This window comes from Streptomyces sp. NPDC087420 (assembly GCF_044744165.1).
Classification (GTDB): domain Bacteria; phylum Actinomycetota; class Actinomycetes; order Streptomycetales; family Streptomycetaceae; genus Streptomyces.
Genome location: NZ_JBIUXU010000022.1, coordinates 1 through 56,668, shown reverse-complemented (window position 1 = coordinate 56,668; position 56,668 = coordinate 1). Strand labels below are relative to the sequence as shown.

Sequence of the window (56,668 nt, the reverse complement as noted above, 5' to 3'; positions counted from 1 at the left end):
GGGACGTCACGGAACATCCGTGGGTACGGAACACCACCGCGCACCCCGTGTGGGAACGCACGGCCGCCGGCCCCGTCCGCGAGACGCTCCGGGAGATCTGCGGCGCCCTCGCCGCCCGCCTCGCCGAGGGTTACGAGACGTCGGCGACCGCGCTGGCAGACGACCCATGGCACGACAAGGAACTGGCCAAACGCACCCAGGACCGACTCGGGTTCCTCGCCAACAAGCTGTCCCCCGGCGCCGAACTGTCCCCGAGCGAGGCCGCATTGATGGTGCTCCTGCCGCTCGTGGGCCAGGCCTTCTGGACCCACGAGGCGGCGCTGCGGGCGGGTGTGGTCACCGAGACGGCGGAGCTGAGCGGTCCCGAGCGCGACCGCTTCGGACAGTTCGCCAAGGGCTTCCCCCGGCTCAAGCGCCGGCTGCGGACACTGGAACAGCGCGGCGCCCCGGACGGATCGGCCGACCGCATCCGCTGGTGGCTCTTCCACCGGTGGCTGATCAGACAGCCCGAGCTCTACACGTTCCAGGCCCTCAAGGCGCTCCTCGGTCCGCCGCCGAGCGGCCCGGAGTGCCCGGAGTGGGTGAGGGACGCGCTCTCCGGGGAACGGTTCAAGCAACTGCTCCAAGAGCTGCGGACGTCTCCCTTCTCCGTGCCACGCCGCGTCGACCAGGGCGACCAGGGCGACCACGACGTCATCGCGGCCAGCACGCGGGACGAACACGAGCTGCGCGACTCACTCGTCACGTCCCTGCTGAAGGCGGCCCACGCCTTCGCGATGGATCCGGTGGACCTGCCCGAGATCCTGGTCGAGCACATCGGGATCTCCGACAGCGTGGACCTCGGCGACCTGATGACAACGATCCACACCGCGGACTGGCGCACGTCGGGCCTGGGCCGGTCCCTCAACGCGGTCTGCGAACACCCGGCGGTCCAGATCGCCCTGCGCGAGCACGCCCAACGGGTCGACGCCCTGCTCCGCGACATCAACCGGACGCCGGCCCTGACCCCCCTGCACGCCCTGCCGCCCTACGCCGACGCCGACCGGGTACGCCTGAGCGGCAACACCCCGGCCCACCTCGCCGACGGCATCCGCTTCCAGCTGGCGGAGGACCGGGTGCAGGAACTGCTCATGGGTGAGGAGCTGTACGGCGAACGGGAGCTGGCGGTAAGGGAGTTGTACCAGAACGCTCTGGACGCGGTCCGCTACCGGGACAGGCGTACGGAGTACCTGCGCCGGACCGGTCAGTCGCCGGAGGAGTGGGAAGGCCTGATCGAGTTCGTCCAGAAGGCGGACGAACAGGGCCGCGCGTACCTGGAGTGCCGGGACAACGGCGTCGGCATGGGGATCCACGAACTCAGCAAGGTCTTCTCCCAGGGCGGCACACGCTTCGTCGACCTGCCGGAGTACATCGACGAACAGACGGCGTGGGCGGAGCTGGGCGAGCCCTGCCTCGAACTGCACCCCAACAGCCGCTTCGGCATCGGCGTGCTGAGCTATTTCATGCTCGCCGACGAGATCGAGGTGACGACGTGCCGCATGGAACGCGACGGCCGCCTCGGCAGACGCCTCCAGGTGAAGATCGCGGGACCCGGGAACCTGTTCCGGATCGAGGACCTGGGTCCGGGGACGCGGGCCGGGACGACGGTACGGCTGCTGCTCACGGACCACAAGGAGCGGGTGTCGTGTGTGGACACGCTGCGGAAGGTGCTGTGGCTGGCGCCTTACCGGACTACGGCGGAGCATGGGTCGCGACGGCATGCGTGGGTTCCGGACAAGCTGTCGACGAGCGGGCCGGAGCTGAACTGGGCCCAGGATTCGGACATGTTCCTGTTGACCGGGGCCAGCTACCCGTCCGATCGGCCCGAGGTGTGGTGGGTGGACGGCACGGGTTCGCTGTTGGTGGACGGGCTCCTGGCCACACGCACTCAGGGAGGCGGCGGAAGCACCACCTACGAGGCGTACGGTGCCGTGGTCAATCTCAACGAGGACCGGCAACCCGAACTGAGCGTGGACAGAAAGACGATCCGCTCGGACGAAGGCAAGCGTGTCAACGCGCTCCTGCACGAGGCGTTGCCGAGTCTGTTCTCCTCCGCACTCCCACTGCTGACACCGGACTGGCTGGATCGGGTGAGCAACTCCTCCGTACGCTTCGGGGACGCGGTGGCCACACGAGCGTACGCAAGCGAAGTGCCATGGCCCGTAGGGGATGTGGAAAAGCCCTTCGACCAAGTGGGCTTCTTCCTCGCCGACAGCATATTTCTCGCTCTGGCCACAGGTCGGTACCCGGCCGACCCCAGCGCACATGCGGCGTCCTACTTCCGCACCGTCCCGACGGCCGTGCTCCGGTGGCGGCTGCGCACGCTCTACCGGGCCGGTGTGGGAGGCCATCCGGCGGACTCCTTCCAGGCGTCACTCCCTCTGCCCAGCGCCCGGCCCTCGGATCAAGTCCTGGTCACCCACGACCACCGATCCTCCGGGGCCGATGCGATCGACACGTACAAAATGTGGCTCACCGGCCCGGACAGCGTCCCCAGTTTCGTCCGGAACCCCTCACGATTTGTGCTGAACTCCGGCATCATGAGCATTCGGAACCTCCGCACCTGGGCCCCCGAAACGCAGCAAATCACCTTGGACAAGGTTCTTTCCCTGGTTGGGGACTCTGGGCTCACGGCGGCAGAGGTTGCCGAGCGTCTGGCGACTCTTGGCTATCAGGTCGTGCCTCCAACCGGTCTGGAGCAGGTTGGCGAGGACGATCTTCTCCTGCTCCACCCCATCGGCTCCCCGTCCGAATGGCTATTCGCCGGAGACCAGTTGTCCACGGCTCAGATCTGCTTCAGTGCGGCGCTCGGGGAGCGCTCGACGCACCAGGCGGCCGCGCGCCTCCACGAACTGGGATTCAACGTCCCGGAGGAATACCCGGACTCCGGCACCTGGACGGCGGAGGAACGCCACGTGCTGAAGGGCCTGTGGTCGCGCCACGCCGATCCCGTGCCTCTCGATCGGGCCAGGAACATCACCGTCGCACAACTCGTCTGCGTCATCCACGCTTCCGGAGCAAACCTGGACACGGTGGCGCGATTGCTTGAGGACACCGGCTTCTCTCTGCCACCGGAGTACAGCAATCCGGGTCGGCTCGTCCAGGACGACGACTTGGCACTCCTCACTTACAACAACGTCTCCCTTGACGTCGACTGTGAAGTGCCGATACCTCACGTGGTGGGAGTGGCCCACCACACCGCGCAGACACCGGAGGCCGTGGCCGCGCAGTTGCGCGCGCTGGGCTTCACCGTTCCCGTGCTCCCCACGGACCGGCCGCTGCCCAGCAGACGCGACGTCAACTTCCTCTACGTGAAGTACAGGTCACGCTCAAGCGAGGCTTGGCCCCATCCGGACGAGCCCGTGTCACTCAACGCCATCGCGGATCGCGCGGACGACTCAGGCCTGTCCATGGCAGAGACGGCTTCCCGCCTCATCGACCTCGGTTACACCTGCGAACCCGCTCCCTCGTTTCTCGCCAAACTCCAGGAGCATGATGTCAATGCAGTTGGATGGGCCACTCCACTCGACGAGGAAGTCATGGTCTCGCCCACCACGTTGTACGCCGTGGCGGAACACGTAAATCGTCCCCCTGCGGACGTGGCACGTTCCCTGACGGACTTCGGCTACCAAGTCGCCGAGATCCCCAAGAGCTGGCACCTGGAGCGGCAGGCCGAGACGGACCTGATCAAGTCCCTGTCACAGGAGACGGATCCGACCGTCGACACCCCATACGACGCGGAACTCACCCTCCCCACCCTCGCGTCCGTCGCCGTACGCCTCCGCCTCCCCTTCCACGACGTCGCGCTCCAGGCCACCGCGCTCGGCATGCGCCACGAGGCCGAGACCTGGTTCGCGTCCAACTCCTGACCACAAAACCGGTGTTCCGGTTCTTGTTGTCGGGGTGGGGGTTCGGGCCGTCTCCGATAAGGGGACTCCATCGGGGCCCCGTATCGGCGAGCGGTGGAAGGTACGGCGATGGCGAGAACGCGGCACCGGGCGAAGCGGACTCGGGGCGGGCGGGGCTGGTGGGCCGGGGCCGCCGGGGTTGTCGCGGCGGGGGCCGCCGTGGTGGCGCTGGTCTGGCCTTCGTTGTTCGGGGCCGCGGCGGACGTGGACTCCGTACGGACGGCCGGTGTGCCAGAGGCGCCCCCGACCGTCGTCCTGCCCTCCGCCTCGCCTCCCGCTCCCTCCGCCTCGGCCAGCCCCTCCGCATCGGCGGCCGGCAAGGCCAAGCCCAAGAAGAAGCGGGCCGCTGTTCGCAAGGGTGGGGGTGGCGCCGCCACCCCGGCCCGGGGTGGGAGTACGGCCGACGCCACGGACAAGCGCGGCACCGCCGACACCCGGATCGTCTCCTTCGTCAACAACGAGAGCCAGACCGTCTGGGTCGCCGCCCTCGGCAGCCCCGAGCACCCCCTCGCCGCCACCGGCTGGAAACTCACCCCCGGGCAGCGGGTCGCGGTCGAGGTGCCGAGCGGCTGGATCGGGCGGTTCTGGGGGCGTACCGGCTGTTCCTTCGACTCCGCCGGGAACGGTCACTGCGAGACCGGCGACTGCGCGGGCGGCTTCCAGTGCACCGGGAGCGGCGCGACCCCCGCCACGCTCGCCGAGTTCGCGCTCAGCGCGCCCAAGCCCGGTGCGATGGACTTCTACGACGTGAGCATGGTGGACGGCTCGAACCTGCCGATGTACATCAACATCACCCGCGGCGACACCACGGACCCCGTCAGCGCCTCCGGATGCTCGGCCGGCGGCTGTACGAAGCGGGTCGCGTGCCCGGACAAGATGCGGTTCACGGCCGGCGGGCGGGTGGTCGGCTGCACCAATCCGTGCACGGCGTTCGGCGGCAAGACGTACTGCTGCGAGGACGAGTGGGCGGGCCGCGAGAACTGCGTGCCCTCGCGCTGGCCGGTGGACTACACGCAGGTGTTCAAGCGGGCCGAGCCGTACGCGTACTCCTACGCCTTCGACGACTCCGCGACTATGCCGTGCAAGGGGGCCTGCGACTACCGCGTGACCTTCGGCGTCACCGCATAAGGTGCCGGGTGCCCGCTGTCCGCGCGACGCGTGGTGTGGGGCGGGCTGGCGTTGTAGGGGTACGTACGAGGACGGGGGCCGCGTCACCGGGAAGGGTGGTGGTGCCCCATGCGTCTGCTCTTCACGTCCGTGCCGGTCCACAGCCACCTCGCGCCCCTGCTCCCCCTGGTGACGGCCGCGCGGGACCGGGGGCACGAGGTGGTCGCGGGCCCCGCCGAGCGCGTCGGCGTGCGGTGGAGGAGGTCGTTGCGGGACGCCGGGGGCCGGACGGCGAGCGTGGCGGGGGCGAGTGGGAGTTCACCGAGCGCTGGCCCCTCCGCCCCGACCACGTCACGCCCGTGTACGTCACCCTCGGCACCGGCCACGGCAACCTGCCGGGCGTCCTGAAGACGATGATCCGGGCGCTGCACGGCGAACGGGTCAACGTGGTGGTGACGCTCGGCACGAACGGCGACGCGGCGCGCTTCGCGGGGTGGCGCCGCTCGCCGCGATGCCGCCGCCTGGAGCGGTGGTCGACCGGCTGGTGGCGTATGCGGGCCGCTGGACGCCGGAAGCGTCGGACGTCCGTGCGGGTTACTGCTTGTCCTCAATCGCCGGACGGGCTTGGTTTGTCGTGGTGACGGGGGGCGGGGCCTCCGGAGGTACGTATGTCCGGACTGCATGTTTTACGTCGCGTTCAACCGGTCCAATTAGCAACGGTCGCCATGCGACACAAAACACGCTTTACGTCCGGACACACGCACCTCCTCCGACCCCACCCCCCTCACGCCGGACGGGAAGTGAACGACCCCGCCCGCCCCGGAGCGGGCCGGGTAGTAACGCGGGCCTGGAAGGGGGACGGGCAGGGGTCGTGTCCGGAACGTAGAGCGTGTTTTGTGTCGCGTGGCGATCGTTGACCAATAGGACTGGCTGAACGCGACGTAAAACATGCAGTGCAGGACATGGCCCCTGCCCGGCCCCCGGCAACAACCCGCACCCAGGCCACCGGGCCGCAGCGGGCACCCTCAAGTCCGTCCGGCGATTGAGGACAACCGTAACCGCAACGCGGTCACCCAGACGCGTGGCCCACCGGCCCCAGAACGCCCGTCCGGCGATTGAGGACAACACGAACCGCAACCCGGTCACCGAGAACGCGCGGCCCACCGGCCTAAGACCGCCCCTTAGGACGTCTGAGGCCCGCCTCAGTGATCCGCCGTACCAGCTCCTTCGAACCGACCCGCACCGCACCCGCGCCCACCGCGTCCTCGTAGCGGTTCTCGGGCACATCGTAGTGGTCCCGTTCGAACGCGCGCGCCGGACAGCCGATCGACGCGGCGAACGCGTGCAGTTCCTCGAACGACACATCGCTGACCAGGTGCGACCACATCCGCCCGTGGCCGGGCCAGGTGGGCGGGTCGATGTAGACGGTCACGGGGCGTCCCTCCCGTCGGCGGGGCCGTCGAAAGGCCCATCCGCGGGGCCACCGAAAGGCCCATCCGCCGCACCGCCGAACGGCTCATCGAACGGCTCCTCGAGGCCGCCGCCCAAGCGCCCCCCGAAAGGCCCCCCGGGCGATCCGCCAGGCGAAGCCCCCCGCGTCCCGCCAGGCAAGCCACCCACCGGCCCCACCACCACCGCCTCCTTCGCGCACACCCAGTGCGGATCCGCCCCCAGCTCAGGCTCCACCTCCAGAGCGTGCGGCTCGACCGTCGCGCAGACCGGGCAGAGCGGCCAGCGGCCGTAACGTTCCAGCAGGGCGTCCTGGACGTCCTGCGCCACCAGCCCGGCCACGAACCCCACGCCCTCCGGCCACTGCTCGACCCACCAGCGGCGGTGCGACACCGCGTCCTCCACCAGTGACACGATCTCGGCCTCCGCGACACCGGACGCGACGAGGTCGGCCAGGACCAGGGCCCTGGCGCCGTGCAGCGCCTGCTCCAACGCGTTGTCGTTGTTCACTTCGTCCATCCCCATATTGTCCCTCCACGGGCTTGACCACCGACCGTGTCCGAAAATATCTTTCAGCCATGACCCAGGACGTGAAGGAAAGTTTCAGCGCGGCCACACAAACGAACGCCCCGCCCGCACCCGCGGCCCTCGCCGCCAAGGTACGGACCCTCGCGCCCTCCATGACCCGGTCCATGCAGCTCGTCGCCGAGGCCGTGGCGGGCGACCCGGCCGGCTGCGCGGCGCTGACCGTCACCGGTCTCGCGGAGCTGACCGGCACCAGCGAGGCGACCGTCGTCCGCACCGCCCGTCTCCTCGGCTACCCCGGCTACCGCGACCTGCGCCTCGCGCTCGCCGGCCTCGCCGCCCAGCAGCAGTCGGGCCGGGCGCCCGCCGTCACCGCCGACATAGCCGTGGACGATCCCATCGCGGACGTCGTCGCCAAGCTCGCGTACGACGAACAGCAGACCCTCGCGGACACCGCCGCCGCCCTCGACACCGTCCAGCTCGGGGCCGTCGTCACCGCGGCGGCAGCCGCCCGCCGGATCGACATCTACGGCATCGGCGCCTCCGCGCTCGTCGGCATGGACCTCGCCCAGAAGCTGTCCCGTATCGGACTGATCGCCCAGGCGCACAGCGATCCGCACCTCGCCGTCACCCACGCGGTCCAGCTCCGCGCCGGCGACGTGGCGATCGCGATCACCCACTCGGGCTCCACCTGGGACGCGATCGAACCGCTGCGGGTCGCCTTCGACCGCGGCGCGACGACGGTCGCGATCACGGGGCGCCCGGACGGCCCCGTCTCGCAGTACGCCGACCACGTCCTCACCACCTCCACGGCCCGCGAGAGCGAGCTGCGCCCGGCGGCGATGTCCAGCCGTACGAGCCAGCTGCTCGTTGTCGACTGCCTGTTCATAGGCGTGGCGCAGCGTACGTACGAAACGGCGGCCCCCGCGCTGTCCGCGTCGTACGAAGCCCTCGCGCACCGCCACAGCCCGCGCACCGCACGCTGACCGGTGCGGGGAAGCCCCCCGGCCCCACCCCCTCGCCCCCACCCGCAGAAGAAAGCCGCTTCTTCATGACCTCGACCCCTGGCACATACGGCTCGACCCCCGGCACGCACGGCACACACGGCACGTACGGCACGTACGGCGAGCTCCGCGCGCAGCTCGACGCCCTCACCACCGAGGCGTTCCGCCCCGAGCTGGCCGAGATCGACCAGCTGCCCACGCTCGACATCGCCCGGATCATGAACCGCGAGGACAGCACCGTCCCCGACGCCGTCGCCACCCAACTGCCCCTCATCGCCGCCGCGGTGGACGCGGTGGCCGAGCGGGCCGCGCGCGGCGGCCGGCTGGTCTACGCGGGCGCGGGCACGGCGGGACGGCTGGGTGTCCTGGACGCCAGCGAGTGCCCTCCCACGTTCAACACCGCCCCGGAGCAGGTCGTCGGACTGATCGCGGGCGGGCCCGGCGCGATGGTGACGTCCGTCGAAGGCGCGGAGGACTCCAAGGAGCTGGCCGCCGCCGACCTGACCGCGCTCAAGCTCACCGCGGACGACACGGTGGTGGGCGTCTCCGCGTCGGGCCGGACCCCGTACGCCGTCGGAGCGGTCGAGTACGCGCGCGGTCTCGGCGCCCTCACCATCGGCCTGTCGTGCAACGCGGACAGCGCGCTGGCGTCCGCCGCCGAACACGGCATCGAGGTGGTCGTCGGCCCCGAACTGCTCACGGGATCGACCCGCCTCAAGGCCGGTACGGCGCAGAAGCTCGTCCTCAACATGATCTCCACGATCACGATGATCCGGCTCGGCAAGACGTACGGGAACCTGATGGTCGACGTCCGCGCCTCGAACGAGAAGCTGCGGGCTCGCTCGCGGCGGATCGTCTCGCTGGCCACCGGCGCCTCCGACCCGGAGATCGAGACGGCGCTCGCCGCCACCGACGGTGAGGTGAAGCCCGCCATCCTCACCATCCTCGGCGAGGTGGACGCCACCCGCGCCGCGTCGCTCCTCGCGGAGTCCGGGGGCCATCTGCGCGCGGCCCTGAAGGCGGCCCGCGCCACCTGACGCCCGCCCCGGCGTCTGCCCCTGACGCCCGCCCCCGCATGGGGAAGTATGAAACCATGCGATAAGGGACATGTGCGTGCGGATGGGATCTCACTGATGGTCGATGCCGAGGGCGATGCCGGAGCAGAGATGCCCGGTGCCGACAGCCGCCCGGTGGCGTCCGGCCCCCCGCAGGACGACCCCACGCAGGCAGGCCCCGCACAGGCAGACCCCCTCCAGGTCGGCCCCGCACAGACCGCCCTCGACATGGCCGGCGCGGCCGTGGCCGTGATCGACGCGCGGGGGACCGTCATCGGCTGGACCAGGACCGCGGAGGAGCTGCTCGGGTACCGGGCGGCCGACGTGGTGGACCGTTCCGCCACCCATCTGCTCCACTCCCCCGGCGGCCACTCCCCCCACGGCCACTCCCCCGGAGCCACCACCTCCGAAGCCAGCACCTCCGGAGCCACCGGCCCCGTAGCCGCCGGCCCGGGCGCGGACGCCCCCACCGCCGGCACCCCCACCGCCTCCCCCCTCGTCCCCGCCTGGCCCGCCCGCGTCCGGGCCGGCGAACCCTGGTCGGAGCTGGTCGAGCTGCGCCACCAGGAGGGGCACGGCGTCCACGTCACCCTCCAGGCCTCCCCGCTGGCCGGCCCCGACGGCCGTACCGACTGGTTCCTCTCGGCGGCCCCGCTCTCCGAGTCCTCCGCACGGCCGACGATGAACGGTGTGGTGGTCAGGTCGCTCCTGGAGGGCGCCCCCATCGGGCTGTCCATCTGGGACGCCGACCTGCGCTGCGTCTGGCTCAACAGCACGGTCGAACGCCAGAGCGGCGCCCTGCGCCACGAGCGCCTGGGCCTGCGGGTGACCGAGTCGCTGCCGGGATTCGACACGGACGCGGTCGAGGCGGCGATGCTCCAGGTCCTCAGGACCGGCACCCCCGTGATCGACCACGAGTTCCGCTGGATCGCCCAGGACCTGCACGAGGAGCGGGTCTTCTCGTCCTCGTTCTTCCGGCTCGACGGGATGGACGGCAGGCCGCTGGGGGTGTGTTCCATCGCGGTCGACATCACGAGCAGTTGGGCGCGCGAGCGGCTCTCCGTCCTCAGCGAGGCGGGTACGCGGATCGGCACGACGCTCGACGTCATGCACACAGCCCAGGAGCTGGCCGACGTCGCCGTACCGCTCCTCGCCGACTACACCACCGTCGATCTCGCCGAGACCCTGCCGCTCGGCGGGGAGCCCCTCGAACGGCTGGAGTCCGGGGACGGCACGATCCCGGTCTTCCGGCGCGGCGGGGTCGCGTCCATCCACGAGGGCACCCCCGAGTCCCTGTGGGCGATCGGGGAGGCCGTGTACGTCCCCAGGGTCTCGCCCTTCACGTCCGCCATGACCACGGGGAAGTCGCAGTTCGAGCCGGTCATCAAGACGGGTCCGGGCACCTGGCTCGACAACGACCCCGGCCGGCGCAGGGTCATCCGGGAGACCGGCGTCCACTCCATGATCGTGGTCCCGCTGCGGGCCCGCGGCACGATCCTCGGCGTCGCCGTCTTCACCCGTAACGACACCAAGGCCCCATTCAGCAGGGACGACCTCCTGCTGGCCGAGGAGCTCGCCGCGCGGGCGTCCCTGAGCCTGGACAACGCCCTGCGCTACACCCGCGAGCGCACGGCGTCCCTCGCCCTCCAGCGCAACCTGCTCCCCCGCCACCTGTCGGGCGGCCACGCGGTGGACGTCGCCGCGCGGTACCTCCCGGCGGATCTGCACGACGGGGTCGGGGGCGACTGGTTCGACGTGATCCCGCTGTCCGGCGGCCGGGTGGCCCTGGTGGTGGGCGACGTCGTCGGCCACGGCATCAACGCGGCGGCGACGATGGGGCAGCTCCACACGGCCGTACACACCCTGGCGGACATGGACCTGCCGCCGGACGAACTGCTCGCCCACCTCGACGACCTGGTCGTACGCCTCACCGAGGAGGACGCGGAGCCCGACGCCGAGAACTACAGCACGCCGGTGATGGGGGCGACCTGCGTGTACGCGGTGTACGACCCCGTCACGCGGCGGTGCACCATGGCGCGCGCCGGCCATCCGCCCCCCGCGATCGTCTTCCCGGACGGCACCGTCACCTTCCCCGAGCTGCCCGCCGGGTCACCGATCGGCCTCGGGCTGCTGTCCTTCCAGTCGGTCGAGATGGAACTGCCCGAGGGAAGTGTCATCGCCCTCTACACCGACGGCCTGGTCGAGACCCGCGAGGCGGACATCGACGTCGGGCTGGGGCGGCTGGGCGAGGCGCTGGCCAGTTGCGGCGGGACGGGCAGCCCGCTGGAGGAGGTCTGCGCGGAGGTGGTCGACACGATGGTGTCGACGGCCGCGTCCCAGGACGACGTGGCGCTGCTGCTGGCACGTACCCGCTCACTGCCCCCGGACCACGTGGTCACCTGGGTGCTGCCCACCGACCCCGCCCTGGTCGCGAACGCCCGCGCCCTGGCCGTCGCCAAGCTCTCCTCGTGGGGGCTCGACCAGCTGGCCGCCACCGTGGAACTCATCGTCAGCGAGCTGGTCACCAACGCCATCCGGTACGGCGCCGGCCCCATCCGCCTCCGCCTGATCCGCCACGGCGCCCTGGTCTGCGAGGTCTTCGACTCCGACGACCGCTCCCCCCGCCTGCGCCACGCCCGCGCCGAGGACGAAAAGGGCTGGGGCCTCTTCCTGGTAGCCAAACTCTCCCACCGCTGGGGCACCCGCACGGCCCCCGGCGGCAAGATCGTCTGGGCGGAACTGGAACTCCCGCTGGGCGCGACCGGGCCGTAGCGGACCGGGGCATCATGGAGGCGAGGAGGCGACGCCATGACCCCCAGCCCCGGCACCGAGGCACGGCCGCAGATGGCCATCGACGACTTCGAAGAACTCGCCCGCAAGGCCCCGGAGAGCGTCACGCTCCAATTCATCGACGGAAAACTCGTGGTCAAGCCGTTGCCGGACCAGCTCCACGGGGCCATCGTCATGTGGCTGCTGGAGCGTTGTCTCCAACAGCGTCCCGACCTGCGTCTGTATCCGGAGCAGGGCCTGAAGGTGGAGAGCTACCGCACGGGCCGCGCCCGGGCGGACGGGGCGCTCGCACCGCTCGACCATTTCGTGCGGCAGGAAGGCGAGTGGGCCGATCCCGACGGCGTCCTCATGACGGTCGAGGTCACCTCGCACGACTACGACACCGGCCTGCGCGACCACATCCACAAGCGGGACGGCTACGCGGGGGCCGAAATCCCCGTCTACCTCCTGATCGACCGGAACGCGGAGAAGGTCGTGGTCTACACCGACCCCCGCGACGGCGAGTACCAGACCCGCACGTCCTTTCCGTACGGCGCCACCGTGAAGGTGCCCGACCCGGTCGCCATCACCCTGGAGACGGAAAAGCTCAAGGACTACACCCGCTGATACCGGACCCCCGCTCCGGAAACGCCCGAGGGCGGCACCCCCCGGAAGGGGTACCGCCCTCGGTTCAGGAACGCTCCGAGCAGGTGCCGTACGGCCGTACGGCAGCGGGCTCAGAAGTCCATGTCGCCGCCCGGCATGCCGCCCGGGGCGCCGCCCGCGCCGGCCTTCTCAGGCTTGTCGGCGATGACGGCCTCGGTGGTGAGGAACAGCGCCGCGATGGAGGCCGCGTTCTGAAGCGCGGAACGGGTGACCTTCGCGGGGTCGATGATGCCCTCGGCGATCATGTCCACGTACTCGCCGGTCGCGGCGTTGAGGCCGTGACCGATCGGCAGGTTGCGGACCTTCTCGACGATGACGCCGCCTTCGAGACCACCGTTGACGGCGATCTGCTTGAGCGGAGCCTCCAGCGCGAGCTTGACGATGTTCGCGCCCGTGGCCTCGTCACCTTCGAGCTCGAGCTTCTCGAACACCGAGGAAGCCTGGAGCAGAGCCACGCCACCACCGGCGACGATGCCCTCCTCGACGGCGGCCTTGGCGTTGCGCACCGCGTCCTCGATGCGGTGCTTGCGCTCCTTGAGCTCGACCTCGGTCGCGGCGCCGGCCTTGATGACAGCCACGCCGCCGGCCAGCTTCGCGAGGCGCTCCTGGAGCTTCTCGCGGTCGTAGTCCGAGTCGCTGTTCTCGATCTCGGCGCGGATCTGGTTCACGCGGCCGGCGACCTGGTCGCTCTCGCCAGAACCGTCGACGATGGTGGTCTCGTCCTTGGTGATGACGACCTTGCGGGCGCGGCCCAGCAGGTCGAGACCGGCGTTCTCCAGCTTGAGGCCGACCTCTTCGGAGATGACCGTGCCGCCCGTGAGGATGGCGATGTCGTTCAGCATCGCCTTGCGGCGGTCACCGAAGCCCGGGGCCTTGACGGCGACGGACTTGAAGGTGCCACGGATCTTGTTGACGACCAGGGTCGACAGCGCCTCGCCCTCGACGTCCTCCGCGATGATCAGCAGGGGCTTGCCCGACTGCATGACCTTCTCCAGCAGCGGAAGGAGGTCCTTCACGTTGCCGATCTTGGAGTTGACGATCAGGATGTACGGGTCGTCCAGGGACGACTCCATGCGCTCCATGTCGGTGGCGAAGTACGCCGAGATGTAGCCCTTGTCGAAGCGCATGCCCTCGGTGAGCTCAAGCTCCAGACCGAAGGTCTGCGACTCCTCGACGGTGATGACGCCTTCCTTGCCGACCTTGTCCATCGCCTCGGCGATGAGCTCGCCGATCTGGGTGTCGGCGGCGGAGATGGAGGCCGTCGAAGCGATCTGCTCCTTGGTCTCCACGTCCTTGGCCTGCTCCAGCAGGGCACCGGAGACGGCCTCGACGGCCTTCTCGATCCCGCGCTTGAGGGCCATCGGGTTGGCGCCGGCCGCCACGTTGCGCAGGCCCTCGCGGACGAGTGCCTGGGCGAGGACGGTCGCGGTGGTCGTACCGTCACCGGCGACGTCGTCCGTCTTCTTGGCGACTTCCTTGACCAGCTCTGCGCCGATCTTTTCGTACGGGTCCTCGAGCTCGATCTCCTTGGCGATGGAAACACCATCGTTGGTGATCGTGGGGGCGCCCCACTTCTTCTCGAGGACGACGTTGCGACCCTTGGGACCAAGGGTGACCTTGACGGCGTCGGCGAGCTGGTTCATCCCGCGCTCGAGACCGCGCCGTGCCTCCTCGTCGAACGCGATGATCTTGGCCATGTGAAGTGGTCCTCCCGGACTGGGGTGGATTGCTCCGGACCGCGCCCGCGCCCGCGACGGACGGCCTGAGAGCCCGGCGGTTCCTTGCTCCACCGGTCCCTCCGGGCCTCACTGACCCGGTCCATAAGTTGTCACTCTCACTTGCAGAGTGCTAACGCCAATGATTAGCACTCGACCCCCGAGAGTGCAAGCTCCTCCCCCGGCCCGGCACCCCCGCGCGAGGGTCCCGTACACGCACGAGGGGCCCGTATCCCTGTATGGGATACGGGCCCCTCGGCGTGAGTGCGTCGGTGGCCGATCGCGCCGGGATCAGACGGCGAGCTTGACCATGTCCGCCTGCGGACCCTTCTGGCCCTGCGAGATCTCGAACTCAACTCGCTGACCTTCTTCAAGGGTGCGGTAGCCGTCCATCTGGATCGCGCTGTAGTGGACGAAAACATCCGCACCACCGTCGACCGCGATGAAGCCGTAGCCCTTCTCCGCGTTGAACCATTTGACGGTGCCCTGAGCCATGCCTTACTCCCCTATTACTGCCGGAACGCTTCGACCGCGGCTGAATGTATCTGCCCAACTGCCCTCTGCAACAGGTCAATCGGACGAGAAATCTGGGCACGACCGAACACACATAGCGACGGATTGACTGCGTTCCGGGGCAAGTCGGGCCGGGCAAAACACACATGTGCCCGCAAAAGTCACCGAGAGTTTGACCCCAGGTTGTCGCGTTCTCGTATGCGCTCGGCACCGGCCGCGAGGGGGTGTTCCCAACTCTACCGCGCTCAACCATAAAGAATGGCCCCCTCCGCTTCCTGTGCGGAGGGGGCCACTTCTTGTACGGAGGGGCCGAGGACACCCGTCGGGCGTCCCCGTGATCAGGCGTCAGCAGCCGCCGGCGACCGCCGGGATGATCGAGATGCCGGCGCCCGCGGGGGTCACCGTCTGGAGGCCCTGTTCGAACCGGACGTCGTCGTCGTTCACGTACACGTTGACGAAGCGGCGCAGCTTGCCCTCGTCGTCCAGGACGCGCGCGGCGATGCCGGGGTGGTTGGCCTCCAGCGACTGGATGACCTCGGAGAGGGTCTCGCCCTCCGCCGGAACCTCGGCCTGGCCACCGGTGTACGTACGGAGGATGGTGGGGATGCGGACCTTGACGCTCATGGTGGGGTGCCTTCCTTCAGTGATGGGCGGGACGCGGGGACGGGACGCGGCGCGCGGCGGCCCAGTGCGAGCGGTGGCTCAGTGGGCCAGGCCGGCGGCGCGGAACGCGTCGAGGCTCGGGCGGATCGTGGCGGTGGGTCCTGTGGTCGGGGCCACGGCGTCCAGCGTCTTGAGACCGTCGCCCGTGTTGAGCACGACCGTCGTCAGCGTCGGGTCGAGCAGGCCGGCGTCGATGAGCTTCTTCGTCACGCCGACGGTCACCCCGCCCGCGGTCTCCGCGAAGATCCCCTCGGTGCGGGCCAGCAGCTTGATCGCGTCCACGATCTGCTCGTCGTTCACGTCGTCCACGGCGCCGCCGGTGCGGCGGGCGATGTCGAGGACGTACGGGCCGTCGGCCGGGTTGCCGATCGCCAGGGACTTGGCGATGGTGTTCGGCTTCTGGGGCCGTACGACGTCGTGGCCCGCCTTGAAGGCGGCGGAGACCGGGGAGCAGCCCTCGGCCTGGGCGCCGAAGATCTTGTACGGCTTGTCCTCCACGAGGCCCAGCTTGATGAGCTCCTGGAGACCCTTGTCGATCTTCGTGAGCTGCGACCCCGAGGCGATGGGGATGACGAGCTGGTCGGGCAGCTGCCAGCCGAGCTGTTCGCAGATCTCGTACGCGAGCGTCTTGGAGCCCTCGCCGTAGTACGGGCGGAGGTTGACGTTCACGAAGCCCCAGCCCTCGCCGAGCGGGTCGCCGATGAGTTCGGAGCAGAAGCGGTTGACGTCGTCGTAGTTGCCCTCGATGCCGACGAGTTCACCGCCGTACACCGCGGCCATGACGACCTTGCCCTGCTCCAGGTCGCTCGGGATGAAGACGCAGGAGCGGAAGCCGGCGCGGGCGGCGGCGGCGCCGACGGCGCCGGCCAAGTTGCCGGTGGAGGAGCAGGAGAGCGTGGTGAAGCCGAAGGCGCGGGCGGCCTCGACGGCGATGGCGACGACGCGGTCCTTGAAGGAGTGCGTCGGGTTGCCGGAGTCGTCCTTCACGTACAGGCCGCCGGTGACGCCGAGTTCACGGGCGAGGTTGTCGGCCTTGACGAGCTTGGTGAAGCCGGGGTTGATGTTGGGCTTGGTCGCCACGTCGGCGGGGACGGGCAGCAGCGGCGCGTAGCGCCAGATGTTGTCGGGACCCTCGGCGATGCGCTTCTTCAGCTCTTCGGGGGTGCCGCTCGGCAGGTCGTACGCCACTTCGAGCGGCCCGAAACAGGACGCGCAGGCGAAGATCGGGCCGAGGTCGAAGCGCTCGCCGCATTCGCGGCACGAGAGGGCGGCGGCGGGTCCGAGATCGACGGCACCGGGGGTGACACCGGGCGTGGGGACGGTCTGCACAGACATGGAGGCGAGGCCCTTTCCTCATCTTCCTCACGACGTACTTCGCCGCAAGACGGAATTGGCACCTTCCCCACCATGACCTCGCGGTCGGCGGGAGGGTTGCCGGGGCTTCAACGGGCCGTTCCCTCTGCCCCTCTGGATGAGCGGTATGGCATCGGATCCGGGGTCGGTCCCGCGATCCGAGCGTTTGTCCACCGGATGACCCCCGACATGCGGTGGTCATTCGTGTTGTTCAAGACTGTAACCGAAGGAGCGGACCCTGGAGATAGTGGTCCGCACCGCGAGATGGATCACTTTCAGGGAGAACCGACCGTGCTGGAAGAGGTGGAACGCTGGCTGACCAGGCGTTCCTGGTCCGTGGCCGACCGTCCGCTCGACCGGCTCCTGGCGGCGAAGGCCGCGCGTGGCACCACCGTCAGCGTGGTGCTGCCCGCGCTGGACGAGGAGGAAACGGTCGGCGGGATCGTGACGGTGATCCGGCGTGAGCTGATGGAGAAGGTGCCGCTGGTCGACGAGCTGGTGGTGATCGACTCCGGTTCGTCCGACGCCACGGCGAAGGTCGCGGCGGAGGCGGGCGCGCGGGTGGTGCGCCGGGACGACATCCTGCCGCGGCTGCCGGCGCTGCCCGGCAAGGGCGAGGTGCTGTGGCGGTCGCTGCTGGTGACGGGCGGGGACGTGGTGTGCTTCGTGGACGCGGATCTGCGGGAGTTCTCGGCGGACTTCGTGACGGGGATCGTGGGGCCGCTGCTGACGGAGCCTGACGTACAGCTGGTGAAGGCGATGTACGACAGGCCGCTGGGTACGGGTGGGGGCGCTTCCCCGGGCCAGGGCGGACGGGTGACGGAGCTGGTGGCCCGGCCGCTGCTGAATCTGCACTGGCCGCGCCTGGCGGGGTTCGTCCAGCCGCTCGGCGGAGAGTACGCGGCCCGGCGGACCCTGCTGGAGCGGCTGCCGTTCCCCGTCGGGTACGGCGTGGAGCTGGGGCTGCTCGTGGACGCGCTGCACAGCGTGGGGCTCGACGCGCTGGGCCAGGTCGACGTGGGCACGCGCCTGCACCGGCACCAGGACGACCGGGCGCTGGGGCGGATGGCGGCGGCGATCTACCGTACGGCGCAGCTGCGCCTGTCGCGGTCGTACCTGGGGTCACAACTGGGGGCGCACCTCGTACGGCCCGAGCTGACGCAGTTCGAGCGGGGCGAGCGCGGCTTTGAACCGCGCACGTACGACGTGGACACGGAGGAGCGGCCGCCGATGCGGGAGATCGCGGAGTACACGGCCGGCCGCGCGGCGTAACACCCCGCGATGATCTCATTTGCCTATATTGCACACTTATGAACACTCCCCTGAGCTTGTGGTTCCTCGCGGCGGCGGCCGACGGCGTCACCGCCGAGCGGCTGTGGCTGCTGGGCGGGGTGGCGGTCGCGCTGACGGGGGCGGGAGTGGTGGCGCTGGCGGCGGCGAGGGGACGCGGGGGCGACTGAGCCACGCACCACGCCCGGACCACCTCCGTACGTTTGAGCGTTTCCCGTACGGGCTAGATTTCGGCACATGGTTTCCGAGCAGGCCGCCCAGGTCCTCGTCGCGTCCAACCGCGGCCCCGTCTCGTACACGCTCCGCGACGACGGAGCGCTGGAGGCCCGGCGCGGCGGCGGCGGGCTGGTGTCCGGCCTCTCGGCCATCGGCCCCGACACGGACGCGGTGTGGGTGTGCGCGGCGCTCGGCGACGGCGACCGCGAGGCGGTCCGGCGTACGGGCGGCCGGCTGGACCCGGAGGACACGGGCGGGCAGCGCGTACGGATGCTGGGCATCGCCCCCGACGTCTACGCGGACGCGTACAACGGGGTGGCCAACTCCACGCTCTGGTTCGTCCACCACCTGCTCTACCAGACCCCGCTGGAGCCGTCCTTCGGCGCGGAGTTCCGCGCCCAGTGGGCGTCGTACGAGGCGTACAACCGCGCGTTCGCCGAGGCGCTGGCGGACGAGGCGGGCGACGGCGCCTCCGTCCTCGTCCAGGACTACCACCTGGCGCTGGTGCCCGGCATGCTCCGGGCCCTCCGTCCCGACCTGCGGATCGGCCACTTCTCGCACACCCCCTGGGCGCCGGTCGACTACTTCCGGCTGCTCCCCGACGACATCGCGCGCCAGCTGCTCCGGGGCATCCTGGGCGCGGACCGCGCGGCGTTCCTCACGCACCGCTGGGCGGACGCCTTCACGGCCTGCTGTACGGAGCTGCTGGGCGGCACCGGCAACACCCGCATCGGCGTGCACGGCCTGGGCGCGGACGCGGACTTCCTGCGCGAACGGGCGCACCGCCCCGACGTGGACGAGCGCATCGCGTCGTTGCGCGAGGAGATCGGCGGGACGGACCGGCGGACGATCGTCCGGGTGGACCGTACGGAACTGTCCAAGAACATCGTCCGCGGCCTGTTGGCGTACCGGCAGCTGCTGACCGACCACCCGGAGTGGCGCGAACGGGTGGTCCACGTGGCCTTCGCCTACCCCTCCCGCCAGGACCTGTCGGTCTACCGCGACTACACGGCCGAGGTCCAGCGCGTGGCGGACGCGATCAACCTGGACTTCGGCACGTACGGCTGGCTCCCGGTCGTCCTCCACGTCAAGGACGACTTCGCCCGCTCCCTGGCCGCGTACCGCCTGGCGGACGTGGCCCTGGTCAACCCGATCCGCGACGGCATGAACCTGGTCGCGAAGGAGATCCCGGTGGTCTCCGAGAACGGCTGCGTCCTGGTCCTGTCCCGCGAGGCGGGCGCGTACGAAGAGCTGGGCGAGGACGCGCTGGTGGTGAACCCGTACGACGTCACGGCGACGGCGACAGCCCTCCACGAGGCCCTGACGATGCCCCAGGACGAACGCGCGGAACGCACCAAACGCCTGGCGGCGGCGGCCACGGCCCTCCCGCCGTCCCAGTGGTTCCTGGACCAACTGGAGGCGCTGCGCGCCTGATGGCGCGGTGTCGGGCGCGGGCGTGCGGTGGCCGCGGTCAGGTTCGGGACACCGCCTGCGCCAGGGCTGCCAGGAAGTCGGCCACGGCTGCGGGGCCCGGGAGGGTGAGGTCGGACCTGGTGGACAGTTCCGGGACCTCGGTGCCGCTGCACACCAGGAGGCCCGGGTGGCCGTTGGCGCGGAGGGTGTCGACCGCCGCGTAGGCCGGGAGGTCGCCCAGGTCGTCGCCCGCGTACAGGACGGTCTCGGCGCCTGATTCGTGTACGTACTCCGTCAGGGCCACGCCCTTGTCCACGCCGGGCGGGCGCAGTTCCAGGACCATGCGGCCCGGTTCCAGGACCAGGCCGTGGCGGGTGGCCAGGGCGGCGAGGGGGGTGCGCAGGGTGTCGAAGGCCGCCTGGGGGTCGGTGGCCCTGCGGGTGTGGACCGCGAACGCCTGGCCCTTCTCCTCGATCCAGGTGCCCCGCGAGGCGGCGAACCCGTCGAGGAGGCCGGGGAGTTCGGCGCGGGCGGCCGACACACCCGGGTGCGGGGCGGGGGCGCTGACGGTGCCGGTGGCCGCGTCCCAGCGCTCGGCGCCGTAGTGGCCGAGGACCACGAGGTGTTCCAGGCCCGGCACCCCCGCGAAGCCGCCGAACCGGACCGCGACCTCGGCCGGGCGGCCGGTGACCACGGCGATGGAGGCGACGTGCGGCGCGAGGGCCGCCAGGGCCGGGACGGCGCGCGGGTGCGCGCGGGCCTGTTCGGGGTCGGGGACGATGTCGGCGAGAGTGCCGTCGAAGTCGAGCGCGACGACGGCCTTGGCGGGCCGCGCGAGGAACGCGGCCAGGCCTTCGGCGCCGGCGGGGGTCGAGGGACTCGGCAGGGGGATCTCGGGGCTGCCCATGTCCATGACCTTATCCGTGCGGCCCGGTACCTCGGCGCGGCTCACTGATTGTCCTCAATCGCCGGACGGGCTTGAACAGCCCCCTGCCCGGCACAATCAAGCCCGTCCGGCGATTGAGGACATCAGTAACAGCGACCGCCCACCGGGCGGGAGGTACGGGACGACCTCAACGGCGCTCCCGGCGGGCAGCCCTGACGCGGCGCAGGCGGTTCACCGTGACCGGGTCGTGGGCCAGGGCCCGGGGGTCGTCGAGCAGGGCACCCAGCACCTGGTAGTAGCGGGTCGGCGAGATCCCCAGGCCCTCCCGGATCGCCCGCTCCTTCGCCCCGGGCCCCGGCCAGCCGCGCCGCTCCATCGCCAGCACCGCCCTGTCCCGCTCCGAGAGATCCGGGAGGTCGGAGGGGGAAGGGGTGGAGGGGGCGGCGGAGGGCGCGGCCTCTTCGGGTTCGGGATCCGGCACGCTACTCCGCGGCTTCCGCCGTGACCGCGTCCCGCGCGATCTCCCCCAGCACCGTCGACGGGTTCACACCCGGCTCGACGGCCTTGCCGATGTTCTTCTTGATGCTCTCGCTGACCTTCGCCCACGACGTCTTGCCGACGGGCGGCAGCTGCGACGTCGGCAGCGCCTCCTGGAACTTGCTCAGGTCCTTGTACTCCGGATCCGCGGCCATCGCCTCGTTCGCGCTGTACGTGACGGGCAGGAGGTCGTACTGGCCCACGAAGTCGAGCACGTTCTTGTCGCTGAACGTGAAGTCCAGGAACTTGCCCGCCGCTTCGCGGTGGCCGGGCTGCTTGAAGGCCATCATCCAGTCGGCGACACCCATCGACGACTTGGACGTGCCGTTGATGCCAGGCAGCGGGACCATCCCGACCTTGATGCCGGCCTTCTCGGCCTCCTGCATCAGCGTCGGGTGGCCGTTCAGCATGCCGACCTTGCCGGCGTTGAACGCCGTGAACGCCGCCGCGCGGTCCAGCTTCTCCGGCGCCACGGGCCCGGTCAGCCCGGCCCCGACCATGTTCTTCTGGAGCCACCTGAAGGTGTTCACGTTCTGGGCCGAGTCGATGCTGTACGAGTCGTCGGCGGTCTCGGTGTAGCCGCCCCCGCCGCTCAGCAGCCACATCATCGTCTCGGCCTGCGCCTCTTCGGTCCCCAGCGGCAGGGCGAACGGCGTGGTGACGCCCTTCTCCTTCAGCGCCTTGGCGTCCGACTCGATGTCGGCCCAGGTCTTCGGAGCGCTCAGCCCGGCCTCGTTGAAGAGCTTCTCGTTGTAGAAGAGCAGCCGGGTGGACGCGACGAACGGCAGCCCGTACTGGATGCGGTTGACCTTCCCCGCGTCGGACAGCTGCGTCAGGAAGTTCGCCTGGGTGGGGATGTTGAGGAGTTCGTCCGCACTGTAGAGAGCGTCCTGCTTGACGTAGTCGGCGTAGGCCCCGATCTGCGCGATGTCGGGGGCCTCCCCCCGCTTGACCATCGAGGCGACGTCCGCGTCGACGGTCTTCCACGAGCGGACGTCGACGTCGATCTTGATCCCGGGATTCTTGGTCTCGAAGTCCTTGGCCAGCGCGGACCAGTACTTCTCGGAGCTGTTGGCCGGGCCGGTCCCGTAGTCGGCGGCGACGAGTTTGAGGGTGACGTCGCCCGACGACCCGGTGGCACCGCAACCCGCCAGCGCCATTGTCATGCCCATCGCGGCTATCGCCGCGGTCACTCCCAGGTAGCGCTGCTGCACAGCTCTGTCCCCACCCTTGTTCTTCCGGTGTACGTAAGGTCCCAGTCGGTCCCCTGTGGCGCCCTGTTACAAGGCAGTGATTTTCCCCTATCCGGAGGTTTAAGGTCCACAACTGCGGGGTTTCGCTTCGGCAACGTCTCAACCGGGCATCTCTCAAGGCCGGGACCGCGTCAGACCTTTGTATGGACACGCAACAATCCAGTCCAGTGGACTAGACCTTTCAAGGGTCTACGCGCGAGACTGTTCTTGTGAGACACGTCATCGCCCTCGATGTGGGCGGCACCGGTATGAAAGCCGCCCTGGTCGGGGCGGACGGCGCGCTGCTGTACGAAGCGCGGCGGGCCACCGACCGGGAGCGCGGGCCCGACGCGGTCGTCGAGACCATTCTCGACTTCGCGGCCGACCTGCGCGCGTACGGCATCGAGCACTTCGGCGAGAGCGCCGTGGCGGCCGGTGTCGCCGTCCCCGGCATCGTGGACGCCGAGAGCGGGACGGCCGTGTACGCCGCGAACCTCGGCTGGCGGGACGTACCGCTGCGCGACCTGCTCGGCGAGCGCCTCGGAGGCGTACCGGTCGCCCTCGGCCACGACGTACGCACCGGCGGCCTCGCCGAGGGGCGGCTGGGCGCGGGCAAGGGCGCCGACCGGTTCTTCTTCGTCGGGCTGGGCACCGGCATCGCCGGCGCGATCGGCATCGAGGGCACGATCGAGGCCGGGGCGCACGGGTACGCGGGCGAGATCGGCCACGTCGTGGTCCGCCCCGACGGGCCCGAGTGCGGGTGCGGCCAGCGCGGCTGCATGGAGGCGATCGCCTCCGCCGCCGCCGTGACGCGCGCCTGGGCGGCCGCGAGCGGCGACCCGGCGGCCGACGCGGCGGACTGCGCGCGGGCCGTGGACGCGGGCGATCAGGCGGCGGTACGGGTGTGGCTGGACGCGGTCGACGCGCTCGCCGCCGGACTGGTCACCGCGCTGACCCTGCTCGACCCGCGCACCCTCATCATCGGCGGGGGGCTGGCCGAGGCCGGCGAGACGCTGTTCGCACCGCTGCGGGACGCGGTGGACCGGCGCGTGACGTACCAGAAGGTCCCCGAGATCGTGCCGGCCGCCCTCGGGGACACCGCGGGCTGCCTGGGCGCGGGGCTGCTCGCGTGGGACCTGCTGGCGGGTTCCGGGGGCGGAAGAGACAAAGACGCGGAGACAGGCACAGGCTCCGCCTCCGGCGCAGGCGCCGGCATCGATCATTCCGACGGCTCCGGCCGATCCGACCGTCTCTCCACGGAGGTATCCGCCTGATGGCCGCACGCGCCAAGAGCACCGTTCTGACCGGGGGCAGAGTGGTGCTGCCCACCGGCACCGTGGACGGCGGCCGGGTGATCGTCGAGGACGGCCGGATCACGGGCGCCGCCCCCGCCGACGCCGTGACCCTGGATCTGTCGGGCCACTGGGTCGTGCCGGGCTTCGTCGACATGCACAACCACGGCGGCGGCGGTGCCTCGTTCACCTCCGGGTCCGTGGACGAGGTCCTCAAGGGTGTCCGTACGCACCTGGAGCACGGCACCACGACACTCGTCGCCTCCCTGGTGACGGGTGAGGCGGACTTCCTCGCCCAGCGCGCCGGGATCCTCTCCGAGCTGGTCGAGCAGGGCGACCTGGCCGGGATCCACTTCGAGGGCCCGTTCATCTCGCCGTGCCGCAAGGGCGCGCACAGCGAGGAGCTGCTGCGCGACCCCGACCCGGCCGAGGTACGGAAGCTGGTCGACGCGGGGCGCGGGACGGTCAGGATGGTGACGCTCGCGACCGAACTGCCGGGCGGCATCGAGTCCGTACGGCTGCTGGCCGAACTGGGCGTCATCGCCGCGATCGGGCACACGGACGCGACGTACGAGCAGACCGTCGAGGCCATCGACGCGGGCGCGACCGTGGCCACGCACCTCTTCAACGCGATGCCGCCGCTCGGCCACCGGGCGCCGGGGCCGATCGCCGCGCTGCTGGAGGACGAGCGGGTCACCGTCGAGCTGATCAACGACGGGACCCATCTGCACCCGGCCGCGCTGGAGCTGGCGTTCCACCGCGCGGGCGCGGGCCGCGTCGCCTTCATCACGGACGCGATGGACGCGGCGGGCTTCGGCGACGGGCTCTACCAGCTCGGCCCGCTGGCCGTGGAGGTCAAGGAGGGCGTCGCGCGGCTGGTGGAGGGCGGCTCGATCGCCGGGTCCACGCTGACCCTGGACACGGCCTTCAGGCGGGCCGCGACGGTGGACCGGCTGCCGGTCGGGGACATCGTGCGGGCGATCTCCGCCAACCCGGCGAAGCTGCTGGGCCTGTACGACCGGGTCGGGTCGCTGGAGCCGGGCAAGGACGCGGACCTGGTCGTCCTGGACGCGGAATTCTCGGTCAAGGGCGTGTTGCACCGGGGCGAATGGGTAATCGAGCCCCAACTGGGCTGATTTTGTGCTGATCTAGCGATAAGTCGTCACGCGTCATCGATGCGTAGTTACGGATACATCGTTACGGATACATCGTTACGGATACGTCGTTACGGATACGTCATTACGCGTCATCAGGGAGGCGGTCGGCCCGGGGTCTGGGCCTGCCGCCTTCTTTTTGACATGATCACCCCGGTAATCGACCGGACGGGCGCGTTCTTGGGGGGTATGAGGGGTGATCCTGACCGTCACGCTCAACACCGCGCTCGACATCACGTACCGCACACCCCGGCTGGTCCCGCACGCCACGCATCGCGTGAGCGAGGTGACCGAGCGGCCGGGCGGCAAGGGGCTGAACGTGGCGCGGGTGCTGGCGGCGCTCGGCCACGAGACGGTGGTGACGGGGTTCGCGGGCGGCAGGACGGGCGACGTCCTGCGCGAACTGCTGCCGGTCGCTCCCGACCCCCGCGGTCGCGCGTTCTCCCCGCCGGCGGACGCGCCCGTGGACGCGCCCGCGGCCTTCTCCCCGCCCGTGGACGCGCTCGTGCCGATCGCCGGTGCCACCCGCCGTACGATCGCGGTCGTCGACGAGACGACCGGCGACACCACCCAGCTCAACGAACCGGGCCCGGTCGTCTCACCCGCCGAGTGGGCCGCCTTCCTGGCCCGCTACGAGGAGTTGCTCGGCGGCGCGGACGCGGTGGCCCTGTGCGGCAGCCTGCCGCCCGGCATCCACGTCGGCGCGTACGCCGACCTGGTCCGCGCGGCGCGGGGCGCGGGCGTGCCCGTCCTGCTCGACACCAGCGGCGAACCGCTCCGGCGGGGCATCGCCGCCCGCCCCGACCTGGTGAAGCCGAACGCCGACGAACTCGCCCGCCTCACCGGCTCCCGCGAGCCCCTGCGCGCCACCCGCGACGCCCGGCGCCGGGGCGCCCACGCGGTGGTGGCCTCGCTCGGCCCCGACGGGGTCCTGGCGGCGACCCCGGACGGCGTCTGGCGGGCAGGACCGCCGGCCCCGGCGAAGGGCAACCCGACGGGCGCGGGCGACTCTGCGGTGGCGGGCCTGCTCTCCGCGCTGGTGGAGCACCTCCCGTGGCCGGCCCGCCTCGCCCGCGCGGTGGCGCTGTCGACGGCGACGGTCCTGTCACCGGTGGCGGGCGAGTTCGACCCGGTGGCGTACGACGAACTGCTGGCGCGGGTACGGGTGACGGAACAGCCCACGCAGTGAGCCCGCCTCCTCATGCCCCACGCGCGACCGGACAGCCAGACAGCACCACGTACGGACGGGCCCCCCGGCCCGGGAAACTGAGGGCCTGTGCCACTCGTCAGCACCGGTGAGCTGATCACCGCCGCCGCGACCGCCGGACACGGCGTCGCCGCCTTCAACGTCATCACCCTGGAGCACGCCGAGGCGATCGCCGCCGGGGCCGAGCGGGCCGGGCTCCCCGCGATCCTCCAGATCTCGGAGAACGCGGTGGCGTTCCACGGAGGCCGCCTCGGCGCCGTCGCCGCCGCCGCGACCGCCGTCGCCCGCGCCGCCTCCGTACCGCTGTCGCTGCACCTCGACCACGTCGAGTCGGCGGACCTGCTGCGGGCCGCGCCGGTCGAGGGGTTCAGCTCGGTGATGTTCGACGCCTCGAAGCTGCCGTACGCGGAGAACCTCAAGGCCACCGCCGAGGCGGTGCGCTGGGGCCACGACCACGGCATCTGGGTGGAGGCCGAACTGGGCGCGGTGGGCGGCAAGGACGGCGAACCGCCGCGCGGCGCGCACGCCCCGGGTGTCCGTACGGACCCGCCCGAGGCGGTCGTCTTCGTCGCCGAGACGGGCGTGGACGCGCTGGCCGTCGCGGTCGGTTCGTCGCACGCGATGACGGCACGCACCGCCGCCCTCGACCACACGCTGATCGCCACCCTGCGCGAAGCCGTATCCGTACCGCTCGTCCTGCACGGCTCGTCCGGCGTCCCCGACGACGAGATCCGCCGGGCGGTCGCCGCCGGCATGGTCAAGATCAATGTCGGTACGGCGCTCAACTCGGCGTTCACCGCCGCCGTACGGGACCATCTGACAGCGCATCCGACAGCCGTGGACCCCCGGAAATACCTCGCCCCGGCTCGCGAGGCGATGACCGGGACGGTGGCGGGGTTCCTGCGGGTGATCGGCGCGTGATGCCGCGTCAGCGCGTGAAGACCGCCGACGCCTGACGGCGCGTCAGCGGTCGACCTGACCCGCCTTCAGTTCGAGCTGGTCGAGGACGGTCTCGCACTGGTCGCCCTGCTCGCAGGAGATCTTGAACGTGTTCGATCCCTTGTCGAGATTGACGTACGCGTAGGTGACCGTCCATCCCTTGTCCCACGCCCCCTCGGGCGCGTTCGCGAAGTTCTTCATGTTTATGTCGCGACGCTCTTCACTGTTGACGAACAGTGAGGTCTTGGCGTCCTTGCCCGGCACGCCGTACGTCACGAAGAGCGTGTACGCGCCCGCCTTGGGCACGTTCACCTTCCACGTCGCCGCCGCGCCGGGACCGTTCAGCGACACGTAGGCGCCGTTCGTGCCCTTCGCGCCGGGGATGTCGGACGCCACCGCCGCGGGAGGGGTGAGCTGGAGGGTCGCAGCGTCCTGCTTGGGCAGCTCCGCCGGCTTGTCCCCCGCCTCCTGGCTGGGCTTCTCGCTGGGCTGCTCCGACTCGCCGACGCTCGGGGCGGCCGTCGGAGCCGTGTCGTTGTTCTTGTCCTCGTCGCCGCCGCTCGAAACGAGGGCCGCTGTGATTCCGATCACGACCACCGCGACAACCGCCACCGCGCCTATGAGCAGGCCCTTGGTGTTGGGACCGTTGGGGCCGCGACCCCGTCCGCCGCCGCGCTGGAGCGGTACGCGGCTGGTGGATTCGGAGGCGTGCGGAGCCGCCGGGGCCCCGTACTGGCCGGTCGGCGCGGGGCCGTTCGGCTGCTGGCCGTAACCGGCGTGGGGGGCCTGGCCGTACTGCTGCTGCTGGCCGTACCCCTGCTGCTGAGGGACCTGCGACTGCTGGCCGTACTGGCGCTCGCCCACCGCTCTGACCTGGTTGTACGACGTCCGCGGTACACCTGGCTGGGCCGCGGGACCGGGGTATCCGTACCCCCCCTGCCGTCGCTGATTGGCGGCCGCCGCCTGTCCGTCCTCGTACAGATAGCCGAACGGATCGTCGTCCTCGGGTGTGCTCGCGCCGTTGTTCCCGGCCGTCATCCCTGGGTCACTCCTCACCATCTCGCCAGCGTCGCCGACCGACCGAGCCTACCTCGAATGAACGGGCCCCCCGACGGCGCTCGGCCCGGCGCCAAGCCTTCCCGGCCCGGGTGAACAAAGCATCGCGAAGATGTCCCGGCCTTGTCCCGAACGGCGCGGGGCAGGGGCCGCCGAAGATCGTCCGGCCGTGCCGCGGACCGCCCGCGCCCGTCAGCCCGCCCTGCGGTGCACCTTGTTCCGCGACCGCTTCTCGATGTACATGCGCTGGTCCGCCGACTGGAGGACCTCCTCCACCGACATCCCGCAACTCGCCCAGCTGATACCGAAGCTGGCGCCCACCCGGACCGCCCTGCCGTCCACCCGGATCGGCGGGATGATCGCGTTGCGCAGCCGGACCGCGAGGTCGGCGGCGTCGGCCGCGCCCAGGCCGTCGGCGAGGACCACGAACTCGTCACCGCCGAGGCGGGCGACCGTGTCCCCGTCCCGTACGCCCGTGGTCAGCCGGCGCGCCACCTCGATCAGCACGGCGTCCCCGGTGTTGTGGCCGAACCGGTCGTTGATCGACTTGAAGCCGTCGAGGTCGCAGAAGAGGACCGCGAGACCCTTCGTGCCGTCGTCGGTGCCGTCGCCCGCCACATCGCCGGGCGCGATCATGTGCACGTGGTGGTCGAGGGGCGAACCGGGCGGCGCGAAGCCGCCGGCGCGCAGGCCGCCGCGCTCGCCCGCCGTCTCGCTGTAGCCGTCGTACCCCTCGTAGCTCTCGTACGTCTCGTACGGCTCGTACGTGTCCCGCGTGTCCCGGCCGTCGTACCCGTCACTCGCCTCGTAACTGGGCTCGTAGCGGACCATGCCGTCGTACCCGCCGTACGCCTTGTCCAGCGCCTCCACCGCGGTCTCGCGCATCGCGTGGGGCCGCGAACAGAGCCGGGCGCTGAGGCGCGCGCGCAGCTCCGCGCTGTTGGGCAGGCCGGTCAGGGAGTCGTGCGAGGCGCGGTGGGCGAGCTGGAGCTCGCGGCTCTTGCGCTCCTCTATGTCCTCGACGTGGGTGAGGAGGAAGCGGGGGCCGTCGGTGGTGTCGGCGACGACGGAGTTGCGCAGGGAGACCCAGACGTACGAGCCGTCGCGGCGGGCCAGGCGCAGCTCGGCCCGGCCACCCTCGGCGGAGGTACGGAGGAGGGTGCCGATGTCCTCGGGGTGGACCATGTCGGAGAAGGAGTAGCGGCGCATCGCGGAGGCGGGGCGGCCGAGCAGCCGGCACAGCGCGTCGTTGGTGCGCAGGAGCCGGCCGTGCTGGTCCCCGCCCATCTCGGCGATGGCCATCCCGCTGGGCGCGTACTCGAAGGCCTGGCGGAAGGACTCCTCGCTGGCCCGCAGGGCGGCCTGCTCGCGCTCCAGGCGGACCAGGGCGCGCTGCATGTTTGCTCGCAGGCGAGCGTTGCTGATCGCAATGGCGGCCTGGGAGGCGTACATCTGGAGCGCTTCGCGGCCCCAGGCGCCCGGACGGCGTCCGCCGCGCGGCCGGTCGACGGATATGACGCCGAGGAGGTCGTTGCCGCTGCCCGACGCGTACATCGGCGCGTAGAGCCGGTCCGCGGGGTGCCACTCGTCCTCGAAGCGGGGGTCGGGGCCCTCGGTGTGCCACTGGGGGACGTCGTCCTCCAGCAGGACCCAGCCCTCGGTGTGCGGGATGTACCGCAGGGAGCCCCAGGCCTCCCCCATCACGAGCCGGCGCTCCCAGGACGCGCGGGAACCGACGCGGCCGGTGATCAGCGCCTCGGCGGCGGCGCTCCCGGCGAAGGCGGCGACGACGAGGTCACCGTCGGCCTGGACCACGTTGACGCAGGCGAGTTCGTAGCCGAGCCCCTTGACGATGCCGTCGGCGACGGTCTGCAAGGTGTCCGCCAGGCTTCGGGCCGTGTTGAGTTCGGCGACAGCCTGATGCAGCTGACGCAGGGTCGCAAGACGGACATACGGCTCCGACTCGGTCTCCATCGTTCGCTCTCCCCGAGACCTCGACAGCAACTCCAGGATTCTCATCGGCTCTCGTGTTGCACGGTCCCCAGTCACTGAATCACAGCGAGCTGTGCACCCGGTACACAGGGTCAACAAATACTCACCACTGTGACCCAAGTCACATCATGTGACGAACCGGGCGGAGTGCCTGGTAGGGGCGCTCCGCTCTTTTCTGATAGCAAATCGCGAGGATATCTCGGCGATCGCGACGGCCGGGTCCCGATCCTGTCCTGGGCCCGTCACGACGACAGGTCCGACGACAGGTCCTAGGACCTGGCTGGTCCCCTGGCCCGATGCGGCGGGGGAGAGCCGAGATTAGCGTCTTCCGCGTGTCCCAGACGACCCCTCCTACGACGCCTCCCGCGGCGAGCCCCGATTCCCGTGCTCCCCGAGCCGTTCCCATCCCCCATCCTGAGGGGGTGAGCAACGACGAGTTCCGCGCCGCCCTGTCCCGGCTGGCGGCGGGGGTGGTGCTGGTGACGGCACACGAGGAAGCACTGAGCGCGGACGGTCCCGGCGGCCAGGACGCGGGGATGACGGCGACCGCGTTCCTGTCCGTGTCCCTGGACCCGCCGCTGGTGCTCGTGAGCGTACGGAACGGCTCGCGGATGGACGACCTGCTGGACGAGCAGCCGCTGTGGGGCGTGTCCCTTCTCACGGAGAGCCAGCGGCACATCGCGGGGCGCTTCGCGATGAAGGGCCGGATCAGCGACCGGCTGCTCTTCGAGGACATCCCGTACCGGCGGGGCGAGGTGAGCGGGGCGCCGCTGGTGGGCGGGGCGCTGGCGGTACTGGAGTGCCGTACGGAACAACGGGTGGTCGCGGGGGACCACACGCTGGTGATCGGGCGGGTGCTGACGGCGGAGCTGCCGAGCGTGGAGGGCGGGCCGCTGACGTACTTCCAGGGGAAGTACCGGACGCTGGGGCGGGGCTGAGGGCGGGTCCGGCTTGGACCGTCGGGTCCGGCTTCGGCCGTCGGGTCCCGGCTTGGACCGTCAGGTCCGGCTTGGACCGTGAGGTCCGGCTTGGACCGCCAGGTCCGGCTTGGACCGTCAGGTCCGGCTTGGACCGTCAGGTCCGGCTTGGACCGTCAGGTCCAGTCGCGGCCCGTGCGGCCGCGCTTCGTCTCCGCCCGCTGCTTCTTCTCCCGGAGCCTGCGCTCGTTGAGCCCGCGCGGGATCTTGCCCTTGCGGCGCGCCCGGGGCGGCGGGGCCGTGGCCTCGGCCAGCAGCACCGTCAGCCGGACGGCAGCCGTCTCGCGATTGCGCCACTGCGAGCGGTGCTCCGACGAGCGTACGGTGATCACGCCTCCGACCAACCGGCTCTCCAGCCGCTCCAGCGCCCGCTCCTTCCAGACCGGCGGCAGCGCCTCCGTCTTCGCGAGGTCGAAGCGCAGCTCCACCTGGGAGTCGCTGGTGTTCACGTGCTGGCCGCCGGGGCCCGAGGAGCGCGAGAAACGCCACATGAGCTCGGCCTCCGGCAGGGAGACCGAACCGCGGATGACGTACGAGGGCCCGGACATGCCCCCATGGTCCCGTGTCCGCGGTGGTTCCGTCACCCTCTTTTCGGCGCGGGAACGGCCGGAGGCCGCCCAGAGGCCCTCACAGGGACCCTTTCGGGTAAAGAAAGTAAAGAGGTGTGGAACCTCCCGGTCCTCTGCCTGCGTTAAGCCGGGTGACGGTAACTTCGGGACAGCTCGAAGCCCGCACACGACAACGAAAGGGACATCCCATGGCTGTAAGCCTGTCCAAGGGCGGCAACGTCTCGCTCACCAAGGAGGCACCGGGCCTGACCGCTGTCACCGTCGGCCTCGGCTGGGACGTCCGTACCACCACCGGCACCGACTTCGACCTCGACGCCTCGGCGATCGCGGTCACGCCGGCCGGGAAGGTCGTCTCCGACGGCCACTTCGTCTTCTTCAACAACAAGTCGACGCCGGACCAGACGATCGTCCACACGGGTGACAACCGTACGGGCGAGGGCGACGGCGACGACGAGGCGATCAACGTCAACCTGGCGGGCCTGCCCGCCGACGTCGACAAGATCGTCTTCCCGGTCTCGATCTACGACGCCGAGACCCGCAGCCAGAACTTCGGCCAGGTGCGGAACGCGTACATCCGCATCGTCAACCAGGCCGGCGGCGCCGAGCTGGCCCGCTACGACCTGAGCGAGGACGCCGCCACCGAGACCGCGATGGTCTTCGGCGAGCTGTACCGCAACGGCGCGGAGTGGAAGTTCCGCGCGGTGGGCCAGGGGTACGCCTCCGGCCTGGTCGGTATCGCCACGGACTTCGGCGTCAACCTCTGACCCGTCTCTCCGTCACGCCCCGGTGGGCCCCCGGCTTCGGCCGGGGGCCCACCGGCGTCGGGGCCACCGGGTGGGGCCGGCCGGTGGGGCCGCCAGGTGGGGCCACGAGGTCCTCACGCCCGCGCGTGCGTCCGTACGGCCTGATTCCGAGCGGCGCCGGTAGCCTGCCCGCATGATCGTCGACGTGGTGACGGCCGGTGAGTCCCGTGCCCTGCCCGGGGAGCTGCTGACGGAGCTGGCGGGCTTCTACGCCTCGGACCGCGCGTTCCAGCAGCTCGGCGGGGACTTCCCGGACCCGGCGCGCATCCGGCCCGAGGACGTCGCGGTCTCCCTCGCCGACGATCTGGCGCACCCGGACGCGGAGGTGCTGCTGGCCCGCTCGGCGGGCCGGCTCGTGGCGGTCGCGGTGGTCCTGGCGCACGACCCGGACCGGGTGTCCGCACTCGCCGAATCCAGCCCCGCACCGGACCCCGACCCCTGGATCGCCCTCCTCATGGTGCACGGCCGCGAGCGGCGCTCCGGATACGGGCGGGAGCTGGCCGGACGCGTCGAGGACCGGTTCCGCGCGGCGGGGCACACGGGCGTCAGGCTCTCGGTCGCGGAGGCGAACACCGGGGCCACCGCTTTCTGGACGGCGCTCGGGTACGAGGAGACGGGCCGCCGCCCGGACCGGAGGCGGGGCCACCGGTGCCGGCTCCTGCGCAAGGCGTGGTGAGCGTCCGCCTCTACAGGTCGGGCTTGCCGTCCCCGTACAGCCAGCTGTCCCAGATCCCCGAGAGGTCCCGTCCGGACTCCTTCTCCACGTACGCCGTGAAGTCGGCGGTGGAGGCGTTGCCATGACGGTGCGTCCGCGCCCAGCCTCGTACGATCCGGAAGAACGTGGCGTCGCCGACCGCGTCCCGTACCCGCTGGAGGACCATCGCGCCGCGCCCGTACACCGGCGGCTCGGAGATGTCGGCGGCGGTGGGCGGATCGGCGGGCGGGAAGGCCCAGTTCTCCTCGTCGTCGTACGCCTCGGTGAAACTCTCCGCCACCGGCATACCGCCGTGGTCCGCCGCCCACAGCCACTCCGCGTAGGTCGCGAAGCCCTCGTTGAGCCACATGTCCTGCCAGGACTCGGGCGTCACGGAGTCGCCGAACCACTGGTGGGCCAGCTCGTGGACCAGCGTGCTGACGTCGGTCGGGCCGGGGAGGAAGGGACGGGTCTGGGTCTCCAGCGCGTACCCGGCGTCCGCCTTGCGCCCGATGATCACACCGGCGGAGGAGAAGGGGTACGGGCCGAAGGTCTTCTCCTCCCACGCCAGGATCCCGGGCAGCGCGGCGACCAGGTCGGCCCCCGCCCGGCCCGCGCCGGGGTCGACGGCGGTGTAGAGCGGCAAGGGGCCCTTCACCTCGTGCACGCGGTACGGGCCGATGGCGAGGGTGGCGAGGTAACTGGCCATCGGCTCGGTGCTCCGCCAGCGGAACGCGGTCCGGCCGCCGCTCGTCCGCCGGCCGACCAGCTCCCCGTTGGAGACGGCCTCGGTGCCGGCGGGCACGGTGATGGCGAGGTCGTAGGACGCCTTGTCGCTGGGGTGGTGGTTGCCGGGGAACCAGGCCATCGACCCGGTCGGCTCCCCCAGCGCGACGACCCGCCGCCCGGACACGAGCCAGCCCTCGGCGGAGCCGTCGGGGTCGGTGATGCGGCGCGGGACACCGGAGTACCTGACGACGGTACGAAAGGTGTCCCCGCGCCCCAGTTCCTCACGCGGCCGCACGATCAGCTCCGTACCGTCACGGTCGACGGCGGCCTTCCGCCCGTCCACGGTCACGGACGCGACGTCCATCCCCGCGAGGTCGAGGTGGAAGCCGGTGAGGTTCTCAGTGGCCCGCGCGGTGATCACGGCGGTGCCGTCGAGGTGGCGGGTGGCGGGGGCGTAGTCGAGGGTGAGCCCGTAGTGCGAGACGTCGTATCCCCCGTTCCCGAGCCCGGAAAAGTACGGATCCCCGGCCCCGGCACTCCCGGACACGTCCGGCACCGCGCTTCCGTTCCCCTCGCCCGACCCGCCACACCCGACGACCAGCCCGAGCAGGGCGACCGAGGAGACCGAAGCGACCACATACCGACGCATCCGCCGATGCTAGGGCCTGTCCGGCGGATCTTCGCAGATCGGCCCGCGGCCGCACCGCCCGCATCCCGGGGCCAGATGGGTGAACCGGCGTGACACCATCGGGCGCGTGCTCGACATTGGTTACTCCCTCTCCCGGCGCTTTCCCGATCCTCCGCAGACCGACTACCGCATGGCGGACGTACGGTCGCTGCGGCACGACCTGTTCTGCGGGGACGTCTATCTCGCCGACACCAAGGCGGACCGGGAAGTGTCCACTGCCTGGGGATGGGTGCCGGTGCTCGACTTCGCGTGGGCGCTGTGCGACATCGTCGAGCAGCTCGACCTCGACCCGCGGGGCGCGCGGGCGGCGAAGCCGCAGTACGCCGAGTTGGACTTCACCGAGTCGGCGGACCGGATGCTGTTCGCCCGGCGGTTCGGGTGGGTCGACGTGGAGGCCGACTGGATGCCCGGCGACGAGCCCCCGCTGACCTTCGGGCACCGGCTGCTGCGCCGGGAGGCGCGGGACTTCCTGCACGACCTGATCGCCGATCTCGCCGACCTGCACGAGGGGCTGGCCGACAACCCGATCGTGTGGGACCTCCAGTCGCGCTTCCCCCGCATCTGATCCGGGGGCCGTCGGGCGCTGACCTGGGACGTCACACCTTCACGACACAGTGCCCACACAGCCCACCCATCGTTTCGCGGATCCGCAGGCGTACATCCCCGCGCGTCGGGCACACGAAGATTGCCGGGGCATTGGCCGGGAAGCAGGCAACCGCTTCCTCCCCCCACCTCAAGGCCGTGTCCTGGGCGCACACCGAAGGCTCCGACTCCTCCCCCCGGGTCGGGGCCTTCGTAATGTCCTGACACGTCGAGCCGGGTTCAGCGCAGGGTCCCGCGCTCGTCCACCCCGTGGGCCGGCTCCCCCAGGAACACCTTGGGCGTCGGGGGGCCGTAAGCGACGTTGAACGTGTCCAGCCGGTAGGTCCAGTTGGTGTTCCCGCCGAAGCGGTAGTTGATCTGCCACCGCAGCCACTCGCCCGGGGTGAGCCGCACCGCCGAGCGGCGCCGGTCGCGGCGCGGCACGCCGCCCGGGAGCAGCTCCGGCGGGCCCACCGTCAGAAACCCGTCCGCCTCTTGGAGATCGATGCCGCACTCCGCCAAGTCCCCCAGCCGCACCTCCGGCCGGAACGAGTAGTACTCGTGCAAGGACACCTCGTGCAGGCCGGAGGACACTCCGGACGGAATCGGGAAGGCCTTGGGCGCCGCGCTTCTCAGGATCGCTCCACGGCCACCCCGGGACTCCTTCGTCCACGACGTGCTGATGCGTTGCACCACGATGTGCGTGGCGCTGTGGGTGGCAAGCTCCATGGCCCCCATCCTCATCGATGTCGTAGCGCTACGAGCCCAGCGTGTCCTCCACCCGCACCCCGATCTGCGCCGCGAACGCCGGTGCCAGCTGGAGCAGTTGTGCCGAGCTGATCACCGCCCCCGCCAGCCGGTCCAGCCCCCGCGCGATGTCCAGCTCCGCGACCGTCCGCAGGTCGACGTCCGTCATCCGCACCCCGCTCAGGTCCGCCTGCCGCAGCACGCAGTCACGGAACTCGACCCGCTCCAGCACCGCGCCCCCGAAATCCGGCTCCGAGAGGAAGCAGCCCTCGAAGACGACGTCCTTGAGCCGGGCGTTGCGCAGGTTCAGGTAGTCGATCTTCCCGCCCCGGAACAGCACCCGCTCCAGCACCGCGCCGTGCAGCTGCGTCCCGCCCAGGCGCGCGTCCAGCACCTCGACGTCCCGCAGCGACGCCCCCGACAGGTCCGTCCCCACCCCCCGTACGCCACTCAGCACGGAGTCGATGAACCGCGCGCGGGCCAGCTCCGTCCCGTCGAGGCCGCACTCCCGCAGCGCGCAGTCCATGAACCGCGAGCCCGGCCCTTCCTGCCCCGCCAGGTCGACCTCCTTGAACTCCAGCCCGTCGTAGTCCCCGTCCGGCTCCAGGCCGCCGTCCTCGGCGTCGTACGGCACCAGCGGCGGCAGCCGTACCTCCGGCCGCCTCGCCACCGGTCCGCTCTTCGTGGCCTTCGTCGCCCTCGCTGTGTTCCGCACCATGCCCCCAGGGTGACCCACCCCACTGACAACGCCAACGTCCCGATCCCGGATGTCACATCCCGGGGGCCCGCAACCGTCACATCCGTAGGAGGACGCGAAGAACCGAGCAGGACCGAGCAGGACCGAGAACGGGGAGCAGCAGCCATGGATCGCATCACTGTCGTCGGAGGCGGTTTCGCCGGACTGACCGCCGCCATCACCGCCGCCGAATCAGGTGCCCGCGTGACCCTCCACGAGGCCCACCACACCCTCGGCGGACGCGCCCGTACCGCCGAGGGCCCCTACCTCACCAACGACGGGCCGCACGCGCTGTACCGGCGCGGGCCGCACCGGGCCTGGCTGGAACAGCGCGGCCTGCTCGGCCCGGCCGCCGGTCTGCCGCCCCTGCGCGAGGGCTCCCGGTTCTTCTTCCACCGGGGCGGAGTCCTGCGCAGGACTCCGCCCCCCGGCCTGTTCACGCTCGCCCTCCGTAGGACGGCACGGGCTCCGGTGGACGTCGACTTCCTGACCTGGGCGACCTCCGTCGCGGGACCGGAGGCGGCCCGCGCCGCCGCGCACTACGTCGCCGTCGCCCTCTTCCACCACGATCCCGGGGCGCTCTCCGCCGCGTTCGTCCAGGAGCGGCTGCGCCGGGCCACCGCCGTTCCGCCGGAGGCCCGCTTCCCCGTCGGCGGCTGGGGCCAGGTCGTCGACCGGATGGCCGCGCGCGCCTGGAACCTGGGGGTACGGATCGAGACGGCCACCCGGGTCGAGGTCCTTCCCGAGAACGGTCCCGTCATCGTCGCCACCTCCATGGACGCCGCCCGCCGCCTGCTCGGTGACGAGAGTCTGCGCTGGACCGGCGGCCGTACGGTCCTGCTGGACCTGGCGCTGCGTACGCGCCGGGGCGACCCGTACATCGTGTCCGGACTGGACGCCCCCGCCTGGCTCGAACGGTTCACGGCCCAGGATCCGTCCCTGGCGCCGGCCGGTGAGCAGCTGATCCAGGGGCAGTTCCCGGTCGGGCCCGGCGCGTCCAAGGGCGAGGGGACGGCGCGCGCCGAGCACCTGCTCGACCTGGGGTTCCCGGGCTGGCGCGAGCGGGTCGCCTGGCGCCGCGACTCGCTCGCGACCGGGCGTACGGGCGCCGTGGACCTGCCGGGCACGACGTGGCGGGACCGGCCGCGCGTCGACCGGGGTGACGGTGTCTATCTGGCGGGGGATCAGGTGGCGGCGCCGGGCGTGCTCTCGGAGGTGTCGTTCGCCAGCGGGATCACGGCGGCCTCTCTGGCGGTCGAGCAGCTGTCCGTAGGGCACGGCGGAGGTGGGCGGGCGCCGCAGAGGTCTCAGGGGCCTCAGGGGCCCCAGAAGCCGCAAGGGGTCCCCCGCACCCCCACCGCCCTTGACCTCAAGCGCGCTTGACGTCGGAGGCTGGCCGTACCAGACCACCCCCGGCCCCAGGGAGCCCACCATGCACGCCGTCCGCCTCCACGCCTTCGGCCCGGCCGAGAACCTCACGTACGAGAGGACCGACGATCCCGTCCCCGGCCCCGGCCAGGTCCGTATCGCCGTCGCCGCGGCCGGGGTGCACCTGCTGGACACGGCCCTGCGCCAGGGCATGCCGGGCCCCTTCCCCGCCCCCGCCGAGCTGCCCACGATCCCCGGCCGCGAGGTCGCGGGTACGGTCGAGTCGCTCGGCGCGGGCGTCGACCCCGCCTGGCTCGGCAGGCGGGTTGTCGTCCACCTCGGCATGGTCCCCGGCGGCTACGCCGAACTGGCCGTCACGGACGCCGCCCGGCTGCACGAGATCCCGTCGAACCTCGACGCGGCGCAGGCGGTCGCGATGATCGGGACGGGCCGCACGACGATGGGCATCGTCCAGTTCGCCGACCTGGGCCCCGGCGACATCGTCGTGGTGACGGCGGCGGCCGGTGGCATCGGCACGCTCCTCGTCCAGTACGCGAAGAACCTCGGCGCCACCGTCGTCGGCCTCGCGGGCGGCCCCGCGAAGGTCGCGGCCGTGACGGAGAACGGCGCCGACCTCGCCGTGGACTACACCCGCCCCGACTGGCCCGACCGGGTACGCGGCCGTCTGGGCGAACGCGGCGCCACCGTCGTCTTCGACTCCGTGGGCGGCGCCACCGCCCTCGCCGCCGTCGACCTCCTCGCCAAGGGCGGCCGGCACGTGGTCTTCGGCTGGTCGGGCGAGGGCCTTCACGACGGTTCCCCGCTGACCTTCACGGACGAGGAGCTGGCCGCCCGGTCCATCACCTCCGAGTCCGTCCTCGGCCCGGTGATGCTGAGCAGGGCGGGCGGAGACGTACGGGTCCTGGAGGAGCGCTCCCTGGCGGAGGCGGCGGCTGCCCGGCTGCGCCCCGCCGTACAGCGCTTCCCGCTCGCCGAGGCTGCGGCGGCGCACCGGGCGCTGGAGACCAGGGCGACGATGGGGAAGGTCGTACTGGAGCCGTAGGGCGCGTCCGCGAAGCTCGTACCGGCGCCGGTACAGGGGTCCGGCGCCGGTACGTACACCCCTCTTCACCAAGGAGCGAAATAGCCCATTTCGTGGTGTTCTGAGCTGAGCCATGGCAGCAGAGGTCCACTGCGAAGGAAGATCTCGATGAGCGATCCGTCGACCCCCGGCCCCCCGAGCGACTCTCCGAGCGGCCGACCGGGCGGCCGACCGGGCGACGCGGAGGCCGACGCCGACGCCTCCGACGCGCAGACCGGCGCCGATGCCTCCGGCCCCGCCGACCCCTCCGGGCCCCCCGCGGACGAAGCCGATCCGCACCGCTGGTGGGCCCTGGCCGTCATCGCGACCGCGCAGCTCATGGTGGTGCTCGACGCGACGATCGTGAACATCGCGCTCCCCTCCGCCCAGCGCGCCCTGCACATCAGCAACGGGAACCGCCAGTGGGTGATCACCGCGTACACCCTGGCCTTCGGTGGTCTCCTGCTCCTGGGCGGCCGGATCGCCGACCTCGTCGGCCGTAAGCGCACGTTCATCATCGGGCTCATCGGCTTCGCCGCCTCCTCCGCGATCGGTGGCGCGTCCACCGGGCAGGAGATGCTCTTCCTCTCCCGGGCGCTCCAGGGCATCTTCGCCGCCCTCCTGGCGCCGTCCGCGCTCTCCCTGCTCACCACGACCTTCCCCGCGGGCAAGGAACGCGCCCAGGCCTTCGGCGTCTTCAGCGCCATCGCGGGCGCCGGCTCCGCGATCGGGCTGCTGCTCGGCGGGATCCTCACCGAGTGGCTGAGCTGGCGCTGGTGCCTGTACGTGAACGTCCCCATCGCGCTCCTCGCCGTCATCGGCGCGTTCTCGCTGCTCAAGGACCGCGCGGGCACCAGGGACGCGCATCTGGACATCCCCGGGGTCATCCTCGGCTGCGGTGGGCTCGTGGCGATCGTGTACGGGTTCAGCCAGGCCGAGTCGGACGGGTGGACGTCCACGGAGGTCCTCACGGTCCTGAGCGTCGGCGTGGTGCTCCTCGCCGCGTTCACGTGGTGGCAGACCAGGTCCCCGGAGCCGCTGCTGCCGCTGCACATCGTCAAGGAGCGCAACCGCGGCGGCTCGGTCCTCGTGATGGCGCTGACGACGATCGGGCTGTTCGGCGCGTTCCTGTTCCTGACGTTCTTCCTCCAGAACATCCTCGGCTACTCGCCGATCAAGGCCGGCCTGGCCTTCCTGCCGCTGTCCGCGGGCATCATCATCGGCTCGACCCAGATCTCCGCCCGGCTGCTCCCCCTGGTGCCACCGCGCCTGCTCCTGGTCCCCGGGCTGCTGCTGAGCGCCGGCGGGATGTACTCGCTGACCTTCATCGACACCCACTCCAGCTACCCGGCGCACATCCTGCCGGGCACGATCCTGCTGGGCTTCGGCCTGGGGCTGACGTTCCTGCCCGTCATCTCGACGGCCACGTCCGGGGTCGCCCAGAGGGACTCCGGTGTCACGTCGGCGACGGTCAACACGGCGCAGCAGGTGGGTGGTTCCATCGGTACGTCCCTGCTGAACACGATCGCGGCGACCAGCACGACGACGTACCTGACGGCCCATCTCGCCGCGGCGGCCCGCAAGGGCGGCCTGACCCCGGCGGAGAGATCGCACATCGTGGACACGGGCACGGTCCACGGCTTCACGGTGGCCATCGCCTGGGCGGCGATCATCCTCCTGGCGGCGGCGATCATCGGCGCCGTCCTGATCAACGCCAAGTCCCCCCGCTCCCAGGCATCCAACGGCTCTGCGGACGCCTCGGCGGCAGCGATCTAGGAGCGGGCCGGTCACCTCCTAGGAGGACTACCCGAACGATGGCCTCCTCCCGACCGGCGAAATCGCTAAGCTTGTCCCATGACCGCACTGCCCGACTGGATGCGCCCGCCGCGCGCGGAAGGCTGGTTCGCGGAGGACCTGGACCGCCTCCCCGAGGCCCCCCGCCACACCGAGCTGATCGACGGAGCACTCGTTTTCATGATGTCCCCGCAGCGGTCTTGGCACGGCCGCGTTGTCACCGCGCTCACAGTGGCGCTCACGGACCAGGCCACCGGCGGTGTTGAGATCGAGCGGGAAATGACGATCCGCCTCGACGCCCGCAACCGTCCCGAGCCGGACCTGCTGGTGACCACCCTCCCGTACGACGCGAACCGCACCTCGTACGCTCCAGAGGATGTCCGACTCGTTGTCGAAGTCGTCTCCCCCGAGTCCGCCCACCGGGACCGCACGGTGAAACTCCTCAAGTACGCGCAGGCCGGCATTCCGCATTACTGGCGCCTCGAGGACGAGGACGGATCTCCGGTGGTCCACGTCTACGAACTCGACGAGCCGACCGCCACCTACGTACCCGTGGGAATCTTCAGGGACTCGCTCCACCGTCCGGTGCCCTTCGAGGTCACCCTCGACCTGGGGAAGCTCGTCCCACCCCGCCGCGCCTGAGGGCCTACTCCGGCCCACCCAGCCTGACCAGCGCGTCGTCCGTCAGCCGGTTCATGGTCCACCCGGCCATCGACACCGCTCCGAGTGATCGGTAGAACTCCACGGCAGGCGTGTTCCAGTCCAGGACCGACCATTCGAGGCGTTCGTAGCCGCGGGCCACGCAGAGGCGGGCCAGTTCGGTCAGGAGTGCCTTGCCGTGGCCGGCGCCCCGGTGGGTGGGGCGTACGTACAGGTCTTCCAGGTGGATGCCGTGGACGCCGCGCCACGTGGAGAAGTTGAGGAACCACAGCGCGAAGCCGGCCGGTTCGCCGTCCGGGGTCTCCGCGATGTGGGCGAACGCGGCGGGGTGCTCGCCGAAGAGGGCCTCGTGGAGCTGGGCCTCGGTGGCGCGGGCCTCGTCAGGGGCCTTCTCGTAGAGGGCGAGCTCGCGGACCATCGTGTGGATCACCGGGACGTCGGCGGCTGTGGCGGTACGAATCATGGGGACAGCTTGCCTGGTGGGGGGTGGGCGGGTGGCACTCGGCCCCGCCCGCGTCAGCGGCCCAGCAGGGCGCGCGCCACCGACACCTGGTCCGGGTGCAGGGCCCGCTCCCCGTCCGCGACGTCCCACAGGCTGTTCTGGAGCGCCCGGCCCAGCGTCCAGGCCCGGGCCCGCTGCCGGTCCAGGTCCAGGATCTCCGTCATCAGGTCGAAGCGCCACAGCGTCTCCGCCGCGTCGAAGCGGTTGTCGAGCGCGGGCATCAGGTCGAAGCCCGGGTCGCCGGACAGCGGCTTGGGGTCGATCGCCAGCCACGGGCCGCGGGGGTCGCCGGGACGGGTCGCCAGTACGTTCTCGTAGTGCAGGTCCCAGTGCAGCAGCCGGTCCCCCGGCTCCCCCGCCACCTCGCGCACCGCCGCCGCGCAGTCCCGCAGCAGGGCCCGCTCCGCCGCGTCCGGCAGCCGCGCCGACAGGGCCGGTACGTCGTCCAGCATCCGCGCGGCCACGTCACCGAGGCTCCGTACCCCCGGCGGCGCCGGGACCGCCGTCAGCCGCGCGAGCAGCTCGGCGATGACCCGTACCGCCTCCCGCGACTCCACCCCCGACAGGTCCCGCGCGGAGTCCAGTGCCTCCAGGAGCAGCGCGCCGGTCACGGGGTCGTGGCGCAGCAGCCGTACCGCCCCGGCGCCCTCCCACAGCCGCAGCGCCACCGGCTCGCCCACGGACTCGTCGTCCAGCAGCTGGAGCTTGAGCACGGCGGCCGTACCGTCCGCCTGCTCCACCGGCAGCACCAGCGCGCACATGCCGTACATCGCGGGGCCGGTGAGCCGCAGCTCCCACCGCTCCACGAACTCCGCCGCCAGGTCCGGCAGCCCCGCGACAAACGCGCGGCCCGCTTCCCCGTTGGCCTTCGACTGGGTACGTGCCAGCTCCTCCGGGATGTCGATCACGGGGAGAACTCTAGGTGAGCGGGGACAAGCATGGACAAGGGCGACGGCTCAGGCGTATGAACAGCCCCATGAGCACGACGAAGCGCAGCCCGACCGTGAACGGCGGTATCTCCTTCTGGTACGCCGAGAACGGCGTCCCGGCCCCCCGCGAGCCCCTGCCGGGCGACGCTACCGCCGACGTCTGCGTCGTGGGCGGCGGCTACACCGGGCTCTGGACGGCGTACTACCTCAAGAAGGCCGCCCCCTTCCTCAACATCACCGTCCTGGAGGCGAAGTTCTGCGGGTACGGCGCCTCCGGGCGCAATGGCGGCTGGCTCTACAACGGCATCGCGGGCCGCGACCGCTACGCGCGCCTGCACGGCCACGACCAGGCCGTACGGCTCCAGCGGGCGATGAACGACACCGTGGACGAGGTCGTCCGCGCCGCCGCCGAGGAGAAGATCGACGCGGACATCCACCGGGGCGGGGTCCTCGAAGTCGCCCACACGCCCGCCCAGCTGGCCCGTCTCCAGGCGTTCCACTCCGTGGAGATCGCGTTCGGCGAGACCGACCGTGTCCTGCGCGGGGCGCGCGAGACGGCGGAACGTATCCGCGTCACCGGAGCCGTCGGCTCCACCTGGACCCCGCACGGCGCCCGGCTGCACCCCGTCAAGCTGGTCACGGGGCTCGCGGCGGCCGTCGAGGCGCTGGGCGTCACGATCCACGAGTCGACACCGGTCACGGAGATCCGGCCGAAACACGCGGTCACGCCGTACGGCACGGTCCGCGCCCCGTACATCCTGCGCTGCACCGAGGGCTTCACCGCCGCGCTCAAGGGCTCCCGCCGCACCTGGCTCCCCATGAACTCCTCCATGATCGCCACCGAGCCGCTGTCCGACGAGGTCTGGGACACCATCGGCTGGGAGGGGCGCGAGACCCTGGGCGACATGGCGCACGCGTACATGTACGCGCAGCGCACGGCGGACGGCCGGATCGCCCTCGGGGGGCGGGGGCACCCGTACCGCTACGGATCCAGGACCGACAACGACGGCCGCACGCGGCCCGCAACCGTCGAGGCGCTGCGCGAGATCCTGGTCCGCTTCTTCCCGACCACCGCCGGCGTCCACATCGACCACGCGTGGTCGGGCGTCCTCGGCGTGCCGCGCGACTGGTGCGCGACCGTCACCCTGGACCGCACCACGGGCCTGGGCTGGGCGGGCGGGTACGTCGGCTCGGGCGTCGCGACCGCCAACCTCGCCGCGCGCACCCTGCGGGACCTGGTCCAGCGGGACTCCGGCCAGTCGGGCGCGACCGAACTGACCACGCTCCCGTGGGTGAACCACAAGGTCCGCGCGTGGGAACCGGAGCCGTTCCGGTGGCTGGGAGTCCACGGCATGTACGCGGCCTACCGCACGGCGGACCGCCGCGAGTCGACGGCCCGCAGCAGCACCACGGACCCGATCGCCCGGGTCGCGGACCGGTTGTCGGGGCGGTGAGGGGGCGGCTGGGGGGCGCTGAGGGGCCGTCCGGCGGCGGAGGCCGCCGCGCCGCCACCGGACGTACGCCCCCGCTACTCCGTGTCGATCCCGAAGTCCCCCACCAGGCCGCCCAGTCCGCTCCGGTAGCCCTTTCCGCCCGGTACGAAGTCCCAGTCGCCGCCCGCGCGCCGGCGGAACGAGCCCAGGACCAGTGCCGTCTCCCCGGGGCGGCCGTCCGAGACGTCCAGGCGGTCCAACTCCGTGCCCGCGCGGTCCCGTAGGCGGATGCCCGCCTCGGTGAAGCCCGACAGGTCCGCCTCCGGGTTCACCACCGGGTCGACCGCCGCGACCATCACCAGCCGGTCCGCGGCCGTCGGGAGGGCGTCGAACGCCACCCGTATCGCGGCCCGGTCGGCCGCCGCCGCGGGGACCATCCGTACCGCGCCGTCCGGTGTCCGCTCGTTGTTGAAGAAGACGAAGTGGTCGTCGCTCAGGACGCGGCTCCCCCGGCACACCAGGGCGCACACGTCCAGGGCCACCGTCCCCGCCCACGTCATGCCCAGCGTGTTGAAGTCGTCCTGGTCGGCGGGAGTGTTGGGAGTGTTGGGAGTGGTTCCGTTCGGGGGTGACGTCGTGGCGGACATCGGCGCGGCGCCGCCGTCCCCCAACCTCCCCCGCAGACCGTGCTGGTGGAGCAGGTCCACCAGCTCCGTGCCCGAGATCAGCGTCAGCGGCTTGCCGTTGGCGAAGGTGTACGAGCCCGGCCCGAAGCCCGATGTCGTCACCAGCACGCCCTTGTTCGCCCCGGCGCCCTGCACCGTGCCGTACAGGTCACGTACCGCGCTCGGCGACACCGTCCCGCGATACCGCTTCACCTGCACGATGATCTTTCCGCCGCTGATCGGGTCCGGGTCCAGGGCGTCCACGTCCACCCCGCCGTCGTTCGAGCGCTGCGTCATGACCGCCCGCATCCCCCGCGCCCGGAACAACTCCGCGACCAGGCTCTCGAACTCCACCGGATCCATCGCGAGCAGGTCCGGCTCCTCACCGCCCCCGTGCGACACCACCCCCGAGCCCACCTCGTCCGGCCGCCGCGCCGGCCGTACCGCCGTCCGCTGGTCGGGCCGCGCCGACAACTGCCCCCGCAGCCCCTCCGTCAGACAGTCCACCGCGCTGACCAGCTCCAGGTTCAAGCCGTCGAACGCGTCCCGCTCGGCCAGCACCGACGCCAGACACACCTGGGCCCGCCGCCCCGTCGCCGGATCGAAGTCGTCCACGAACCCGTTCAGCGCGACCGAACGCACCGTACGGAACTCGTCCGCCGCGAACAGATCGCGCAGCACCAGCAGCACACACTGCGCCAACACCGCCCGGTACAGCGCCCGTCGCTGCGTCACCGGCCTGGCCGACTCCTTGTCCTGGTCCAGGCTCGGCGCGAACCGCACCGCCTTCACCTCCGGCACCACCGCGTACCCCGGCAGCTCCCAGTCGAGCACCAACTGCCCCGCCCCGCGGTCGAAAGCGGCCGACACCTGGCGCGGGAAGTCCTCCGGCCAGCCCGTGGACGCGTAGAGCGCCGCCGAGAAGTACTCCACCACCGTCTCGGGATCCCCGGCCCGCAACGCCTCCACCGTCGCCGCGACCCCCGCGTTGTGCCCCCGCACCTCCGCCAGCCGCGACCGCGCCCACGCGTCGTACTGCCGCCGGTACGCGGTCAGTTGCTCCAGCCGCCGCCCCTCCGCCTGCTGCGCCGCGTGCAGATCGTGGGCGTACCTGGCCTGCGCCTCCTGCTGCGCCGCCGCGCGCCGCCCGGCCGTCCAGCCGCCGGCCTGCGGCTGGTACCGCGCCGGATCCGGCACCGGCACCGGATACGCCAACTGCCCCGGCGCGAACGGCTCGATCTCCTCCACCCGGGTCAGCGCGGACGTACGGAAGGCGGGAGCCCGGCATCCTGACGCCAGCAGACCCTCCAACACCGCTACACACGCGTCGAGTTCCTCCGTACGGCGCCGCGCCTCGGCCTCCCGCTGCCGCCGGTACTCCGCCTGCTGCTCCCGGCCGTACCGCGCCACCTCGCGTGCGTACGACCGCTGTTGCCGCTCCGTGTCCCGCTGCTGCCGGAACGCCGCCCGCTCCTGCGCCTCCCGCTGCCGCTGTTGCTGCCGCTGCGCCTCGGCCCAGACCCCGATCAGTCCACTGGAACGACGACTCATACGGTCACACCCCTCCCCACGGGGCCGCCCGTCCCCGGACCCCGCCCACAAACACCCAGAAAACACACCCAGAAACCACCAGTCTCCCGGACCTGACGGCTCCAAGACCCGCGCTCGCGAAATTTCCCCTGGCCGGATGCGCGGAGACCGGACGCGCGGAGAGGGGGGTAGGGGGCGCGGATGCGGATCCGCGGCGGCTGTCCCATGCTGGAAAGGACGGCTGTCCCATCCCGGACAGGACAGCGCCGACGTCCGTCGAGTCCGAGCGGAGCCCTCGATGCACCACAATCGAGCAGTCGCGGCCCACCTCGTACGCGATCGGATGAGCCGCGAACCCGTCACCGTCCCGCCGTACATGTCGCTCACCGCCGTGGCCTCCTGCATGCGGGACTCCGATGTCGGCTGCGTCTTCGTCACCTCGGGCGACGAACTGCACGGGCTCGTCACGGACCGTGACATCGCCGTACGGATCACCGCCGAGGGGACTCTCGCGGGCGTCGCCACGGCGCTCGAAGCCTGCTCGGGAGACCTGGTGACGGTGACCCCCGACATGTCGGTCTGCCAGGCGGCGGACCTCATGAGCGCGCACTCGATCCGCCGTATCCCCGTCGTGGAGGAACGGCGGCTGGTGGGTGTGCTCACACTGGGGGACATCGCGGACACGCCGCACGCCCAGGAGGTGCTGATCGCCCTCAGCCGCACCGAGGCCAATCACTGAGCGAGCGCAAGACAGTCGACGCACGACAGTCGAACAGGGCAGTCACCGAGCAAGCGGGAGCGAGGCGAGAGACGTGGCGACGCTGACTTCCATGAACGTCGGCATGCCCCAGGACGTCCCGTGGCACGGCCGTACCGTGCACACCGGCGTCTGGAAGTACCCCGTCGACGGCCCCCGCATGGCACGCCGCCTGAACATCGACGGCGACGGCCAGGGCGACCTGGAGGGGCACGGTGGCGAGCATCGCGCGGTGCTCGTGTACCAGACGGACTCGTACCGCCACTGGGAGAAGCACCTGGCCCGCGCCCGGATCGAGACCGGGCAGTTCGGCGAGAACCTCACCGTCGACGGGCTGCCGGACGACGAGGTGTGCATCGGTGACCGGTATCGGATCGGCGACGCGGTGTTCGAGGTCAGCCAGCCGCGCGTGACCTGTTACCGGGTGGGCCTGCGGATGGAGGAACCGCAGATGGCGGCCCTGCTCGTCTCGCACCGGCGGCCGGGCTTCTACATGCGCGTGGTGGTCGAGGGCGAGATGGAGGCGGGGCAGGAGATCGTGAAGGTCGCCGACGGGCCGGAGGGGATGACGGTCGCGGACATCGACTCCCTGCTCTACCTGCCGGGGCACCCGAGGGACGACCTCGACCGGGCGCTGCGCATCTCCTCACTCAGTCCCGGCTGGCAGGCCTCGCTGCGCAGCCTCAAGGAGCAGTCGGACAAGGAACAGGCCAGCGGCGCCCCGGCGGGATCGTCCGGCAACACGGGGCTGACCACGGCCGCGAGCAGCCCGCCGCCCGCGTGGGCGGGCTTCCGGCCGCTGCGGGTCGACGACATCAGGGAGGAGAGCCACAGTGTGTTCTCCCTGACCCTGTCGGCCACCGACGGCTCCCGGCTGCCGGCGTGGCTGCCCGGCCAGTCCGTCACGCTGCGGCTGCGTCCGGAGGACCCCGGGCGCGCGAACGGCGCCGGGTCTCCGCTGATCCGCAGCTATTCGCTCTCCAACGACCCCGGAGACGGCCGGTACCGCATCAGTGTGAAACAGGAACCGCACGGCGCCGCCAGCACGCTCATCCACACGACGGTACGGGTGGGCGACACGCTGGACGTGGCCGCGCCGCGCGGCACGTTCTTCCTGACCGACAGCGAACGTCCCGTGGTGCTGGCGTCCGCCGGGGTCGGCGCCACACCGGTTCTCGCGATGCTGCACGCGCTGGCGGACACGGGCAGGGATCAATCGACGGGTACGGGCACGCCCCGCGAGGTCTGGTGGCTCCACGGCGCCCGCGAGCGCGCCGAACACGCCTTCGCCGCCGAGAGCCGCGAGCTGCTGGACCGGCTCCCCGCGAGCCACTCGTACATCTGCTACAGCCGCCCGGCCGACGACGACCGCCAGGGGGTCGACTACACCACGCCCGGCCACCTCTCCGCCGAGACGCTCCGCGGCTTCGGACTGCCGACCGACGCCGACGCGTACCTCTGCGGCCCGGTGGGGTTCATGGACGACCTCACCGCCGGTCTCACCCGGTACGGGATGGCGCCCGACCGGATCCACGTCGAGACGTTCGGCGCGGGAGCCGCGCTGAACCCCGGGGTGAAGCCGTCCGTACAACACGCCCCGCACCCGCCCGCCGAACCTCCCGCGTCCCCCGGTCCTGACGTGTCGTTCAGCCGCAGCGGTCTCACCGTGCCGTGGGACCCCCGGTACGCGAGCCTGCTCGAACTGGCCGAGGCGTGTGACGTACCCACCCGCTGGTCGTGCCGTACCGGCGTCTGCCACAACTGCGAGAGTGCCCTGCTGTCCGGGGGCGTCGCGTACGACCCGAATCCGGTCGAGCCGCCGGCCGAGGGCGACGTACTGATCTGCTGCTCGCGTCCGAGGGACGGCATCGTGCTGGATCTGTGATCAGGGGTGGTCGCACAGGTGGTTGCACAGGTGGTCACACGGGCGTTCAAGGGAAACCCACTGCCCTCCTGTCAGACCCGTGCCCTAGGCTGGCGCCAACCGCTCCCCGCGATCCGCGGGTGACTAGATGCGGTCATTACCTGGGGGGTAATCACCACTGTGCGCACGCGCACCCTCGCGGCCGCGACCTCGCTCGCGGTCCTCTTCAGCTCGGCCGCGCTCGTCGCGGCCACGGCGGCCCCTGCCGCCGCCGACTCCACCAGGACCCTCTCCCTGAAGTCCGCGGGCGACGTCCTGGTCGACGGGCTCCACCAGCGCGTCTACGTCTCCGACCCGACCGGCGGCAAGCTCGTCGTCACCGACTACGCGGGCACGGTCCAGAAGACCGTCACGGGTCTGCCGGGCGTCGAGGGCCTGGCCCTCTCGGCCGACTCGGGTCAGGTGTACGCGGCTGTCGCGGCCTCGAACCGGATCGTGTCGGTGGACACGGCCACGTACACGAAGGCCGCCGAGTACACCCTCGGCGACGCCAAGAAGCCGCGGAGCCTCGCCGTCGCCGGCGGCAAGCTCTGGTTCGGTTACGGGGAGGACGCCTACGGCAACCTCGGCTCGCTCGACCTGTCCGGGGCCGAGCCGGTCGTGGCGCTCGACCAGGACGGCGGCCTGTCCTTCTACCAGCCGCCGCTCCTCGGCTCCGACCCGGCCGCGCCCGGCCTGCTGGCCCTGGGCGAGCGCGGGCAGATGACGGTCGCGCTGTACGACGTGGCGTCCGGCAGCGCGGTGCTGCGGGTCGCCAACGGCGACCCCGCCAACGGGGGCGGCAACCTCCGCGACCTGGACATCTCGCCCGACGGCACGGAGGTCGTCACGGCCTCCGGCTCTCCGTACTACAACCCGGCCTACTCCACCACCGATCTGCATGAGCTGCGCCGCTACCCGTCCAATGACTACGGCAGTTCGGTCGCGATCGGCCCGAAGGGCGCCGTCGCGTCGGGCACAAGCTCCTGGTACGGCCCTGACCTGCACCTCTACGAGCAGGGCTCCACCACCGCGATCCGTGAGTACGAGTACGGCAACACGGGCAACGACAGCGGCGGCGACACGCAGGTCGACGGGGCGCTGGCCTGGGCCCCCGACGGCAGCCGCGTCTTCGCCGTCTCGGAGAACAGCAACGGCGTCTACACACTGCGGTCGTACACCGACCCCACCAAGTACCTGCCCAAACTCACCGTCGCCGCCCCCGCCAAGGCGACCCGCGCCAAGAAGCTCACCGTCACCGGCAAGCTGACCTCGGCGAAGGCCCTGCCCGCGGGTACGGCCCTGACCGTGACGCGCACGGACATCGACTCGGCCAAGGGCAAGGTGCTGCCCGGTGTGAAGACGACGGCGAACGGTTCCTTCGCCTTCGCGGACACCCCGCCGGCCGGCGGCAAGGTGAAGTACACGGTGGCGTACGCGGGAGACGCGACGCACGCGAAGGTCTCGGCCTCCGACACCGTGGAGGTCTCGCGTACCGCGACGAGCCTCACCCTGAACAACAACGGCAAGCTCTACTCGTACGGCGCGGACGTCTCCTTCACCGCGCACCTCGGCAAGACGTACAAGAGCCGTACGGTCGAGATCTACGCCGACCCGTTCGGCGCGGACAAGCCGAAGCGGCTGGTCAAGACCGGCAAGGTCAACTCCAAGGGCAACCTGTCGGTCACGGTGGACATGACGCGCGACACCGCCGTCACGGCCGTCTTCGCGGGCGACGCGCGCTCGGCGTCAAAGTCGGTCAAGTCGACCGGGTACGCCAAGGTCAAGATCTCCACGGCCGTCTCCAAGCACTACAAGACGGGCAAGATCGGCTCCACGAAGTACTACTGGTTCCGCGAGACCAGCGACCCGCTCCTGACCACGACGATGAGCTACTACCAGGGCCGCCACCAGCGGTTCGAGCTCCAGGTCTACTCCGGGGGCACGTGGTACTCGACGGGCGACCCGGAGTACTTCGCGCTGGGCGGCAACGGGAAGTCGGCGGTGAAGCTGGGCGGCCCCGGCAAGGGCGGGGCGGGGATCCGCGCCCGGGTGCGGTCGTCGTACATCAACGGCACGTCGGGGGACAGTGTGAACTCGACGACGTACGGGGCGTGGCAGTACCTGTACTTCACCAAGTAGGCGCTGTCCAGGCGCTTCGCACGCGTGAATGACGGTGTCCCGGGTCTCGGAACGAACGAGGTCCGGGACACTTTCGTCCACGTTCTCAACGGAAGGCGGCCAGGATCGCCGCGAGTTCGGCGGGCCGGGACAGGTGGGGGAAGTGGCCGCTGCCCGCCAGGACGGTGACGGAGACGTCGGGAAGAACCGACTCCAGCCAGTGGCGGTACGCCGGGGCCGGCGGCTCCCCGCTCACATAATGGTATGGGATGCCCGCCGCGCGGATGGCGCCGAGACCGCGCGTGACGCCCTCGTCGAGGTCCTTCGGCGGGGTGTCCATGAGTTCGTTCCAGTACCCGAGCAGCAGGTCCTGCGCGGGGGTGGCCGACCGGGCGAGCTCCTGGGCGGCCGGGGGCAGCAACTCGACGTGCATGCTCGCGATCATGGAGTCCCAGACCTCGCCGTACGCCGGGCTCCTGAGCACCGGTTCGGCGCGGCGCAGCACCTCCGCGAAGGTGCCGGGCAGGAGTGGCTGGTCGACGTTGACGGCGCCCCGGGCCGGGTACTTCGCGGCGTAGACCGTCGCGAGCACGCCGCCGAGCGAGTGCCCCACGACGACGGGCGCGTCGAGGCCGGCGTCGGTGACCGCCTCGTGCACGACGGCGGCGATCTCGTCGGAGCGGTAGGAGGCGCGGCGGGGTGAGTCGCCGTGGCCCGGCAGGTCGAAGGAGAGCACCCGCCGGCCGGGGTCGGTGACCGCGAGCGCGCGGAGGGTCGGGTCCCACTGGCGCCGGTCGTATCCGAGGCCGTGGAGGAGGACGAGGGGTGGACGGTGGTCGGGGGCCTGGTCGGGGCTGCCGTGGCTGTCGGCGGCGAGGGCGCCGAAGAACTCGGGGTGGTTCTGTTGATGTGTGTCGTCGGACATGTCCGTCTCCCGTTTTTCCGGTCTCGCGGAGTTTCGAGGCTCTGCCTGGGAGGCGTAACTCCCCTACGTACCATCCGTACGTGACACAGGTCACACACGCCAGCGGGCGGGGCCGCCCCGGCCCGGCCGGTACCGGGAGTAGCGGCCGGTGTGCGGGGAAACACGCAGGTGGGCGCCTGCGAGCGGGGCGGTGCGTTCGGCCTGGACGGCCCTGGCCCGTTCGACGTCGCCGGCGCGGCCGGCCGCGTCGAGCTGCTCGGCGAGTGCGTCCAGCCGGTGCCGGACGGCTCCGACACCGAGCGGCCGCGAACGGCGCCGAGCACCGCTACCGGCCGCTACCCGTCGCTACCCGTCGACCAAGCCCCTGAGCTCCCGCTCCGTCCACCGCCCGGACACACCGGAACACGCCGCCACGTACGCCACGACCGTGTCCACATCCCACGCACCCGTGGCGAGCAACCCCTTCGCCAGGAAGGCGATGTACGCGGCGGAGGGGGCGTTCGGCTCGATGTCCCCGGCACCCCAGGGCGCCGTGAACGTCACCACCGGCGTTCCGTCGAGCGCGCCAGGACACACCAGCGTCTCGTAACGCCCCTCACCCCGCACCACCCGCCCGCCGCCGCTCACCACCCCGGCCAGGTCGAGATCGGTGCCCGGCTCCCCGTACATCTCCTGCGCGGCGATGTCCGAGAACTGCCCGGCCGTGACCAGGTGGGCCCTGCCCAGCACGCGCCCCGGCGCGTCAGGATCGTAGAACGCCCGTCCCCCGCCCCACACGGGCGACTCGGTGGCGAAGTACACCGCGCCCGTGACCTCCACCGGCACGGACCGTTCCGGCGGCCGTGGGTCCCGGCAGCCCCGGTACATCCTGGCCGCGCCGGGCGGGCGGCCGCCGGCGATGTAGTACGCGAGCCGGCCGAGGTCCACGTTGGAGCCGTACGACAGGTACCAGACCTGACGCGGGGACGCGTGACCACCGCCTGTCTCCTCGATGACGCGAAGGCGCTCCATGGGGCTCCGACCGGGTTGAGAATGCGCGGGTGAGAAACCCATACCCCTGCCCATGCTGCGGCCATCGCGTCCTCGACGAGATGCCCGGTTCCCACGAGATCTGTCCCATCTGCTTCTGGGAGGACGACGGCGTCCAGTTCCGCTGGCCCACGATGGCGGGCGGCGCCAATCGCATATCGCTGACGGAGGCTCAGCGGAACTTCCAGGACTTCGGCGCCTGCGACGAACATGGCAAGCGGTACGTACGTCCCCCGACGGCGGACGAGACGCTCGACCCGGCCTGGCGTCCCATCGACCCGTCGCGGGACTCCTTCGAGGATTGGGAGGGCCTGGAGAACGTGGAGGCGGAGGGACGTACGCCCTGGCCCGAGGACCGCTCGGTGCTGTGCTGGTGGTTACCGACCTTCTGGCGCCGCGACCTCCGGCCGGGAGCACACTGACCGGCGCGGACTCCCCGCCGATACGCCGATACGGCGATACGGCGATACGGCGATACGGCGATACGGCGATACGGCGATACGGCGATACGGCGATACGGCGATACGGCGATACGCGGATACGGCGATACGCGGATACGGCGTTACGCCGATACGCGTCGCCCGCTCCCCCTCACCCCGAGGCGGCGGAAAGCTGTTCCCGTACCCACGCCACATCCGGGTTGGTACGGGACCGGCCCGCCACCACCACCGTCGGTACGGTCTCGTTGCCCTCGTTGGCCGCCCTCACCACCGCCGCCCCCTCCGGGTCGCGCCAGATGTCGACCCAGTGCGCCCGGCGGGCGTGACGGCCCAACCGGACGCGCAGGCGCAGGCAGTACGTGCAGCCCGACCGCCAGAAGACCACCGGCCGGCCGTCGGCCGCGCTGCGGCGCTGGGCCTCCAGCGCGCCGATCGACCTCGGAAACACCAGGGGCGAGTGCACACCCGCGAGCGCCACGAACACCAGGAGGACCGCCGCGGCTCCCCAGGGGCTTCCCCGGAGGGCCGTTCCGGCCGCGACGGCCGATCCGCAGAGCACCAGCAGCATCGGCAGCATCCACGCGCGCATCATGACGACGAAGGCTACCGACTCGCCGCGCGTTCGCGGGCGCGCCGGTGGCGATGAGTTCCGGCCGGATGGCCAGTCTGTTCCGGCGAGAGTTGTACGACGCCGTGACGCCGTGACGTACAACACCCGGACAGACACGCCACCCCGGAGGATCCCATGACCGCCCACCCCCGCGACCCGAGCGGCGACCTTCCCGGCAAGCCGCCCGTCGTCGACCTGGCCACCTGGCAGGCGGCGCGTGACGAGCTGCTGGTCCGCGAGAAGGCGCACACCCATGAGGGCGACGCGATCGCCGCGGCCCGGCGGCGGCTGCCGATGGTGGAGTTCGACGGGTCGGTGGAGGTCGTCGGGCCGGACGGGCCCGTGCCGTTCCTCGACCTCTTCCAGGGCCGCGACGAACTCGTCGTCTACAAGCACATGTGGTACGACGACACACCCCACCAGGGGCAGTGCGAGGGCTGCACCACCACGGCCTGGCACGTGAAGGACGCCGTCTACCTCAACGCGCGCGGCGTCTCGTTCGCCGTGCTGACGACGGGGCGTTGGGACGAGGTGGCCTCCTTCGCCGCGTTCATGGGCTACACCGGGCCCTGGTACTCGGTACGTGACGTGGACGAGCCGGTCGGCGGGGAGATGGGATACCTCACCGCCTTCCTGCGCGACGGCGACCGCGTGTTCCTCACCTACTCCACGACGGGCCGGGGCAACGAGCCGGTCAACGGGTCCCTCAGCCTGCTCGACATGACGCCCTACGGGCGCGGCGAGGCATGGGAGGACCACCCCGACGGGCGGCCCGTGCTCGGTGACGTCCACGAGGGGCACCCGGCCGTGGACCACCAGGCCTGCTGGTACTGGCGCTCGGACGCCGACGGCGTCGCCACCTGGGGTCCGACGAGCCGCCCCGTACCCCAGTGGACCCGGCCCGGCGCCACTCCCGTGGAAACCCTCGGCCGGCACGGCCACTGCCACTGACCCGCCCGGGGACTCTCCACTGACCAGTGGATTGTGCGCGGTGTGACGGGAGTTGACACGCCCGCACCGCAGGACCCACGATGCCTGATGTCGCTCCGGGGACCGTTGTTCCCCCGAGCGCCCTCGACCATCCAGCCCTGCGCGGCACCAGTGTGCGCTTCCGAGAGGCTGTGCCCTTCTGAGAGGCGCTGCCTTTCCGCGTGCCCGCGCCGGGCTTTGTGAAGCCAGGATTGGATTCTTCATGCCCAAAGCGAGTCATGTCACCGTGTGGCGTCTGCTGGGGGTCAGCGCAGCGGCCGTCGCCCTGTCCGCCGTGGCCGCCACGTCCGCGTACGCGGGCGACTGCCCGGGCGGCAATGGCTGGGACAAGGGTCAGCCCTCGGACTACAAGCCGGGGACGGGCGCCGGTGTGAAGACCGCGACGGACCGTTGTGAGTTCTCCCTCGACGGCGTGGCCTGGAAGGCCTCCGTCCAGGTCGACGACCTCAACCTCAAGCCGTCCGAGGACGGCAAGGTGCACGTGAAGGTCCGCGCCGCCGGCGACGCGGAGTCCTGCACCGCCTCGCTCGCCTCGTACCGTACGTTCGGGCCGACGTGGCCGACCTCCGGCAAGCAGGTCTTCCACGACTTCGACACCCTGAACGTGAAGCAGGGCGCGACCGACACCCTCGACATCGCTGTCCCGGACGTCGGCTGCTTCGCGCAGGTCGACCTCTACCGCGGCAGTGTCAAGTTCGACGGGAAGACGGACGCGAACGACGGCTTCGAGCACGGCGAGCTGCCGATCGGCCCGGACCGTCCCGTCATCAAGGACAAGCTGATCGCGTCCTGGAACGGCGGTACGAAGGACTGCACCACGCAGACCGTCCCGACGCCCAACCCGACCCCCACGAAGACTCCGCCCGGGACGGTCCCGGACACGACCCCGACTCCCACGAAGACTCCGTCCGGGACGACAACCCCGGACGCGACGCCGTCGACCACGGCGCCCGGGGCGGTCTCGCCCACGGAGACCGAGTCGGCGTCGCCGAACGCGTCCACCTCGGCCTCCGCGTCCGAGTCGGCGTCGCCGGTGGTCTCGACGTCCAGCAGCGCCCAGGGCGGGCTCGCCGAGACCGGCAGCGGCAACGTCGTGGCGACCGCCACGGGTGCGGCGGCCCTGGTCGCCGTCGGCGGCGGCGTCCTGTTCTTCATGCGGCGTCGCGGAGCGGCCCGCGCCCACTGACGGCCCGCTGACGGCCCGCTGACGGCCCGCTGACGGCCCGCTGACGGCAGCGTCACGGGAGCACATACGTAACACTCACGCGTGACACTTCGCCGTGACGAGGGGTGGGGGGGGGCCGCCGCCCCCCCCCCCCCGGGGGGGGTGAGGCAGACCGAACCGCCCGCGGGCGGGGGCGCGGAGCCCCCCCCCCCCGCCCCCGGCACGGGGTGGCCAACCCCCCCGCCCGCCCCCGCGGTGGGG

General features: G+C 71.4%; 48 protein-coding genes, 2 pseudogenes and 1 riboswitch (1 of these 51 cut by a window edge). Of the genes and pseudogenes, 29 read left to right on the top strand and 21 right to left on the bottom strand.

The features are described 5' to 3' along the window. From ACIO1C_RS34050 to ACIO1C_RS34040, 3 genes are all read left to right on the top strand, one after another. Positions 1–3,908, top strand: the 3' portion of a protein-coding gene (locus ACIO1C_RS34050; RefSeq protein WP_401871211.1) for a caspase family protein. 799 nt of this gene lie to the left of the window's left edge; the window shows 3,908 of its 4,707 coding nt (coding positions 800–4,707); its start codon lies beyond the left edge, outside the window; it ends in the stop codon at positions 3,906–3,908. A 108-nt stretch (positions 3,909–4,016) separates the two neighbouring features. Continuing rightward, complete coding sequence (locus ACIO1C_RS34045) at positions 4,017–5,075, top strand: thaumatin family protein (RefSeq protein ID WP_401871208.1); 1,059 nt, start codon at positions 4,017–4,019, stop codon at positions 5,073–5,075. A gap of 233 nt (positions 5,076–5,308) precedes the next feature. Beyond that, the gene (locus tag ACIO1C_RS34040; RefSeq protein ID WP_401871206.1) at positions 5,309–5,695 is read left to right on the top strand and encodes a hypothetical protein; all 387 of its coding nucleotides are present in this window, start codon (positions 5,309–5,311) and stop codon (positions 5,693–5,695) included. A 527-nt stretch (positions 5,696–6,222) separates the two neighbouring features. Here ACIO1C_RS34040 and ACIO1C_RS34035 read toward each other — a convergent pair. Continuing rightward, the gene (locus ACIO1C_RS34035) at positions 6,223–6,486 is read right to left on the bottom strand and encodes a DUF4031 domain-containing protein (RefSeq protein WP_401871203.1); all 264 of its coding nucleotides are present in this window, start codon (positions 6,484–6,486) and stop codon (positions 6,223–6,225) included. 176 nt (positions 6,487–6,662) lie between these two features. Continuing rightward, positions 6,663–7,022: pseudogene (locus ACIO1C_RS34030) on the bottom strand (hypothetical protein); the annotation flags it as partial. Positions 7,023–7,081: 59 nt separating this feature from the next. Here ACIO1C_RS34030 and ACIO1C_RS34025 point away from each other — a divergent pair. From ACIO1C_RS34025 to ACIO1C_RS34010, 4 genes are all read left to right on the top strand, one after another. After that, complete coding sequence (locus ACIO1C_RS34025) at positions 7,082–8,014, top strand: MurR/RpiR family transcriptional regulator (protein ID WP_401871200.1); 933 nt, start codon at positions 7,082–7,084, stop codon at positions 8,012–8,014. A gap of 65 nt (positions 8,015–8,079) precedes the next feature. Next, positions 8,080–9,069, top strand: a complete 990-nt coding sequence (murQ, locus tag ACIO1C_RS34020; RefSeq protein WP_401871198.1) for an N-acetylmuramic acid 6-phosphate etherase — start codon at positions 8,080–8,082, stop codon at positions 9,067–9,069. Between the two features lie 96 nt (positions 9,070–9,165). Next, positions 9,166–11,859, top strand: coding sequence for a SpoIIE family protein phosphatase (locus ACIO1C_RS34015; RefSeq protein ID WP_401871195.1), 2,694 nt, complete (start codon positions 9,166–9,168; stop codon positions 11,857–11,859). Positions 11,860–11,895: 36 nt separating this feature from the next. Beyond that, positions 11,896–12,483: a Uma2 family endonuclease gene (locus tag ACIO1C_RS34010; protein WP_401871192.1), complete on the top strand. Its 588-nt coding sequence runs from the start codon at positions 11,896–11,898 to the stop codon at positions 12,481–12,483. 110 nt (positions 12,484–12,593) lie between these two features. Here the strand turns inward: ACIO1C_RS34010 and groL are convergent, their stop codons facing one another. The 4 genes from groL to thrC form a co-directional block, all read right to left on the bottom strand. Further along, a complete protein-coding gene (groL, locus tag ACIO1C_RS34005) occupies positions 12,594–14,219 on the bottom strand; it encodes a chaperonin GroEL (protein ID WP_401871189.1) in 1,626 nt (541 codons plus the stop codon). A gap of 309 nt (positions 14,220–14,528) precedes the next feature. Next, positions 14,529–14,732 (bottom strand): cold-shock protein, encoded by a 204-nt coding sequence (locus tag ACIO1C_RS34000; RefSeq protein ID WP_005315736.1) that lies wholly within the window; start codon positions 14,730–14,732, stop codon positions 14,529–14,531. A 363-nt stretch (positions 14,733–15,095) separates the two neighbouring features. Then, positions 15,096–15,374 (bottom strand): MoaD/ThiS family protein, encoded by a 279-nt coding sequence (locus ACIO1C_RS33995; protein ID WP_401871186.1) that lies wholly within the window; start codon positions 15,372–15,374, stop codon positions 15,096–15,098. Positions 15,375–15,452: 78 nt separating this feature from the next. Next, complete coding sequence (gene thrC, locus ACIO1C_RS33990) at positions 15,453–16,748, bottom strand: threonine synthase (protein WP_401871183.1); 1,296 nt, start codon at positions 16,746–16,748, stop codon at positions 15,453–15,455. A 15-nt stretch (positions 16,749–16,763) separates the two neighbouring features. After that, a riboswitch (SAM riboswitch) is annotated at positions 16,764–16,891 on the bottom strand. 166 nt (positions 16,892–17,057) lie between these two features. Between thrC and ACIO1C_RS33985 the strand changes: the two genes are divergently transcribed. From ACIO1C_RS33985 to ACIO1C_RS33975, 3 genes are all read left to right on the top strand, one after another. After that, positions 17,058–18,038 (top strand): glucosyl-3-phosphoglycerate synthase, encoded by a 981-nt coding sequence (locus ACIO1C_RS33985; protein ID WP_401871180.1) that lies wholly within the window; start codon positions 17,058–17,060, stop codon positions 18,036–18,038. Between the two features lie 38 nt (positions 18,039–18,076). Continuing rightward, entirely contained in the window at positions 18,077–18,226 is a 150-nt protein-coding gene (locus tag ACIO1C_RS33980; protein ID WP_401871178.1) for a hypothetical protein, read from the top strand. A gap of 67 nt (positions 18,227–18,293) precedes the next feature. Further along, positions 18,294–19,706, top strand: a complete 1,413-nt coding sequence (locus tag ACIO1C_RS33975) for a trehalose-6-phosphate synthase (protein ID WP_401871175.1) — start codon at positions 18,294–18,296, stop codon at positions 19,704–19,706. Between the two features lie 37 nt (positions 19,707–19,743). Here ACIO1C_RS33975 and otsB read toward each other — a convergent pair whose 3' ends face one another. The 3 genes from otsB to ACIO1C_RS33960 all read right to left on the bottom strand — a co-directional run bounded on the left by otsB (position 19,744) and on the right by ACIO1C_RS33960 (position 22,280). Then, positions 19,744–20,592: a trehalose-phosphatase gene (gene otsB / locus ACIO1C_RS33970; RefSeq protein WP_401871173.1), complete on the bottom strand. Its 849-nt coding sequence runs from the start codon at positions 20,590–20,592 to the stop codon at positions 19,744–19,746. Between the two features lie 166 nt (positions 20,593–20,758). After that, on the bottom strand, positions 20,759–21,052 hold the full coding sequence (locus tag ACIO1C_RS33965; RefSeq protein ID WP_401871171.1) for a DUF3263 domain-containing protein: 294 nt from the start codon (positions 21,050–21,052) through the stop codon (positions 20,759–20,761). 1 nt (position 21,053) lies between these two features. Then, the gene (locus ACIO1C_RS33960) at positions 21,054–22,280 is read right to left on the bottom strand and encodes an ABC transporter substrate-binding protein (RefSeq protein ID WP_401871242.1); all 1,227 of its coding nucleotides are present in this window, start codon (positions 22,278–22,280) and stop codon (positions 21,054–21,056) included. A 290-nt stretch (positions 22,281–22,570) separates the two neighbouring features. On the opposite strand from ACIO1C_RS33960, the pseudogene ACIO1C_RS33955 reads away from it, so the two are divergent. From ACIO1C_RS33955 to ACIO1C_RS33940, 4 genes and pseudogenes are all read left to right on the top strand, one after another. Next, positions 22,571–23,485: pseudogene (locus tag ACIO1C_RS33955) on the top strand (ROK family protein); the annotation flags it as partial. A gap of 128 nt (positions 23,486–23,613) precedes the next feature. Next, a complete protein-coding gene (gene nagA / locus ACIO1C_RS33950) occupies positions 23,614–24,768 on the top strand; it encodes an N-acetylglucosamine-6-phosphate deacetylase (protein WP_401871168.1) in 1,155 nt (384 codons plus the stop codon). Positions 24,769–24,982: 214 nt separating this feature from the next. Next, positions 24,983–25,975, top strand: a complete 993-nt coding sequence (locus ACIO1C_RS33945; protein WP_401871165.1) for a 1-phosphofructokinase family hexose kinase — start codon at positions 24,983–24,985, stop codon at positions 25,973–25,975. An 87-nt stretch (positions 25,976–26,062) separates the two neighbouring features. Further along, the gene (locus ACIO1C_RS33940; protein WP_401871162.1) at positions 26,063–26,914 is read left to right on the top strand and encodes a ketose-bisphosphate aldolase; all 852 of its coding nucleotides are present in this window, start codon (positions 26,063–26,065) and stop codon (positions 26,912–26,914) included. A gap of 42 nt (positions 26,915–26,956) precedes the next feature. Here the strand turns inward: ACIO1C_RS33940 and ACIO1C_RS33935 are convergent, their stop codons facing one another. Then, positions 26,957–27,970 (bottom strand): carbohydrate-binding protein, encoded by a 1,014-nt coding sequence (locus ACIO1C_RS33935; protein ID WP_401871159.1) that lies wholly within the window; start codon positions 27,968–27,970, stop codon positions 26,957–26,959. Positions 27,971–28,180: 210 nt separating this feature from the next. Further along, a complete protein-coding gene (gene cdgB / locus ACIO1C_RS33930) occupies positions 28,181–29,962 on the bottom strand; it encodes a diguanylate cyclase CdgB (RefSeq protein WP_401871156.1) in 1,782 nt (593 codons plus the stop codon). A 314-nt stretch (positions 29,963–30,276) separates the two neighbouring features. Between cdgB and ACIO1C_RS33925 the strand changes: the two genes are divergently transcribed. After that, positions 30,277–30,918 (top strand): flavin reductase family protein, encoded by a 642-nt coding sequence (locus ACIO1C_RS33925; protein ID WP_401871154.1) that lies wholly within the window; start codon positions 30,277–30,279, stop codon positions 30,916–30,918. Positions 30,919–31,073: 155 nt separating this feature from the next. Here ACIO1C_RS33925 and arfB read toward each other — a convergent pair whose 3' ends face one another. Then, positions 31,074–31,505, bottom strand: a complete 432-nt coding sequence (gene arfB / locus ACIO1C_RS33920) for an alternative ribosome rescue aminoacyl-tRNA hydrolase ArfB (RefSeq protein ID WP_401871151.1) — start codon at positions 31,503–31,505, stop codon at positions 31,074–31,076. Between the two features lie 209 nt (positions 31,506–31,714). On the opposite strand from arfB, the gene ACIO1C_RS33915 reads away from it, so the two are divergent. Together ACIO1C_RS33915 and ACIO1C_RS33910 are read left to right on the top strand one after the other, a co-directional pair. After that, positions 31,715–32,290, top strand: a complete 576-nt coding sequence (locus tag ACIO1C_RS33915; RefSeq protein WP_401871148.1) for a TerD family protein — start codon at positions 31,715–31,717, stop codon at positions 32,288–32,290. A gap of 172 nt (positions 32,291–32,462) precedes the next feature. Then, entirely contained in the window at positions 32,463–33,005 is a 543-nt protein-coding gene (locus ACIO1C_RS33910; RefSeq protein WP_401871145.1) for a GNAT family N-acetyltransferase, read from the top strand. A 10-nt stretch (positions 33,006–33,015) separates the two neighbouring features. On the opposite strand, the gene ACIO1C_RS33905 is transcribed toward ACIO1C_RS33910, so the two are convergent. Next, positions 33,016–34,401, bottom strand: coding sequence for a M1 family metallopeptidase (locus ACIO1C_RS33905; protein WP_401871142.1), 1,386 nt, complete (start codon positions 34,399–34,401; stop codon positions 33,016–33,018). Between the two features lie 106 nt (positions 34,402–34,507). On the opposite strand from ACIO1C_RS33905, the gene ACIO1C_RS33900 reads away from it, so the two are divergent. Further along, positions 34,508–35,005: a hypothetical protein gene (locus ACIO1C_RS33900; protein WP_401871140.1), complete on the top strand. Its 498-nt coding sequence runs from the start codon at positions 34,508–34,510 to the stop codon at positions 35,003–35,005. A 257-nt stretch (positions 35,006–35,262) separates the two neighbouring features. Here the strand turns inward: ACIO1C_RS33900 and ACIO1C_RS33895 are convergent, their stop codons facing one another. Together ACIO1C_RS33895 and ACIO1C_RS33890 are read right to left on the bottom strand one after the other, a co-directional pair. After that, positions 35,263–35,751: a hypothetical protein gene (locus tag ACIO1C_RS33895; protein WP_401871137.1), complete on the bottom strand. Its 489-nt coding sequence runs from the start codon at positions 35,749–35,751 to the stop codon at positions 35,263–35,265. A gap of 28 nt (positions 35,752–35,779) precedes the next feature. Then, positions 35,780–36,487: a pentapeptide repeat-containing protein gene (locus tag ACIO1C_RS33890; RefSeq protein ID WP_401871135.1), complete on the bottom strand. Its 708-nt coding sequence runs from the start codon at positions 36,485–36,487 to the stop codon at positions 35,780–35,782. A gap of 144 nt (positions 36,488–36,631) precedes the next feature. On the opposite strand from ACIO1C_RS33890, the gene ACIO1C_RS33885 reads away from it, so the two are divergent. The 4 genes from ACIO1C_RS33885 to ACIO1C_RS33870 all read left to right on the top strand — a co-directional run bounded on the left by ACIO1C_RS33885 (position 36,632) and on the right by ACIO1C_RS33870 (position 41,390). Continuing rightward, a complete protein-coding gene (locus ACIO1C_RS33885; RefSeq protein ID WP_401871132.1) occupies positions 36,632–37,888 on the top strand; it encodes a phytoene desaturase family protein in 1,257 nt (418 codons plus the stop codon). Positions 37,889–37,937: 49 nt separating this feature from the next. Further along, positions 37,938–38,936: a zinc-binding dehydrogenase gene (locus ACIO1C_RS33880; RefSeq protein ID WP_401871129.1), complete on the top strand. Its 999-nt coding sequence runs from the start codon at positions 37,938–37,940 to the stop codon at positions 38,934–38,936. 147 nt (positions 38,937–39,083) lie between these two features. After that, a complete protein-coding gene (locus ACIO1C_RS33875; RefSeq protein WP_401871126.1) occupies positions 39,084–40,730 on the top strand; it encodes an MFS transporter in 1,647 nt (548 codons plus the stop codon). Between the two features lie 78 nt (positions 40,731–40,808). Beyond that, a complete protein-coding gene (locus tag ACIO1C_RS33870; RefSeq protein WP_401871124.1) occupies positions 40,809–41,390 on the top strand; it encodes a Uma2 family endonuclease in 582 nt (193 codons plus the stop codon). A gap of 4 nt (positions 41,391–41,394) precedes the next feature. On the opposite strand, the gene ACIO1C_RS33865 is transcribed toward ACIO1C_RS33870, so the two are convergent. Together ACIO1C_RS33865 and ACIO1C_RS33860 are read right to left on the bottom strand one after the other, a co-directional pair. After that, positions 41,395–41,871, bottom strand: coding sequence for a GNAT family N-acetyltransferase (locus ACIO1C_RS33865; protein WP_401871121.1), 477 nt, complete (start codon positions 41,869–41,871; stop codon positions 41,395–41,397). Between the two features lie 53 nt (positions 41,872–41,924). Further along, a complete protein-coding gene (locus tag ACIO1C_RS33860; RefSeq protein ID WP_401871118.1) occupies positions 41,925–42,818 on the bottom strand; it encodes an aminoglycoside phosphotransferase family protein in 894 nt (297 codons plus the stop codon). Between the two features lie 68 nt (positions 42,819–42,886). On the opposite strand from ACIO1C_RS33860, the gene ACIO1C_RS33855 reads away from it, so the two are divergent. Next, positions 42,887–44,293 (top strand): NAD(P)/FAD-dependent oxidoreductase, encoded by a 1,407-nt coding sequence (locus tag ACIO1C_RS33855; protein WP_401871115.1) that lies wholly within the window; start codon positions 42,887–42,889, stop codon positions 44,291–44,293. 74 nt (positions 44,294–44,367) lie between these two features. Here the strand turns inward: ACIO1C_RS33855 and ACIO1C_RS33850 are convergent, their stop codons facing one another. Further along, positions 44,368–46,488 carry a restriction endonuclease gene (locus tag ACIO1C_RS33850; RefSeq protein ID WP_401871113.1) on the bottom strand — a complete coding sequence of 707 codons (2,121 nt, stop codon included), beginning with the start codon at positions 46,486–46,488 and terminating at the stop codon, positions 44,368–44,370. Positions 46,489–46,810: 322 nt separating this feature from the next. On the opposite strand from ACIO1C_RS33850, the gene ACIO1C_RS33845 reads away from it, so the two are divergent. The 3 genes from ACIO1C_RS33845 to ACIO1C_RS33835 all read left to right on the top strand — a co-directional run bounded on the left by ACIO1C_RS33845 (position 46,811) and on the right by ACIO1C_RS33835 (position 51,269). Beyond that, on the top strand, positions 46,811–47,206 hold the full coding sequence (locus ACIO1C_RS33845) for a CBS domain-containing protein (RefSeq protein WP_401871110.1): 396 nt from the start codon (positions 46,811–46,813) through the stop codon (positions 47,204–47,206). A 73-nt stretch (positions 47,207–47,279) separates the two neighbouring features. Further along, a complete protein-coding gene (locus ACIO1C_RS33840) occupies positions 47,280–49,109 on the top strand; it encodes an MOSC domain-containing protein (RefSeq protein ID WP_401871108.1) in 1,830 nt (609 codons plus the stop codon). Positions 49,110–49,268: 159 nt separating this feature from the next. Further along, complete coding sequence (locus ACIO1C_RS33835) at positions 49,269–51,269, top strand: YncE family protein (RefSeq protein WP_401871105.1); 2,001 nt, start codon at positions 49,269–49,271, stop codon at positions 51,267–51,269. A gap of 85 nt (positions 51,270–51,354) precedes the next feature. Here ACIO1C_RS33835 and ACIO1C_RS33830 read toward each other — a convergent pair whose 3' ends face one another. Both ACIO1C_RS33830 and ACIO1C_RS33825 read right to left on the bottom strand, forming a co-directional pair. Next, a complete protein-coding gene (locus tag ACIO1C_RS33830; RefSeq protein WP_401871102.1) occupies positions 51,355–52,173 on the bottom strand; it encodes an alpha/beta fold hydrolase in 819 nt (272 codons plus the stop codon). A 345-nt stretch (positions 52,174–52,518) separates the two neighbouring features. Beyond that, positions 52,519–53,184, bottom strand: a complete 666-nt coding sequence (locus tag ACIO1C_RS33825) for a histone deacetylase (protein WP_401871100.1) — start codon at positions 53,182–53,184, stop codon at positions 52,519–52,521. Between the two features lie 29 nt (positions 53,185–53,213). On the opposite strand from ACIO1C_RS33825, the gene ACIO1C_RS33820 reads away from it, so the two are divergent. Further along, positions 53,214–53,624 carry a CPCC family cysteine-rich protein gene (locus ACIO1C_RS33820; protein ID WP_401871098.1) on the top strand — a complete coding sequence of 137 codons (411 nt, stop codon included), beginning with the start codon at positions 53,214–53,216 and terminating at the stop codon, positions 53,622–53,624. A 169-nt stretch (positions 53,625–53,793) separates the two neighbouring features. Here ACIO1C_RS33820 and ACIO1C_RS33815 read toward each other — a convergent pair whose 3' ends face one another. Beyond that, entirely contained in the window at positions 53,794–54,234 is a 441-nt protein-coding gene (locus ACIO1C_RS33815) for a glutaredoxin domain-containing protein (protein ID WP_401871095.1), read from the bottom strand. 153 nt (positions 54,235–54,387) lie between these two features. On the opposite strand from ACIO1C_RS33815, the gene ACIO1C_RS33810 reads away from it, so the two are divergent. Together ACIO1C_RS33810 and ACIO1C_RS33805 are read left to right on the top strand one after the other, a co-directional pair. Continuing rightward, positions 54,388–55,203, top strand: a complete 816-nt coding sequence (locus tag ACIO1C_RS33810; protein ID WP_401871093.1) for a DUF899 family protein — start codon at positions 54,388–54,390, stop codon at positions 55,201–55,203. Between the two features lie 241 nt (positions 55,204–55,444). Further along, positions 55,445–56,428, top strand: a complete 984-nt coding sequence (locus ACIO1C_RS33805) for an LPXTG cell wall anchor domain-containing protein (protein WP_401871090.1) — start codon at positions 55,445–55,447, stop codon at positions 56,426–56,428. Positions 56,429–56,668: the final 240 nt, after the last annotated feature.

What these genes read in the sequence shown, in the direction of transcription:
- ACIO1C_RS33805 (WP_401871090.1), top strand. Translation starts at nt 55,445, where the DNA reads ATGCCCAAAGCGAGTCATGTCACCGTGTGGCGTCTGCTGGGGGTCAGC.
- ACIO1C_RS33855 (WP_401871115.1), top strand. Translation starts at nt 42,887, where the DNA reads ATGAGCACGACGAAGCGCAGCCCGACCGTGAACGGCGGTATCTCCTTC.
- ACIO1C_RS33885 (WP_401871132.1), top strand. Translation starts at nt 36,632, where the DNA reads ATGGATCGCATCACTGTCGTCGGAGGCGGTTTCGCCGGACTGACCGCC.
- groL (WP_401871189.1), bottom strand. Translation starts at nt 14,219, where the DNA reads ATGGCCAAGATCATCGCGTTCGACGAGGAGGCACGGCGCGGTCTCGAG.
- ACIO1C_RS33995 (WP_401871186.1), bottom strand. Translation starts at nt 15,374, where the DNA reads ATGAGCGTCAAGGTCCGCATCCCCACCATCCTCCGTACGTACACCGGT.
- ACIO1C_RS33880 (WP_401871129.1), top strand. Translation starts at nt 37,938, where the DNA reads ATGCACGCCGTCCGCCTCCACGCCTTCGGCCCGGCCGAGAACCTCACG.
- ACIO1C_RS33915 (WP_401871148.1), top strand. Translation starts at nt 31,715, where the DNA reads ATGGCTGTAAGCCTGTCCAAGGGCGGCAACGTCTCGCTCACCAAGGAG.
- ACIO1C_RS33830 (WP_401871102.1), bottom strand. Translation starts at nt 52,173, where the DNA reads ATGTCCGACGACACACATCAACAGAACCACCCCGAGTTCTTCGGCGCC.
- ACIO1C_RS33910 (WP_401871145.1), top strand. Translation starts at nt 32,463, where the DNA reads ATGATCGTCGACGTGGTGACGGCCGGTGAGTCCCGTGCCCTGCCCGGG.
- ACIO1C_RS34025 (WP_401871200.1), top strand. Translation starts at nt 7,082, where the DNA reads ATGACCCAGGACGTGAAGGAAAGTTTCAGCGCGGCCACACAAACGAAC.
- ACIO1C_RS33825 (WP_401871100.1), bottom strand. Translation starts at nt 53,184, where the DNA reads ATGGAGCGCCTTCGCGTCATCGAGGAGACAGGCGGTGGTCACGCGTCC.
- otsB (WP_401871173.1), bottom strand. Translation starts at nt 20,592, where the DNA reads ATGGGCAGCCCCGAGATCCCCCTGCCGAGTCCCTCGACCCCCGCCGGC.
- ACIO1C_RS33810 (WP_401871093.1), top strand. Translation starts at nt 54,388, where the DNA reads ATGACCGCCCACCCCCGCGACCCGAGCGGCGACCTTCCCGGCAAGCCG.
- ACIO1C_RS33905 (WP_401871142.1), bottom strand. Translation starts at nt 34,401, where the DNA reads ATGCGTCGGTATGTGGTCGCTTCGGTCTCCTCGGTCGCCCTGCTCGGG.
- ACIO1C_RS33975 (WP_401871175.1), top strand. Translation starts at nt 18,294, where the DNA reads ATGGTTTCCGAGCAGGCCGCCCAGGTCCTCGTCGCGTCCAACCGCGGC.
- ACIO1C_RS34000 (WP_005315736.1), bottom strand. Translation starts at nt 14,732, where the DNA reads ATGGCTCAGGGCACCGTCAAATGGTTCAACGCGGAGAAGGGCTACGGC.
- murQ (WP_401871198.1), top strand. Translation starts at nt 8,080, where the DNA reads ATGACCTCGACCCCTGGCACATACGGCTCGACCCCCGGCACGCACGGC.
- ACIO1C_RS34015 (WP_401871195.1), top strand. Translation starts at nt 9,166, where the DNA reads ATGGTCGATGCCGAGGGCGATGCCGGAGCAGAGATGCCCGGTGCCGAC.
- nagA (WP_401871168.1), top strand. Translation starts at nt 23,614, where the DNA reads ATGGCCGCACGCGCCAAGAGCACCGTTCTGACCGGGGGCAGAGTGGTG.
- ACIO1C_RS33865 (WP_401871121.1), bottom strand. Translation starts at nt 41,871, where the DNA reads ATGATTCGTACCGCCACAGCCGCCGACGTCCCGGTGATCCACACGATG.
- ACIO1C_RS33875 (WP_401871126.1), top strand. Translation starts at nt 39,084, where the DNA reads ATGAGCGATCCGTCGACCCCCGGCCCCCCGAGCGACTCTCCGAGCGGC.
- cdgB (WP_401871156.1), bottom strand. Translation starts at nt 29,962, where the DNA reads ATGGAGACCGAGTCGGAGCCGTATGTCCGTCTTGCGACCCTGCGTCAG.
- ACIO1C_RS33925 (WP_401871154.1), top strand. Translation starts at nt 30,277, where the DNA reads ATGCGGCGGGGGAGAGCCGAGATTAGCGTCTTCCGCGTGTCCCAGACG.
- ACIO1C_RS33845 (WP_401871110.1), top strand. Translation starts at nt 46,811, where the DNA reads ATGAGCCGCGAACCCGTCACCGTCCCGCCGTACATGTCGCTCACCGCC.
- arfB (WP_401871151.1), bottom strand. Translation starts at nt 31,505, where the DNA reads ATGTCCGGGCCCTCGTACGTCATCCGCGGTTCGGTCTCCCTGCCGGAG.
- ACIO1C_RS33815 (WP_401871095.1), bottom strand. Translation starts at nt 54,234, where the DNA reads ATGATGCGCGCGTGGATGCTGCCGATGCTGCTGGTGCTCTGCGGATCG.
- ACIO1C_RS33870 (WP_401871124.1), top strand. Translation starts at nt 40,809, where the DNA reads ATGACCGCACTGCCCGACTGGATGCGCCCGCCGCGCGCGGAAGGCTGG.
- ACIO1C_RS33850 (WP_401871113.1), bottom strand. Translation starts at nt 46,488, where the DNA reads ATGAGTCGTCGTTCCAGTGGACTGATCGGGGTCTGGGCCGAGGCGCAG.
- ACIO1C_RS34010 (WP_401871192.1), top strand. Translation starts at nt 11,896, where the DNA reads ATGACCCCCAGCCCCGGCACCGAGGCACGGCCGCAGATGGCCATCGAC.
- ACIO1C_RS33895 (WP_401871137.1), bottom strand. Translation starts at nt 35,751, where the DNA reads ATGGAGCTTGCCACCCACAGCGCCACGCACATCGTGGTGCAACGCATC.
- ACIO1C_RS33890 (WP_401871135.1), bottom strand. Translation starts at nt 36,487, where the DNA reads ATGGTGCGGAACACAGCGAGGGCGACGAAGGCCACGAAGAGCGGACCG.
- ACIO1C_RS34045 (WP_401871208.1), top strand. Translation starts at nt 4,017, where the DNA reads ATGGCGAGAACGCGGCACCGGGCGAAGCGGACTCGGGGCGGGCGGGGC.
- ACIO1C_RS33960 (WP_401871242.1), bottom strand. Translation starts at nt 22,280, where the DNA reads ATGGGCATGACAATGGCGCTGGCGGGTTGCGGTGCCACCGGGTCGTCG.
- ACIO1C_RS33980 (WP_401871178.1), top strand. Translation starts at nt 18,077, where the DNA reads ATGAACACTCCCCTGAGCTTGTGGTTCCTCGCGGCGGCGGCCGACGGC.
- thrC (WP_401871183.1), bottom strand. Translation starts at nt 16,748, where the DNA reads ATGTCTGTGCAGACCGTCCCCACGCCCGGTGTCACCCCCGGTGCCGTC.
- ACIO1C_RS33935 (WP_401871159.1), bottom strand. Translation starts at nt 27,970, where the DNA reads ATGACGGCCGGGAACAACGGCGCGAGCACACCCGAGGACGACGATCCG.